Consider the following 57,671-nt stretch of genomic DNA (forward strand, 5'->3'; position numbering starts at 1 on the left):
GTTGGAGAAATCCTGCCTCAGCAAGTCGGCTCTGTGAACAAAGAATCCCCTCGCCTTGATAGCTGGGGAGTGTCAACTAATACTCGGATTCCTATTCCTAAGATTCCGAGATCCAGGAACTTTCCGGCTGGGACGGCGCTGGTTCAAACTGCTCGCACTGCGAGTATTCAAAGCCTCAGCAGAACTTGTCAAACCCAAATCTTGCAAAATTTCAAAAGCCGCCCTTTGTCCGGTTTCGCAACCGCCTTCCATATAACCTTGATTTTCCAGCGAAGTGTGTTCTCCGGCAAAATATAAGTTCCCAACTCGTTCGCCTTCAACACCGTGCATTTGCGTCCATTGTCCGACTAAATAGCAGGAATAAGAACCTTTAAAAAAGCGTTCTCCCGACCAAAAAGCTCGTACAGCTTTGCCCGATCGCAAATTGCTCACTCCGGGAAAAACTCTTTCAAATTGTCCCAAAAATCTTTGTGCTTGGTCTTCGGGAGTTCCGGCACCGATCGCCAAACCCTGCTTTCCTCCTGTAAAATTAGTAACTAAAGCGTTACCAGTAGGAGCGAAAGGCGTAGCTTCCCAGCTATTTTGGAATCCTAAATCGGTAAACACAGAAGCAGTCGATTGATAAACTTCCCGCCAAATTCGGCTGCGGTAGCCGGTAACTAACTTAGAATTAGTACCGTAGCCCAATTGCTCGATCGCCCTGCGCTTTGGTTGGGGTAGAGGTACGTTAATGTTAACGTCTCGCAGAGTGCTGAAGGGCAAAGCTAATAAAACTCGTTCGTAAGTGCGATCGAAGGCGCTTTGTCCCGATCGCAAATTTACCCGATAGCGGCCATCCGGCAAAAGAGTAATCGCTTCCAAAACCGTCCCCGCCTCGATCGAACCAGACAATTGACCAGCTAAACTGTTGACAATTTGACTGTTGCCGCCGTCAATTTGATAACGCTCATCGCTGTTGCCGTACAATTGAAAACTGTCCGCTTCAGAACCGATTAAAAACAGCAGATTTAGCGCCGACTGTTCCTCCGGATCTCGGCCGTATTCCGTAGTGTAAGCAATGCGGAGCAACTGCCGGACAATCGTGCTAGTATCAGCTTGGTCTACATATTCAGCGATCGAAAGATTGTCCAATCTTTCCGCTGTTTCCGTAAAATCTTGATAACTAAAGTTATCTCCGACTGCTTCCAAATCAGCACTAATTTTACTGGCTAGTGGCGCAAATTCCGCGATTATTTGCTCAAGAGAAAATCGGCGTCCTTGAAAGAAAAAAGTATCCTTCACCAATCCCCGCTGTACGTTAGCTAAGTCGATCGCCCGCAAACCCAATTCCGTCGCTAGGGAAATCAAAGTAGTGTGGCCAGTGTCAATATATTCTCCCCCCACGTCCGCCGAAATCAACGTTCCAGCCACCTTAGACACCGTGCGAATCCTCCCCCCCACACGGTTAGTTGCCTCAATGATATCGGCGCGCACGCCCCCCTGACGCAGGCGATAGGCAGCCGTCAAACCTGCAATTCCCGCACCCACGACCAAAATGGGCGATCGTCCGCCTTGTTGAGCAAAAGCTCCCTCCCTGGTAAAAGTCGCAGCAGCTACAGCCCCCGCAGCCGCTAAACCCCCGTGCAGCAAGCCGCGCCGAGATATGGGAAAATTAGAACTGCGTGAATTCAGCATCCCCAGCAGTTCATCAGCCGGAATGCCCGTTTGCCGAGACTTTTGGGCAATACTCGCAGCGCGGCGCAGCATTGCCATCAGTGCAGATTTAGCCATAATTGAGCCACCCTCACAAAAAATTGATGTAAACTGGATTCTCGATCGAATTTGATTATAGCTGGGGAGTTGTCAAGCACTTTCCAGAGTGACAACTCCACACGCTGACTGTTCGATCAGTACAGCATGGGCTTCTGAATCAAGAAGCTTGTCATTAGCCTCAGTAATTCATCATGCCAGAATTACTACGTTACTTCAGAATATATAGGCACTTTGGGATGCAGGTGTGGCAGCCGAGTTCTAGTCCCAGACACTGCGGTTAATCATTAAACATTTCTACTGGCAGCGGGAAAGTGTGATTAGCATTAAACCTGGAGCAACATTGGCGAAGAACACCACTCGCAAGAGTTAAGTTATTTATTAACTTAAATACAAATCATGAATGTTCTCGTAATCAATAAAGATGGTCGTCCCTTGATGCCCACCACTCCCAGAAAAGCGCGAGTTCTACTCAAAACAGGCAAAGCAAAAATCATTGATCGCGACCCACTTACAATTCAATTAATCTACGGCAGTGCCGGATATATCCAGCCAGTAACTATCGGCATTGATACTGGTTATCTCACCATTGGCTTCAGCGCTGTGAGTCTAAAAGAAGAGTTAATTGGTGGAGAATTAAAATTACTTTTCTCCGTCAGCGAACGCTTAAGTGAGCGAAGAAAATATCGGCTTGATCGCCGCATTCGCCTACGGCACCGCGCTCCCAGATTCGATAATCGTCGCCGTCCGGCTGGTTGGTTAGCTCCGTCAATTCAACACAAACTTGATGCTCATATCAAATTAGTTGAACGAATTAAAGCTCGATTACCTATCACCAAAGTCATTCTTGAGACAGCTAGTTTCGACATCCAGAAAATTAATAACCCTGAGATCGAGAAAACAGGTTATCAAACTGGAGAGCAGATGGGCTATCACAATCTGACTACTTACATTCGCCATCGAGATGGCTATAAATGCCAAAACCCTGAATGCAAGAGTAAGTCCGGTACGCCAACTCAAATTCACCATTTAGGTTATTGGAAGTCAAGCCCTGACCGGAGCGATCGACCAGCAAACCTGATTACTCTATGTGTTAAATGCCATACACCAGTCAACCATCAACAAGGAAAGTTCCTGCACGGTTGGAAGGCTCATGTTAAGAGTTTCAAATCCGAAACTTTTATGACCACAATCTATCGACGGTTGCTGAATGTTTTAGGTGCAGAGGAAGCCTTCGGGTTTGAAACCAAGTTCAAACGAGAGGAACAGAAATTAGAGAAGTCTCACCATAATGATGCTTTCGTGATTGCTGGCGGGACGAATCAGTTCCGCTCCGAAACACTGGTTTTAGAGCAGATTCGGTGTAACAAACGGTCGATGGAGCAATTCTATGATGCAAAATATATCGATACTCGAACTGGTGAGAAGGTATCGGGCGGTCAGCTTTTTTCGGGTCGGCTAACTCGGAATACGAACCTGAATGGTGAGAACTTGCGAGTCTATCGTGGAGTGAAGATATCGAAAGGTCAGCGCCGAATCAAGCGGCAACGATATCGATTCAATCCGAACGATTATGTTTTGTTTGAAGGTATTGTCTACCGAGTCATCGGGATGCAAAATCTCGGCACTGGGGTCAAAATCGCCGATTACCCTGGTGCTAAAAACAAGGTAGTTAACGTCAAGAAAGTCACGCCTGTCAAACGTCGTTCAGGCATTTGTGCAAAATGAATTTTAGTCGCAGCCCAACAGAAGATCCTGATTTGCTCATTTCGTCATCCATCCCCGTCCTGGTAATATCTGAAGATTGTTGGTTTGGACGGGGATGGAATTATCGCATCACCGCGCCTTCCATCCCACTCCAAACGGAGTACCGTTATGGGGTGGGGATTCCCATCTGTTTTGCTAAAGTACAAAGAGATTTTTTTAATAATGCTAACCCTCAGAACACTGTTCGACAGCAAATTTTATCTCGAAAACAACCCAGATGTCGCCGTAGCAGTTGCCAGAGGCACGGTATCGAGCCCCTTCGATCACTACCGAAAAATTGGTCAATTTGAAAATCGCGATCCTAATGCCCTGTTTGACGCCAGCTATTATTTAGACACCAATTCAGATGTAGCAGTATCAGCGGAAAAAAACCAATTTTCTGGTGCCCAGCACTTTATTAAATTCGGTCAATTTGAACGGCGGAGCCCCAACCCTTTCTTCGATGTTGGCTTCTATCTCACCAGCAACCCCGACGTTCAGACAGCAGTCCAAACTAATCAATTTAGCGCCTTTGAACACTACTTCAAAGTCGGTCAATTTGAAAACCGCAAAGCCAGCGTTTTCTTCGATCCCAGCTTTTATCTAGAAAGATATCCGGTGATAGGAGCAGCAGTCAGCAGTGGCGCAGTTAAAAGTGCGATCGACCATTACATTCAATACGGCCAACAAGAAGGACTGTTGAGTACACTCCCCGCTCCCGCCGACAATTTGAACGCAGCAAAAAGCCTCGGCATTGTTGGAGAAATTCAAACGGCGAGCGATTTTGTAGGAGCTGCTGAACCAGCCGACATTTACAGTTTCATCCTCAATACTCCGAGCCTTTTCAGTGCAACTGTTGACGGTTTGAGTGCAGATGTTGATGTAGAATTAATTCAGGATCTCAACGGCAACGGCGCAGTTGGATTAGACGATCTTATTGCTTCGTCTAACAATTTAGGCACGGCTTCAGAAACAATCGTCAGCAATGGAGCTTTGCCTCCGGGGACTTATTTCATCCGCGTTTCTCAATTTCAAGGCGATACCGATTACAACTTGAGATTGCTATCTGCTCCTTCAGCAATACCGCCCCAAACTTAAAATCGAATTAACGCCTATAGCAAGCCTAAATCCGTCAAACGAACACACACTCTTCTATTCTTTTCTCTTCCTTAGCGAACTTCGCGCCTTCGCGGTTTGTTAAATAAATCTGGTTCATAAATGATTTAGACTTGCTATAAAACAAGCTTCCCAATCACCAATTAGCAATTCTCCCGGTATTAATTATTAGTTTCCGGCCCGCCCGGAGAAGGCAAAGATTGAACCGGTGTCGGAGGCAAATTAGAGCGACTTTTGTTGAGAGTAGCCGACACCAAAGCATAGCCCAAAACAGCAGGCAGGACGATCGCACTCAGAAACACGATCGCCCCCGCCCAAGTCATCGCATTCGAGAGCGGGCCGTAATGAGTGCGGTAAGGGTCAAACGTTGGTAAATTAGGCATCGGGGCGTCCCGCAGCGCGATCGGACGTTTGAACCGCACCCGCCTGTCATCCAGCTTTTCGAGCAAAATCCAGCCAACTTCCGCCTCTTCCCGACACAGCTTGTGAAAAATCGCCGGATTGCGAAACAAATCGCTGCTAGCCCGCACAATCTTGTATTCCCAAACTGTCAAATCATCAGGATTGCGATCGGATTTTGGATTGCCATTTGCGATCGCATTTTCAGGCGCAGTAAAATTATCTTCTTGAGATTCGTACCGAGTCAAAACTTCTTCCTCCTCATCGCATTTTTGCCCCGCAGCTAATTGCTCGTGGCTCACCAAGATACCCATGATTGCAGCCTCCAAGCCGAGACTGCCAACCATCAAACTCCAAATCAGAATTTCAGTCATAAAAGGAGTTAAAAATTAAAAATTAAAAAATCAAAAGACTCGCTTTTAACTTTCAATTTTTAATTTTCAAATAGCCTTCCACCACGCAATCTGCACCCACCGCGCGCCAAGAAACCCGCTCTAAAGTTAAAGCATCAGTCATTGCAGAAAACCCCAAATCTCCTACAGGAGTTGGAGCATCTTGGCCGCCGACAATTTTAGGAGCAATAAAAGCCATAATTTTTTGAACTGCACCTTCAGCAATTGCCTTAGCAGCCAAAGTGCCTCCACACTCCCAGAGTACAGAAAGAAAAGATCGATCGTACAAATAAGCCATCACATTAGTCGGTGTCAGCGGCGACAACTCCACAACTTCTACCCCTTTGGCGATCAAAAATTCCTGAAATTCCGGGTTAACCCCAGGCTCAGTCAGCACCAAAGTAGCCGCCACAGAGGTTTCCCACAACCAAGCCGACTTCGGCAAATCCAGAGTGCGGCTCATCACCACCCGCAGAGGATTATGCCGATCGGGTTGGTGGCTAGTCAATAAGGGATTATCTAGACGCACCGTATTTCCCCCAACAATCACCGCATCGCAGCCGACGCGCACCCGATGCACCTCGCTCCTCGCCTCCTGGCCTGTCACCCAAGCGCTATGACCGGTATTGGTAGCAATTTTACCGTCCAAAGTCATCGCATATTTCAAAATTCCGAAAGGCTGGCGGTGCAAAATCCGGTGTACGAAAGCCTCGTTAAGTTTCTGACAAGCTTCCCCTTCCACTCCCGTCACCACTTCAATCCCGGCTTCCCGCAACCGGGCCAGCCCAGTTCCCGCTACCAATGGATTGGGATCGACCATGCCAACCACTACTTTTGCCACCTTGGCCTTGACTAAAGCTTCGGAACAGGGAGGAGTTCGCCCGTAGTGGTTGCAGGGTTCCAGGTTGACGTAGACTGTCGCTCCGGCGGCGAGTTCCCCCGCTTCCCGGAGCGCAAAAACTTCGGCGTGAGGTTGGCCAGCACCGGGATGGAACCCTTCGCCGACAATCTTGCCGTCTCGGACAATTACAGAACCGACGAGGGGGTTGGGTGCGGTTTTGCCGAGGGCGTGGCGGGCCAATTCTATGCAGCGGCGCATCATGGCTCGATCGAACTCTTGAATTTCGTTGTCCAGTTGTTTTGTAGCTTGCTGCTGTCGATTAGCTAAGCTGGCGATCGGTTTAGCGTCCGCCGGAAAAGTTTCCATAAGATCTTGGTATGATATCTATCCCTGAGTGTACTGACTTTGATGCTAATTTTGGGTGCGAAACGACGATCGATTGCCGCTGGGACAAACTGTACGTTACCACTGAGATATTGCATCATTGTCAATTAGCCTTTTATGAACAGGCAAGATGCCTATTCCACAAGAAAATTTATCTTTTGTGGAACAGGCATCTTGCCTGTTGCTGACAATGGTGCAAGATGTGAGTTACCAGGAGTGAAGGGCAATTTAGGGCGATCGACCCCACACACCCAAACAAATAGCTTTAACATGAAGAAACAATAGCAGGCGCTTGAGAAAACATGAGTCAGGACATGGAGCGGGAATTTGCCAGCCGCGACGAATTAATAGCCTACGTGCGCGAACAGTTTCCCGAAGCCGCCGCCCGCGATAGCAACGTACCCCCAACCACAGGCGGGCGCAAAGCAGCGGAGACACTCCTGCAAAAAATTGACCCAGGCAAATACGCCTCAAGCCGCAACTTCCTCAACGGCGCGGTAACGCAATTGTCGCCTTATTTACGCTACGGCGTTTTGAGCCTTGCCGAAGTCCGGGATGCCGTGCTCGCCAAGGTGCATCCAGAAGAAGCCGTAAAACTTGTCAACCAATTGGGTTGGCGGGATTATTGGCAGCGACTGTACGCCGAATTGGGCAAGGGGATTTGGCAAGACCAGGAACCCTACAAAACTGGTTACACTGCTAAATATTACAGCGAAACCATGCCGCAGGATGTCGTCGAAGGCACGACTGGTTTAGTTTGCATCGACAGTTTCAGCCGCGAGTTGCGAGAAACTGGTTATTTGCACAACCATCAGCGAATGTGGATTGCCGCTTATCTCGTACATTGGCGGCGCGTGCACTGGCAAGCTGGAGCTCGCTGGTTTTTGGAACATTTGCTAGATGGAGATCCGGCGAGTAATAATCTTTCTTGGCAGTGGGTAGCGAGCACTTTTAGTCATAAGCCTTATTTTTTTAATCGGGAAAATCTGGAACGTTACACTAAGTCGGTTTATTGTGGTGATTGTCCTCTGTACGGGCAATGCGATTTTGAGGGAACTTACGAAGATTTGGAAGCCCAGTTGTTTCCCAATGCCGAAAAGGTCGATCGCACGGGCGGTTCTCAAAGTTGGCAACGCCCTCAAAAGGGAAAGAAAAATTAAGTCAGTAGTCAGTTGACAGTTGACAGTTGTCAGTTGTCAGTTGACAGTTGTCATTCGGAAGAGGGAACAAGCAATTAAAATAATTAATTTTTTTTACAATTCCCAATTACAATTCCCAATTCCCAATTACAATTCCCAATTCCCAATTCCCAAGTTATGAAGAATCCAATTATTTGGCTGCACGGCGACTGTTTGAGTCCTCAAAGTCCGGCTTTTCAAGCGCACCCAGAAGCACCGGCAATCTGGGTTTGGGATGATGCACTCATCGATGAATGGCAGTTGAGTCTCAAACGAATGGTGTTTATTTACGAATGTTTGCTGGAGTTGCCGATAGTTATTCGGCGTGGCAATGTGGCTGCTGAAGTTATCGCTTTTGCTAAAGAATCCGGCGCGAATCAAGTAGTTACAGCGGAAAGTCCTAGTCCTCGGTTTGAGGAGATTTGCCGGGAAATTCGGCAATTATACCCTGTAGAAGTTTTGCCACCAGAACCCTTTGTCCGCTACGATGGTTATATTGATTTGAAGCGTTTTTCACGCTACTGGCGCGTCGCCGAAAAATACGTTTTTTAATGGGGAATTGGTAATCGGGAATTGGTAATGGGGAGTTGGTAGAAAAACAAGAAAGAGGCAAAGCGAATCATCTGATTTTTTCCCTCTTCCTTCTAACAACTAACAACTAACAACTGACAACTGACAACTGACAACTAACAACTGACAACTGACTTCAAGTCGCCTTCAAACGCTGTAATAGCCATTGAAATCTAGATTGAGCCAAATCTGGATTTTCGACATTGTGGGCGATCGCGCGTTCGTCGTCGGGATCTTGATATATTAAATAATCAGTCTCTTCGCCGAAGCGTTTGACTGTACCCCGAAGTCTCGACGACAGAAATTTGGTAATCGCCCGATAAAACCGCAGGGAAAACAACACGTCTTGTTCCAGTTTTTCAGTTAGCAGCCGCCTCGGAATTGACAGGATGAGACATTCATCAATTGTCGTGACGCTAGCAGAAGGAAGTCTCCCGTCTACAAAAGACATTTCGCCCAACACTTCCCCGCAGATGATTTGTCCAATTTCTTTGTCGCCCAAAGATGATACAGAAACGCTCAAAGTTCCATTCAGAACTATGTACAGCGCGTCTAAGGGTTTACCTTCGACGATCACGGTGGTGCCGGGGGGGACTATGGTGCGGGTGCCGTTGGCGAGCATCCAATCGATGTCGCGATCGCTCAATTCGCCTAATATCACTAGAACTTTGCTCATAAAGTAAGGTTGAGATGCAATAGTTTTTTACTAATTTTTACCAATAAAACACGGAATTTTAGACAATTATAATAATAATATTCACTAATTTTTACACGATCGAGCTACAACTATTTTGGGAACCAGTGCTATTCTACATCACTTGTCACAGACTATGCAGCAGCCGATCGCCCTGGCGCAACTGTCCCAATTTGAACGACTGCCCAAATATTTTTGAAAGCTTGCTGTATCTTGGTTTCGAGCCGGTGCGCCCTCGAAAACCCAATTTTTCCGGTACTACTGCGAATGCAGCGCCCCCAAGTACAGAATTATAGAATGCCAGCGATGCGCGCGATCGGCCTCTCAATTCAGCAGCAGCGAGGGTGAAATCCTTCCTAGGATTGATTTATAGCCGATCGAACTGTAAATTATAATTAGCATCAAAACCCGCTGTCCGTTCTTGAATCTAATCAAATTGCGAGTTGACTCCTCAAGGGTTAAGTGCCAATCTAGGAACAACACAAGTCATATTTGTGTCATTTTTGAGCAAAGCTCTCGATGGGAGCCCTCAAACACTTACACTTTTAACACAGCATTCATTGAGGAGTTTCTATGAATAGTCTATTTTCCAAGTCTACTTTTGCGTTAATAAATCTTGCAGCTTTAGCAGTTTGTTGCGGTACCCTGTCAGCGAAAGCTGAAACTGGCAACTTGCCTGATGTCGGTACAACGGCAACTTTGGCCGCTCAAAATATTGACCAAGTTTCTCAGCCTGTGGCAACTTCAGCGGTTAAACCCGATGCAGAAACCACCGCTACTAATACAAAAATTGATTCTATCAGTTGGAGCGAACTAACAGCAGCGGCAGAGCCAGCAGCCTCCCTACCGGCAGCCAACTCGCAAGCATCTGTGGGCACACCGGCAGAATCCACAGCAACAACATCGGAAATTGCGGAGACTGAAACTGCGCCAAATACATCGATTGCTGCTGAGACCGAAAAATCGGCAGAAACAGCTAAAATTGCTGATAGCGTCAAAGTGCAGCCAACGGTGGAGATTGCCGAAAAGATCGATCGACCTAATTCCGAACTGACAGCAGCCAAGGAAGAAAAAGAAGTCAAAACAACACAAGAAGTGTTAAGCAATCCTGTCAGCACTTCCGCCAAAACCCTGACAAACCAACCGAAACTTGCCGAAAAACCGGCAGCAGTCTCCGAACCAACTGAAAAAGTAGCTCAAGTCCCCACCATCAGACCGGGCCGAGCTACCCGTTCAGGGCCGAGCTACGTCGGTATTGGCGGTAACATCGGTTTTGGCGGAGATTCAGCCCTAGGCGACACTTCATTTGCGATTATTAGCAAAATTGGTTTGACAAACAATTTCTCGGTGAGGCCGAGTGTTTTGTTCCGCGACAACTTAACAGTTCTAGTTCCACTCACCTACGATTTTGTATCTAAAGAGGCCGTCGAAGTCAGCGATGATTTTGTGATTACCGCTGCTCCTTATTTAGGTGCTGGCGTAGCCATTTCTACCGGCGATAACGGTAATTTTGGCTTCATGATTACAGGGGGTGTAGATGTGCCGCTGTCGAGTAATTTTACAGCTACAGCCGGACTGAATATTGGTTTTCTCGAGGGAACTGATGTGGGATTGTTAGTCGGTGTCGGCTATACCTTCCCGAATCTGATCAGATAGTATTGCTATTTGAGCAAACGCAGGATCAGTAAATAGGCGCTGGGTTGACTGTAGGAATACAGTCAGCCCTTTTTTGATGGAAAATCAACAGCAATTCGCCGGACGCGGCTATTCGGAGGGGCAATTTGGAGGACACTTAGTTGTATAATAGATAAACTAGCCTTACTAAAAAGTAGAATCCTATGTCGCAGGGAATCTTCAACAAAATCCTCAATCAGCTTGACACCCTGGAAGTGCTAGAACTACAGCAACTAGAGCGTGCTATTGGGAACTCTCTGGCTCATAAAGAACAAGCTGCTCAACGCACAAGATTTCACCAAGCGCTGTTAACTTCTGGTTTAGTCAAAAAAATTAAGCATTCTTCTTGGACTCAGCAAACAGAACGGCGACTAATTCAGGTACAGGGGCAGCCTGTTTCTGAGACAATTATTGAGGAACGTCGCTAGATGACAATTTATTTTGTAGATAGCAGCGCGCTGGTCAAACGCTACATTAGTGAAATAGGTTCGGGATGGGTTTTGAATTTGTTCGATCCTGCACTTAACAACGATATCTTGATTGCTGGTATTACCAGTGTGGAAATTGTTGCTGCAATTACCAGAAGGTCGCGCGGCCGAAGTATCAATGCGACAGATGCTACAGCAGCGTGCAATCAGTTCAGGAGTGACCTGCAATCTGAGTATCAAGTTGTAGAATTCACCGAAAGTATTATTAACTCTGCAATGGCATTAGCTGAAACCTACGGATTGCGAGGCTATGATGCTGTGCAGCTAGCAACAGGCTGTAGCATAAATAACCTCTGCACAGCTAACAATTTGCCTGCGATGACTTTTGTATCTGCTGATGGGGAGCTAAATGCAGCAGCAACAAGTGAGGGTTTGGTAGTTGAAAATCCTAACAACTATCCGTAATATCGATCGTCGGAGGACGCGGAAATTCGGAGGATGAGGTGCAAAATTAATTGCGATCGCCCAGAGGGATTTTCCTCAAAGATATAATGATAATTGGCTCGCACTTTCTCCCCAAACACCCGAAAAAACCGTGACCAAAACAGAAATCTTAGCCGCACTCAAAAATCTGACAGCAGAAGAACGCCTAGAAATCATCGAAACAGCTTCCCGGATGATGCGCGAAGACATCGAAGCAAAAGTCCAGCGCAAAGCCGAGAAAAAGCGCCAACTCAGAGCCGCAGCAGAAGCCGCAGTCCTAGATTATATGCCGGGAGGTGCTTTACATGATTTGTGGTCGCCAGACAGCGAACCATATTTTGAATCTGAGGAAGAATACCTAAGCGCAGGGATCAAAACTAATGCGTAGAGGCGAAATCTGGCTGGTTACACTTGAGCCTACTGTTGGGGCTGAAATTGGCAAAACCCGTCCCGCAGTTATTGTCAGCGATGAGACGGTGGGAATTTTGCTGCTTGAAGTTATTGTTCCCATCACTGACTGGAAAGAGCGATATACACCTAGAAATTGGATGGTTCGACTAGAACCCAGTGGCGAAAATGGCTTGATTAAAGTCTCAGCCGCCGATTGTTTTCAAGTCCGTTCCGTTTCCCAACAAAGATTTGTCCGACAACTCGGAACCCTTTCCGAGACAATTATGGAAGAAATTGCAGAATCACTGATAATTGTTTTGGATCTGGATTGAATAACTAGGCAACAGCACACAAATAGTGTTATTTATAAGTAGATTGTATGGCGCGATGGCCTTAAATGATTCCTATACAACTTACACTCAAAAATTTTCTCAGCTATCGCGAAGCTGCTTTAGACTTTCGCGGCCTGCACACCGCTTGCATTTGCGGGCCTAACGGTGCTGGTAAATCTTCTCTGCTAGAAGCGATCGCCTGGTCACTTTGGGGCTGTTGTCGCAGCGATACAGAAGACGATATCATTCATATCGGCGAAATTGATGTCCGCGTTGATTTCACTTTCTCCACGGGCGGCCAAATCTACCGGGTGATTCGCAACCGCCGGCGCGGACAATCGGGGAGTTTGGAATTTCAAGTCAGCTTGAATTCTGCTACAACTCAGGATGGACTTAGTTTTCGCACGCTCACGGACAAGGGGCTGAGAAATACTCAGCAGAAAATTCTCGAACATATCAAATTAGATTACGATACTTTTATTAACTCGGCGTATTTGCGGCAGGGGCGTGCTGATGAGTTTATGCTCAAAAAGCCGATCGACCGCAAGCAAGTTTTAGCTAACCTCCTCAAGCTCGATCGATACGACACTTTATCCGAACAAGCCAAGGAAAAAGCCAGAGAATTTAAAGCCAAAGTCGAAGTCCTCAAACACAGTTTACAAGCCGTACAAGAGCAACTGCAACAAAAAGAGGCGATCGCATCCGAACAAACTCAATTACAGCAAGCAACCGATTTGCTCTCTTCACAGCAGCAAGCCGACACAGCACATTTGCACCAACTGCAACTCCAACACCACAACCGCCAAACTTGGCAAAAACTCCTCGCAGGCCATCAGCAACAGCACTATAATATTTCTCAAGAATGCCGCCGCTTGCAGCAAGAACTCAGCGCCGCCAAGCAGCAGCAGAATGAGCTACAAGCCCTGTTGACACAAGAAAATGAAATTACAGCCGGAATTGCCTATTTTCATAGCTTGCAATCCACCGAAGAATCTCAGGCTGGTAAATTCAAGGCTCATCAACAAGCCCACAATCAGCGCCAAAACTTGCAAGAACAGCAACGGCAAGAACTGAGCCTTTTGCAAAACAAAATTCAGCAATTGCAAGCTCAATTAGATGTCTTAGAACAAGATGAAAAAGATGTTCTAGATGTTCTCAAACAGCAGCCGGAGGTTGACAAAGGACTCGCACAGTTGCAAGCAGCCCGATCGCGCCTCAATGAACTAGAGCAACTGCAATTGCAAGTTTCGCCGTTGCTACAACAGCAGCAGCAGTCGCAAACTAAGCTCGATCGCGCCCACGCTGGTTTAACCGCCCGCTTAGCCGAAATCAACCGACAGGTGCAAGTTCAGCAACAGCAGCGACAGCCGCAATTACAGCAGGAAATCTCGGCCATCGCCCATCAAATTGTGCAGTTGGAAAACAAGCGAATTTATCAGGAGCGAGTCCGCGAAAAAGGCCAAGAAAGGCACAGCTTTCTGGAAAATCTGCAAGCCAAAAGCCGCGATTATCAAACCAGACTCACCGAAATTGACCAAAAACTGCAACTGTTGCGGAAAAATGAAGGAGAAACTAGCGCGGGTGAAGGTAAATCAGCCAATTTTGCGGAAACTCAGGAAGTGAATTCGCCTTTAATTGTCCGGGATGCAACTTTTGGCAATTGTCCTTTGTGCGATCGACCTTTAGACGAACACTACTGGAATTTGGTAGTCACCAAACATCACTCCCAACAGCAGGAAATCTGGAACCAACTGTGGGTTGTCCGCGAACAGTTAGCCGTCTCCGAACGCGAAATTCAAGTTCTCAGAAACGAATACCGCGAATTAGAACAGGAATTAGCACCTTACCAAGAATTGCGGGAACGCCGCAGCCATTTGCAAGCACAATTGGATAGCCTGGGCCAAGACGAAACTCGACTGCAAAGTATGCGTCTTGACGCTGCGGAAATCGAGCGGTTGCTGCGTACCGGCGAGTATGCAGCCGATGACTACGCTGAACTCCACCACATCGAACAGCAACTGCAATTGCTCAATTATAGCGATCGCAGTCACTCCCTCGCCCGCAGCGATGAAAAGCGGTTGCGGTGGGCGGAAATTAAGCAAGCTCAAATCAAAGATGCTCAACAGAAACTCAATAAAATTAACAGCCGCCGCCCGGATTTGCAAACTCAATTAGCCACTGTACAACAACAGTTAGAACTGCAAAAAAATAGCTCGGAAATTCAGCAGCAAATTCTGTCTTTAGATAGATACATTGCGGAAGTTGGTTATAATTTGGAACAGCACGAACACGTCCGCAGCGAAATGCGTAAAACGCAATTTTGGATCGCCCGCGCTGAAAAATTGCGATCGGCAATTCAGCAATTCCCGCAAGTCCAGCAGCGGGTTAATGAAATCGCCAATTCTATCGCAGTGCGCGATCGCGATTTGCAAGCTGTCACCGCTCAAACATCGGCGATGAACCAGCAGTTACAAGAACATCCCGATCCCACAGCCCCAATAAGTGCGATCGAACAGCAAATGGGCCGCCGCCGCCAACAGCTAGACCAACATTTGGGAAGTCTCGGACGACTCCAGCAGCAGCAGCAAAATCTGGAAGCTTTGGAAGTTCAGCTAGCCGCTCAAAAAGAGCAAATGCAGGTTGCTAAACGCCAATACAAAGTTTATCAAGAGTTGGGTCAAGCCTTTGGCAAAAATGGCATTCAAGCTTTAATGATTGAAAATGTTTTGCCTCAACTCGAAGCTGAAACTAATCAGATATTGTCGAGATTGAGCGCGAATCAGTTGCACGTTCAATTTATTACTCAGCGGGCGGCGGCTGCTAAAAAATCAACTAAATTGATTGATACTTTAGACATTTTAATTGCTGATGCTCGCGGGACTCGCGCCTACGAAACTTACTCCGGCGGCGAAGCTTTTCGGATTAATTTTGCGATTCGGCTGGCGCTGGCGAGATTGTTGTCTCAGCGGGCGGGGACGGCTTTGCAAATGTTGATTATTGATGAGGGATTTGGGACTCAGGATGCTGAAGGGTGCGATCGCCTGATTGCTGCAATTAATGCGATCGCCTCTGACTTCGCCTGCATCCTCACCGTCACCCATATGCCGCACCTCAAAGAAGCTTTTCAAGCTAGGATTGAAGTAAGCAAAACTGCTCAGGGTTCTTGCATCAGTTTGTCAATTTAAAATTGTTATACCATTTTGAATTTTTAATTATCGATTCAAGATGCAGCGGTTGAAACCGCGTCTACACAAACAAAACCCGGATGGTGCGCGGGTTGAAGATAAGACTGTTTATTCCCCGGAGATCCCCCTAAATCCCCCTTAAGAAGGGGACTTTGAGAACACTCTTGTCCCCCCCTCTTCTTCAGGGGGGCTAGGGGGGATCTCCGGGCTTAACTGAACCGTATTCTTGTATAGGCGCGAATTCCATTCGCCCGCTCTTCAACCCGCGCACATCCGGGTTTTGTCTGTATAGGCGCGAATTCTATTCGCCCGCTCTTTGATTCGCTCTTCCTTCCATTCGCCCGCTTTTCCATTCGCCCGCTTTTCCATTCGCCCGTGGGCTTTTTGGGGTTGCTGGGTTTGTTAGGTTAAACTAAAAATAAGCTTATAAAATCAGAGTGCCTCAAGCTATTAATAATTTATTATTGTTCTATTCGCTCCCTTGGAGTTTGGATATTGCTACCGATGACAACAGACTCTTTTCATCTGTCTCTGCTAGAACGAGCGATCGCAGCGTCGAGCAACAGCATCCTGATTGCAGATGCTAGCAGCCCTGACACACCTATTATTTACTGCAATCCTGCTTTTGAGAAACTGACGGGTTACAGTAGCGAAGAAGTTATGGGACGCAACTGCCGATTTTTGCAGGGTGCCGATACCGATCGCGCTGAATTAGACAAACTCCACAGCAGTTTGCGATCGGGAACAGAAATCAAGGTAGTTCTCAAAAATTACCGCAAAGACAAAACTCCTTTTTGGAACGAATTAACCGTTTCCCCCGTTCTAAATGGCGAGGGAAAATTAACTCATTTTATCGGAGTTCAAAACGATATTACCAAAAGAATCACAGCCGAAACAGCCCTGCAAGAAAGCGAAAAAAGATTGCGGGCGATCGCCACTGCGACTCCCGTTCCCATCCTAATTACACGCCAGTCAGATAGCGTGATTTTGTACGCAAATCCTGCCCTAGGCAAAACTTTTAATTTGAATTCAGAACAGCTTATAGGTAGTAAAAAGAGCGACTTTTATGCCAATGTGAGCGATCGCAGTCAATTGCTAGAATTCCTCAAACAAAACGGCTTTAGCGACAGCGATCAAATCTGCTTAAAAAAAGCAAACGGCAGTTTTTTTTGGGTAAAGATGTCGATGCGATCGATTGATTTTAACGGCGAAGCAGCAATTTTATCGGCATTTTACGATATTACCGCTCGCGTAGAAGCAGAAACAGCACTACGCCAAAGCGAAACCAGGTTTCAAAAGTTGGTTGCCAACGTTCCCGGCATGATTTATCAATTTCAGTTAGCAGCAGACGGCACTTTTGCATTCCCCTACGTCAGTTCTGGCTGCCGCGAACTCTACGAATTAGAACCAGAGGTGCTCCAAAATTTAGCTATTACTGCGATCGAAATGGTGCATCCAGACGATGAACAAAACTTCCAGGAAACTGTTGCTATCTCAGCTACAACTTTAGAGCCTTGGCGGTGGGAAGGCAGATTAGTTTTACCGGGCGATCGGATCAAGTGGGTTAGCGGGGCTGCCCGACCAGAACTGGGCGAAAAAGGTGATATTATTTGGGATGGCTTGTTGATTGACATTAGCGATCGCAAACTTGCAGAATCAGCACTGCGGCAAAGCGAAGCCAGATTTCAAAAAATGGCCGCCAACGTGCCGGGAATGATTTATCAATACTTGCTGCATCCCGACGGTTCTCATCAATTCATTTATGTCAGTCCCGGCTGTTGGGAACTGTACGAATTAGAACCCGAAAAACTCAAAAAAAACGCAGCTTTTATGTGGTCAGCAGTGCATCCAGACGACATAAAATTTTTGTCAGAATCCCTAGCTATTTCCGCAGAAACTTTACAACCTTGGAAACATGAAGCGCGGATCGTAACCAAGTCAGGAAAACTGAAATGGATTCGCGCCATTGCCCGCCCCGAACTGCAACCGGGCGGCGAGATACTTTGGGAAGGCGTGACAATCGACATCAGCGATATCAAGCTCGCAGAAATCGCCTTGGGCGACTCAAAAATCGCCCTGGAACAAGTCAATCAAGAACTCGAAAAGCGCGTCCTAGAACGCACGGAAGCCTTGCAAACTTCCCAGAAAATGCTGTGGTTGGTAATCAACAACATCCCTCAGTTTATCACCTGGAAAGATCGAGATTCAGTTTACCTGGGCGGCAATAAAAATTTTGCCAAAATCGCAGGTTTCAATCATCCCACTGAAATCGCTGGTCTCACCGACTACGATATGCCCTGGAAACCAGAAGAAACAGAATTTTTCCGAGATTGCGATCGCCGGATCATGGCAACCAACACCCCAGAATATCACATTATTGAGCGCCAACTGCAAGCCGACGGTACTCAGCGCTGGCTGGATACAAATAAAATACCTTTGCACGACAATTATGGCAATGTGGTAGGCATTTTGTGTACTTTGGAAGACATCACCGATCGGCTTTCCCTAGAAGCTAAAGTCCGAGGTAGCGAGGAACTATTTCGCAAAATTTTTGAAGATGCACCCATCGGTATTTACTTAGCCAATTTAGACGATCACCAGTTGGTACGAGTCAATAAAAATTACTGCGAAATGCTTGGATATACCGCAGCAGAATTGCTCGGCAAAACATTTATAGAAATTGGACATCCCGAAGATCGACCCAAAAAAATCCAAGTTGCTGCTGCTCTTTATCGGGGAGAAATTACCAGCTATCAAATCGAAATCCGCCAGATTGCGGCGACAGGTAAAATTGTTTGGGTGAATGTGACATCTACTCTGATTCGAGATGGCGAAGGAAAACCTATTTACAAATTAGGGATGATTGAAAATATTACCAACCGCAAAATTTCCGCAGCAGCACTCCAAGCTTCAGAATCTCAATTGAGAAAACAAGCAGCTCAATTGCTAGAAGCCTACGAAAAACTCCAACACGCTCAAATCCAATTAGTTCAATCTGAAAAAATGTCGAGCCTCGGTCAAATGGTTGCCGGTATCGCCCACGAAATTAACAATCCCGCAACTTTTATTCACGGCAATATTTCACACACAAAAACCTATTTTTACGATTTAATAGAACTGTTGAATCTCTACCAGTATTATTACTCGTCCCCAGCTCCTCAGATTGCTGAAAAAGTTAAGGAAGTAGACTTAGATTTCCTCAAGGAAGATTTTCCAAAAATGCTAAATTCGATGATAGTAGGAGTAGAAAGAATCAGTAAAATTGTGTTGTCGTTGCGGAACTTTTCGCGACTGGACGAATCAGAAATGAAGCTAGCAGACCTTCACGAAGGAATTGAAAGCACGCTGTTAATTGTGCAGCACAGATTGCAGCATGAACGTAAAGAAAGCCGGATTGAAATTATTAAAGATTACGGAGAAATATCGAAAGTCTACTGTTGTGCGGGGCAGTTAAACCAGGTATTTCTCAACATTATCAGCAATGCGATCGACGCTCTAGAAAACCACAAGCAACTCAGGACGATCGTGATTCGTACTGAAATGAAAAAAGCTGGGTTGAACAATAGTACAAGCAATGTCGGTGAGGGCGATCGCATTGTAATTTGCATCGCAGACAGCGGCCCGGGAATGACCGAAGAGGTTGGTAAGCGGCTGTTTGACCCATTTTTTACCACAAAACCGGTTGGGTCTGGAACAGGCTTGGGACTGTCTATCAGCCATCAAATTGTGGTAGAAAAACATAAGGGAAGTCTGCGGTGCATCTCAGCGCCCGGACAAGGAGCAGAATTCTGGATTGAAATTCCGGCGTAAATGATGGAAATTTAGATCGGACGTACGGTTTTAAACCGCGCCTACACCAACGAAGTCTACCTCCGTGGACTGAAGAAGATAATGTTATTTTAACCGTTCGGTCTTCAACCCGCTGGGAGTGCGTGAAAGTTTGTAGAGGCCCGGTTTCAACCGCCCGGTCTTATTTTAATGCCCAATTGCCGTCGGTGCTTGAGTTATCAGGGTTTTGAATTTAACGGCACTGAGACGCCGAAATTAATCTCACTTGTGCGGTGTGCTCATCTGCTGCCATTATTCGCTAGGCAATTATGCTGAAAAAACTACCTTTATCCTGGTCTCGCTACGTTCCAGCCGGGTTGACACTTCTTTTGGGTGTCGGATTCTCGGCCCTGGCATTTGCCTTGGTTTGGGACTGGGAAGACAGGCGCCACGATTACGAAATGCACCGCCGCATCGATGATATTTCGATCGGCATCGAACGCCAACTCAACTCGGACTTAGACGCAGTTCTCGCCCTCAGCGACTACATGAAAGCCTTTAGCGCCGTCGAGCGTTCATCTTTTGCCAGCTTTGTCGGCCGCCCCCTATCTGTCCACCCCAGCCTGCAACTCTTGGCTTGGGCCCCTCGCGTCCCCAATTCCCAGCGGGCCAACTACGAAGCCCAAGCCAGAAGCGAAACCGACTCCAGTTTCGAGATTACAGAGCGCGGCCCTGGCGGAGAACTGCGCAAGGCCCGCCAGCGTTCCGAATACTTCCCGGCTTTCTACGTCGAACCAACAGCCGGAAACGAGACAACATTGGGCTTTGACCTTAACTCCTACCCAGAAATTCGCGCCACGATCGATCGCGCCCGCGATACTGGAGAAATGATTGTCACTAGCTACGCCGGCTTTGGGGTCAACTCCCCGGAACCGGGTCTTTTGGTAATAGTTCCGATTTACAAAAATAGCACTAAACCGACTACCGTGGAATCCCGCCGCCAACTGCTGCAAGGATTTGTTTTGGGGGTATTTCAAGGCAAAGATATTTTCCAAACCTCTTTAAAAGGACGCAATACCGACTACCTCACCATTTATCTCGCCAGCGAGGCTCCAGACAAGCAAGAAGCAGCGCCGCTGTTACCGCCAAGGGCCGACACGGTTCTCCAAAACTTCGCTGCTAACGGTCAAATTCCGCAATTTGCGGTGCTGTTCCAACCGGCGAGCCAACAAGTGCTGACCGCATCGGTGGCTGCGAAACAAGATCTCAGGTCAAATTGCCCGATTCAAGACGAGCAAGATCCGGAGCGCCGAGCTTGCCAAAGGATGCTGAAAATTAGCGGCCGCCCGTGGTCTGTGTACGTGTCCGCAACGCCGGAAATTCGGAAGACTCGCAAGCACTGGCGTTCTTGGGGAACTCTGACGATGGGGATGTTGTGGACTCTGCTGCCGGTGACATATATGCTGACAGCTTTGAGCCGCACCACCCAAATCGAAAAGCTAGCCCGAGAAAGAATTCTCCAAGCCGAACAGTTGCAGACTGCTTACCAACAGTTGGAACTCGAACAAGGGAAATCCGAGCAACTGTTGCTGAATGTTTTGCCGGCGGCGATCGTCCTGCGTTTGAAGGACAATGAACACAATATTGCCGAAAGTTTTGGGGAAGTAACTGTGATGTTTGCGGACATTGTGGGGTTTACGGAGCTTTCTTCGAGAATTTCAGCGACTGCGGTGGTGAAAGTGCTCAACGATATTTTTTCGGCTTTTGACCATTTGGCCGATCGCCACGGTTTGGAGAAAATTAAGACTATTGGTGATGCTTATATGGTTGTGGGCGGTTTACCTACGCCACGAGAGGATCATGCGGAGGCGATCGCGAATATGGCGATCGATATGCTACACGAAGTTCGGATACTCAGTTTAGAGCATTCGGAGCCTTTCAGCATTCGGATCGGAATTAGCAGCGGCCCTGTAGTTGCCGGCGTCATTGGCTTAAAAAAGTTTATTTACGACCTTTGGGGCGACACAGTAAATATTGCCTCGCGCATGGAATCCCACGGAATTACCGGCTGCATTCAAGTCACCACCGAAACCTACGAAATATTAAAGGATAAATATACTTTTCAGAAGCGTGGCGCGATTCAAGTTAAGGGAAAGGGATATATGGTTACTTATTTACTCACAGGCAAAAAAGATGATTAACACCGCCCAAAAGCGGATACAAGGCTGCGATTCCCCGATCGACTAAGACTTTCGATCGCCAAGCTAAAATATGATAAGTTCAATGTATTCTGTCACGCCTGCACCAAATGAGGAAAAACCATGACGACGCTGCTAATTCAAACCGAAAGCATCCCACTGATCGTCAATCTCCCTGCGATCCAATCGATGAATGTTGAACAGTTCTATGAATTCTGTCTAGTTAATCGCGATTTGAGAATTGAGCGTACAGCCAGTGGGGAAGTTATCATTATGCCACCAGCCTTTTCAGATACAGGGAACCGCAACCTTAAAATTGCCCTACAATTGGGGAACTGGGCAGAAGAAGATGGCACAGGTGAAACGTTTGACTCCAGTGCAGGCTTTACCTTGCCCAATGGAGCCACCCGCTCCCCGGATGCCTCATGGATTAAACTAGAGCGTTGGAATGCCTTAACTGAAGCACAAAAAGCCTCATTCGCCCCGATTTGTCCAGACTTTGTGATCGAATTGCGGTCTTCTAGTGACACTCTCAAGGGATTGCAAAAAAAGATGCAAGAATATATTGACAACGGTGTATCGCTCGGCTTCTTGATCGATCGCAAAAACAGAAAAGTCTACATCTACCGTCCCGATCGCGAACCTGAAATCTTGGATAATCCTGAAACAGTGAGCGCAGATCCAGAGTTACCGGGATTTGTCTTGCGGATGGCAAAAATCTGGTAATGCGAGATCGTTACACCATACTCAAAGACATCAATTCATCTGTCATTTCAAAATTCGCCGTCACACTTTGCACATCATCCAAATCTTCCAGTGCATCCATTAACTTAAGGAGCGATTTGGCTTTTTCAGGAGTTTCTATTTCCACTGTATTGCTCGGAATCCAGCGATTTTTTGACTGCAAAACTGTAAAATCTTGTTGCTTAAAATGACACTCCCCGCTCTTTCATAGACTGGGATTCTTGGTTCATAGATCCCTTATTTTTTAGCTCGAATCACTAAATCAATTAACTGTTCTCGTCCCCAGAGTTTTACCCCATTCGCTTGAGCCAGTTTATGAGCATTTGCTGTAAACTCGCTGTTCGTAATTGCGATCGCATCCTGGGCCCCGTAATACTTAACAGCACTCACCACTTCTTGCACAGCGGAATTTCCCACCTTGCCTTGATAGCGTTTTGCCTGAACAACGGTTTTCTTGCGGGCTTTAGAGAGAATCAAGTCCGCACCAAAATCCCCCGTTTTGGGTGTCATTTCGACCGCATAGCCGAGATTGCGGAAACAGCAGGCTAAAAATTCCTCAAACTCTTCTCCCGTCATGCGATCGACCTGATCGATTAAATACCCAATCTCTGGGACTTCTAACCGCGTAGAACCTGCTAAAATCTGCTTGAATTTTTTCAGCAGAATTGCACTCAACTTAGCAGAAGGAGAATGAGCAGGTCGAGAGGGAGTTGGTGATTCAGTATCGATTAAATCAGCAATCTTTGGCACGTCTAATATCGTAGCAATTTTTAAAATTTTCTTGAAGTTTTGTAGCATATTGGAATTCAATTTATTAGTAGAAGCAGAATCAGAAGATCAATAGGGAATTTGTGATGCAGCTTGGAGTTCAGTTTATGCTTCAGTGGGTGGCGATACCGCATCCTCGCTCAAAGTTGGCTGGGCTTGTTTTTTCGCTTGCTTTCTTTTGCTCAAAACAGCCCGTTGAATTGTCAGCAAAATTTTTCCCTCTTGTTCATTAATTTCACCGTCAGCCTCGATAATCTCAGTGCATCGCTTTAAAAGTGGTTCGGCAAAGTCAAGTTCGAGTTGTTCGAGTAAAATATCCAACTTAGGAAGCAATTTAGACTTATTTGTCACAGCTTCAATCTCAGCTAAAGTCCTGGGATTTAAATTCGTTGCTTGTAATTCGGGTAATAACTGATCCCATCGGGTAAATTTTTGGCTGGCATAGACGACATACACCAAAATCCAATCCATTACGGTTTGTTGTGCGATCGCTTTTTCTAAATATTGCTCACTTTCCCCTTGCAATACCTCTCGTAAATCTCCCAGCTTAGTTTCGATTTTCGAGGAATCGAGATGCGCCTCATAAAACCGACAAGCACCGTATCCCAGCGCGTAAATCATTGCTGCACTGGCGCTAGCATTAATCACAGCACCAGCCAAGGGAATATTGCTGACAAGAGTAACTCCAGCTTCGATCGCTAAATTGCTACCCAAGGATAAACCGAAAATGGCGAGAACTTCTGCTTTGCGATCGCTCGATCGCAAATCCATGCCATAGGCGGCAGCAATTTGATAAACCAACTCGGCAGATAACGCCGTCATTGCCGCCAAATCCATGCCAGCCAACGCCAAAGCCGTGCCGGGGACTAAACTGCTAGCCAAGCCAGTTCCTGCCGCTAGCAAGGCTTTTTGCACCATCAAGTGATGTGCAATCTCTTGGGGTTTCTCGTGAGGATATTGGCGCTGTAACTCTCGAACTTTCGCCTCTGCCTTCACGACATCAACAGCATCTATAGCATTAACTAACCAGTCGATTTTGAACTTTTCAGTCAGTTTTTTCAGGATAGGACTTTGGGAAATCAAACCGATGGATGAACCCAAAAAATTGGGAACTTGCATTGCTGCACTTCCAGCACTCGCCGCTGCATTCCCCACAGCACTTGCGGTATTAACGATCGCACTTCCAGCACTTCCTGCTGCATTCCCCACAGCACTCGCCGTATTAACGATCGCACTTCCGGCACTGCCTGCTGCATTCCCTACCGCACTAGCCGTATTAACAAAAATCGCACTTCCAGCACTTCCTGCTGCATTCCCCACAGCACTCGCCGTATTAACGATCGCACTTCCGGCACTGCCTGCTGCATTCCCTACCGCACTAGCCGTATTAACAAAAATCGCACTTCCAGCGCTTCCTGCTGCATTTCCCACCGCACTCGCGGTATTAACGATCGCACTTCCAGCACTTCCTGCTGCATTCCCCACAGCACTCGCGCTTGTAGAGACGGCTCCCAAAACGGAACCGAACCAATGAGATTGATTCCCTCGTTTAGCCAGCACATCCGATTTTGGTCGATCGCTAATTTCTGCTACTTCGGTTGCTGATGGAAGTTCTGCTGAGTCGCTGCTGTCTGGGTTGATTTTGTTTTTATCTGGCATGGGTTTATACCATTTATAAAAAAGGTGGGTACAAAAAAAATATTAGATTTGTTTCCTTAGTTCTTGAAAATAACAGGTGCGTCGCTATTAAATTGTCGCTCTTTTTTGATGATTGTTGATGGCAACGCACCCTACGAATTTTGTTTTAGTTCTCTGATTTTATGCGGACTAAAGTCCTCACTACGAACCAAGGGAGTTTAAGTCATAATCGCCGACATCATTTCATCGGTCATTTCAAAATTAGCTGTCACACTTTGCACATCGTCCAAATCTTCCAGCGCATCCATTAACTTAAGGAGCGATTTGGCTTTTTCAGGAGTTTCTATTTCCACTGTATTGCTCGGAATCCAGCGATTTTCTGACTGCAAAACTGTAAAATTTTGTTGTTTCAAAACATCAGCAAGCTTTTCCAAATTAGCCACACTTGTCAAAACCTCTGCGCCTTCAGTATCCTCATCAATTGATATCAAATCATAGGATTCTGCTTCGGCTTCTAGGGAAGCTTCAAACAATTGTTCTTCATCAATCGGGCCGCTGATCGTACAAACTCCTTTGTGGTCAAACATCCAGCCCACACAACCAGTTTCGCCCAAATTGCCGCCATTTTTACTAAAAGCTTCTCGCAAGTCAGCCGCCGTGCGGTTGCGGTTGTCTGTCAGCGCTTCAATCAGAATCGCAACTCCGCCAATACCGTAACCTTCGTAGCGAATAGCTTCTAATTCCGAACTACCCCCGGCTAAACCGGCACCTTTGGCGATCGCCCTTTCGATGTTTTCACTAGGAATATCCGCCGCCTTGGCTTTTTCAATAGCTGTCCGCAGTTGAAAATTGCCAGCGGGATCGGGAACTCCGCTGCGGGCGGCGACAATTATTTCGCGAGATATTCTAGCAAAAACCTTGCCTTTAGCGGAATCAACTCTCGCTTTTTGGCGTTTAATAGTCGCCCATTTGCTGTGTCCAGACATACTGATTTAAGATTTTGAATTTAAAATGTGCGATCGAGATCAAATAAACCTAAGGTGCGGAGTGTACACCTTACACACATAGCATAAAATGCGATTTTTTGCACGAATCTCATCTTTAATTAAAGCGAACAACCGCTTCAGTGTCCGTGAGGTGGGAAGTATCGCCATTAAGTGCGATCGACCATTCGCCCTCACCGCGCACAACTTTCACCAAACAGCACAGAGAAGCCTTAATTTTTGTTTTAGGATCGCCCAATAGCCCGATCGCACTTCCCACAACCGACCCAGCGTGAGCTACTAATAATATATCATCAGGAAACTGTGCAGCGAGGCGTTTAGCAGTTTCCCCCGCCCTTTTGAGACAAGCTTCTCCGGTTTCGGGATAACTAGCAATACCGCCTTTGTAAGCAGCATCAATCCTCGGAAAACGCCTGCACAAATCCTCAATAGATTCAGTTTCCGGCATTTCCGTCATCCATTCAGGATTCAGCCATTCGCACAGTCCCCACTCTAATTTTATCGACAAATCAAGAGCTTCTGCCGCGTGATTAGCAGTTTGGACAGTACGCAGAAAAGGGGAAGCGAAAATGTGAGAAATTCCTTCACCTTTGAGGCGATTGGCGAGTTGTTTTGCTTGAACGTGACCGTCTTCGGAAAGGTGAGGGTCATAGCGGTGTTCTGCGGTGAGAAACCAGTCGGGGTTAACGAAGTCGATGCGGTTTCCGTGGCGTGCGATCCAGACTGTTTGTGGCATGAGTTGGTTTGAGTTTTGCTTCTAGATGTAATATTATATCAAAGTTTGTTAATTGGATTTCTTGCGAAGCTATTGACGAGAGTTTTTTTGACCGCAGATGCACGCATATAGACGCAGATGGATAGTGGATTGAGTAAGGGGTGATGGGGTGCGATCGTATTTGTTAATTCTCCCTTAGAGTTTTACTAATCTTGATTCTAAAGCTAAATTAACTATTCTTTCTAAAAAAGTGGATTCGTCACTTTTTCCAATTATCTTGAAATAGTATGTTATGGACATCGCTAATGGCGAACCGTGACGGTAGTTTCGTCCATACTTGCTCACATAAGATGCCAAATTCTTCATAACATAATTGTCTCTGTATACTGGATCATTCACAAATCTATCCCTTGCACCTAATGCCCTATAGGAGATATCAGGCATTAACTTAGCTGAAGGAGTAACCAGACCCAATTTGTACTCATCCTCATTAATCATTATGCCAATTCCCTTCCGAATATAACCTGTATCTGTGACTATTTCCCAATTAGTCCAAATTTTCATTCTAGCTAGGATTTTATTATTGTTGTATCCTCTGGGAAGTGGGAGCCATAAAAACATTGCAGGGCTATTTCGTCGGGGATCAAATCTAAATTCAGCAATCAATTTATTTTTCCCTAGACCATACTTAATACTACTAGAGTCAGTAATTTCCTTGATCCGTCTATCACAGCCTAAAATCTGTCTACGAACGCTCAAAACTCCTTCGCGTTCAGTTTCATTATATTGCTTGATAAATTTTAAAAGCAACCTTGGCGGTTCAGATAGAGTTTCGTTGCTGTATTGTTCTCGATATGTAATCCCTACTCGTGCAATATGTTCGGCATCTACATCTTTCAATTGTAAATATAATTTTTCCCCGTCAAGAACGATCGCAAATTGCAAAAACTGTAAAAGTAGATGATTGTACTTCCTATCTGTAAAACTATCCCTGTGAAAACTCGGCGCAATCGCGACTAAACGAACGGGTAGAGCGTAATCTACGCGATCCGCAAAAGGTTTGTGTTCCAACAAAGCATGATAATAACGAGTTAACTGCTGGACGATGTATCGATCTTCACCGTTTTTCAACTCCACCACAACTAACTGTTTATTCTCGTCCACCGCTATAATATCGCATCTTTGTTCGTTAACAGTGAATTGTCGCTTGATGACTGTCAAGCCGAGCAAACTCTCCAAATGAGCTTCGACAAAATCCTCTACAGCCTCTTCGCTGACAAATTCCCACCCTGTCCCTGTTTTTCTTAAGTCTGCGTTGCTCAGCATTTTGACCTTGGTATATAAAATAGTAATTATTGTCTTCCAGTCCGCGCACCATCCGGACATCGTTTGTATAGCCGCGAATTCCATTCGCCCGGTAAATTCCATTCGCCCGGCCACTTACATTGGGCCGGTAAATTACATTCACCCCGTAACTCGCATCATCTTATTTCCGCCTTTTTGAAACTCATAGGGAGCCTCTCTAATTTCCACACGAAAACTTTTGTTTTTTAATTCAGCAATAATCTGGTTTAAATGCTCGGATTCCTCCCCGCTAAAACTCTGCAACAGCGGAAACACCCGAACCTCCTTCGCAACCCGACACATTTCTGTAATTGCTTCGAGATGAAATTCTTCTGAAAGCAAATGAGAATAAGCAAATAAGAAATGGCTGCACAAAGCTAAATCAAACTGACCGTTATTGAATGGCAAAACTGGCAATTCAGCCTTCATGTAGCGGCCTTGCTCCAAACCAGTAGGAAAATCTGCTAAAAATTCCTGCATCGCTTTCATCCGCACTTCGCCTAGCTGGTACGGCGATTCAAAATTGTTCCACAGGTAGCCATCTACATTTGCCTTAACAGCGTCAATCACAGTTTGATATGTTTCTTGGATGCGATCGCCAATTTCCACCGCAGTAAACTGATAAACTGGATCGCAAGAAATTACCTTTTTACCTTGGCGAGTCATTTCGGCATTGAAACTCGCCGGGCCGCCCGCACAATCAAGAATTGCTAGCTTGAGGTCACTTGATGTCAAGCTAAACATTCCTATATATTCATCCAAGCAGCGTCCCCAGGGAATTACTTTATCTAATTTTAGTGACACTTGTCTTTGTCCCGCAGATATAATTATTTAATATTTTACCTCAAATAAGGCTAGTTTTTTCTATCTCTTTTATTGGGCTGGTTGATTTGTATCCCGAATTATGTATAAATAATTCTGAGAACAGTTGGCTGGCTTTACACTTTTTTGATAAATAAGGTACTCGACTGTCGCACAAATTTGATGAATCCACCTGTGGATTTTGCAGCACAGCGAGGCTACACTGGACAGAACGGAAAATAAACTAAAATTAATTAGTTAAATTGCGATCGTTCATTGGCAGGCTGCAACCAGGAAAGAAACATGAAACATACCGTTCAAACCGCTACAAGTCTTAGTTTGTCAGCACTCCTGGTGCTCAGCAGTTCGCTGCCCAGTATAGCTCAGTTGCCTGCCATCAGAACTCCTGCACCCACTCGGAACCCAAATCTGCCGAGAATACCGCCGCCGCCTCCGGGTTCAAGTTTGCCGATCGGCAATTCTGGTTCGCTGACACAAGAAGCAGCTTATACTTTAGGCCCGGGCGATCGCATTGCTTTAGATATCTTCGGCGTCCCAGAATTCAGCAAAGAATATCAAGTCTTAGTTGACGGAACCCTCAATCTACCAATCATTCGCAGCGTCTCAATTCAAGGATTGAGCCTGCAACAGGCCGCTACCGTCATTACCAAGCGATACGAACCCTTCATCAATGTTCCCGTTGTCACCGTGACTTTGATCGTTACTCGCCCCCTAAATATAGGTGTTGCCGGTGAAGTTACTCGCCCCGGTTCCTACAAAATTAATGCCAGCAGAGAAGGAACCGGAGGAGGCGTAAAATTTCCGACTTTGATGGAAATGCTGCAACTTGCCAAAGGGGTGACATCCGCAGGAGATATGCGAAACGTCCAAATTCGTCGTCCCCGCAGAGGTGGGCCAGAGCAAGTTATTACTGTTAATTTGCAGGATTTTTTAGACACGGGAAATTTGAGCCAAGATGTCACGATCCGAGATGGAGATACAATTTTTGTACCGACAGCAAGTTCTCTGAATACTCAAGAAGTCCGTCAAAGAGCTAGTGCTAACTTTTCCGCTGATATTACTAAACCAATTGGCGTGGTAATTGTCGGAGAAGTGAACAGGCCAGGGCCTTATACTGTATCTGCTTCGGATTTGCGATCGACTAACCAACAAACAGATCTGAGTTTTGTCTCTATCGATCAACAGCAAGGAGCAGGGGCAGTTGTCGGGCTACCAACAATCACTAGAGCACTCAAAATTGCTGGCGGTATCACCACGGAAGCAGACATTCGTCGCGTCCAAATCCGCCGCCGTATCAGAGGTGGCACTGAACAAACTATCATGGTAAATCTGTGGGATTTACTACAAAAAGGTGACGCAACTCAAGATGTTTTACTGCAAGAAGGAGATAGCATCATTATTCCGACGGCATCTACTGTAGACTTAGCTGAAGTTTCCCAACTTGGAAGTACGAGTTTCTCTCCAAACGCGATCGGCATTAATATTGTAGGGGAAGTGATCAGACCGGGAGCTTTGCTGGTGAAACCCAGTACATCCCTGCACCAAGCTTTGCTCACTGCGGGCAGTTTTAATCAATTGCGGGCGAAAAAAGACAAGGTGGAACTGCTGCGTTTGAACCCCAACGGTACTGTTACTCGCCGCACTATTAATGTGGATTTTGCTCAAGGGTTGAATCCTGACAATAACCCAACTCTCCGAAACAACGATGTAATTCTCGTAGCGCGATCGGGCTATACTAGGGTAGCAGACAATATCACTACTTTCTTGCAGCCGATAACAGGAGTTGCCACTGGAATCGGCAGTGTTAGTAACATTTTCACTGGGTTTCAAACAACTATAAACGCTTTTCAAAACTTATTTTTGGGAGGAGATTTCGAGCGAAAAAATCAGCTCGATCAGCTTCGTCAACAACGTGAAGATAGACAACAGCAACGTGAAGATAGACAGTTTGAAAGAGAGCGGCAAGCAGAAGACAGACAGCAGCAAGCAGAAGATAGAAGAGTGCAAGCAGAAGACAGACAACTACAACTTCAAGACAGACAGCGACAAATTGATGTTGAAAATCAGCGACTTCAGATTCAAAATCAACAACTTCAGCTTCAGCAGCAGTCGCCACAGCAAATTCAGTCTACTCCTTAGACATCATATAGCCTTTCTCAGAAAGATCAGGTACGCTTCCGGCATGGGCATAGGGCATAGGGCATAGGGCATAGGGCATAGGGCATACCTCACTTTTTTGAGAACCGCTATGAGGACACGGCATTGCCGTGTCCTGACTGTGGGTAATATTCATTCCGATGCCACCGGATTTGATATTATTTATCAGAAAGATGTGCGCGTTACAGAGGAAGAATTTAAAATATTTAACAAAACTTTCCTGTATATATCTAAACCTTTGGCATTGAGGTGAACGCCGTCTTTTGTTAAATCTCCATTCAGGGCTTTTTCCTGAAACAATGCTTGTATACCGCTAGATTCAACGGTCAGATTTTCGGCGGTGGCTACTTGATCGATGAGAACATTGATTTCGTCAACTCTGGCAATTGTTCCTGCTGATTTAGGATTGTAGCTGGCGGCAAGAGTTGAGTAAAAAGCAGGAATCAGAATAATTTTTTTTGTTCCTAGCGATCGCATAATTGCGATCGCCTCTTTCAAATTGCTGACAAATTGCTCGTCGCTAATCCCGTACATAGCATCATTTGTGCCGATCGCCAAAATCGATTTTTCGCAGGTAAACCCCTGGGGTACTACAAGTTTAAGCTGTTCTAGCAGCGAAACAGAACTCATTCCGCCGATCGCAAAATTAAAGTTTTCCGATCCCAAAGAATCACCCAGGGCCGAAGAAATAGAATCGCCCCAGACGCAACCTTGATATTGCCGATCTTTAATTTGCTGCACCTGATTGTACACAGAAACTTGCCACCACAGGGCAGAACTAACAGTGTCCCCCGAAGGTTGCGGGTTAGCCAACACCCGAAACGGGATGTACGCCGACAACAACAAAGCCAAGACGGCAGAGATTAATCTAAATTTAACTTTCATAAAACTTGCTACTCTGGCTGCTACTTGAGTTTATGCTATTCCTTTAACCAGCAGTCAGGATTTATGCAAATTTCCAGAAATTGCGATCTGTCACAATCCAAGTACCCCTACATATATCAAACTGAGGTGGTAAAATAATTTAGGAGTAATATATGTCTAAACCAGTGGATTGGACAGTTGGTATCCCCGCTAGCACCCTTATAGCCGTCGGAACCCAGGTAAGTGGCAGATTTCCTCTAGATGGAGCAAGTGTCCAAAACTTACTCTACCGCATGGATGGCAAGAACATTACCAGCTATATCGTCTACGATGACAGTGGACGGGCAATTAAGCGAGTAGACTTGACAGGAAGGGCTCATGCAAATGTGCCGACACCTCACGCCGTTGAATACAAACACAACCAAAACTCAGCAGGAGACATTTACGTGCAAGCTGAGAAAACAGTTAGGCCAGCTAGATTAGATGAAATACCCTAGAAATTATGTTCATCAAACAAATATCCTTGAATGCAGATAAACTAATCGATTTCCAGCAATGGAAAAAAGCCAACGGCGATGATTTTTCACTCTGGGATTATCTTTTTGGATCTGCTAATATTGAAATTGCCATAGCTTTCACAAAACTATTCTGGCCAGATTTTGTCGAACATGAAGGCGGTATCTTTTTGTCCGAAGCCTTTAACAGTCAAATATACGAACAGTGGAAAATCGAACTGGGGAATGATGTCGCTGCAATTGAGCAGGTGATGAACCACCAGCACGTTGATGACATTCTCCCCGGTGCGGAAAATACGAGTATCGACAATTTATTGTATTTGGGACAAGCATTAGCTCAGATGTGGGAAAGTCGCCTAAAATCGCTTTATCCTCAGCGCCGTTTTCAAGTTAAATGCGATCGGGACGAACACACGGTTGTAGTGACATTTTTTCAAGATAATTAATCAACCCTTCGCCCCCAACAATTCAGGTTGCAAAACCTGATTTAATTTGCCACTGCGAAACCCCTCCAAATCCAAAGTCGCGTACACAAAACCAAACTCCTGAAACACCGCTACTAATCCAGGCAAATCAGCATTTAATACAAACTGCTGAATCTCCTGGGCTGGTAACTCAATGCGCGCGGTGTCTCCATCCGATCGCACGCGCAGATTTTTCAGTCCCAACTGCCGCAAATACCGTTCAGCGCGCCCCACTCTTTGCAACTTAGCAACAGTGATTTCTTCACCATAAGGAAAACGCGAACTCAAACAAGGTTGAGCCGGTTTATCCCACCAAGGCAAATCCAATTCTTTTGCCAACTGTCGAACTTCAAATTTAGTCATACCAACTTCTGCTAAAGGCGATCGCGCGCCCCGTTCCTTAGCAGCCTGAATCCCCGGACGGTAATCCTTTAAATCATCACCATTAACCCCATCTACCACATAAGGATAACCCTTTGCCAGTGCTAGCGGTTTCAAAGTATCGTGCAGTTCGCTTTTGCAGAAATAGCAGCGATTAACCGGGTTAGAAGTATAATTAGGATTTGCCATTTCCTGAGTTTCTACTTCCTGGTGGGCGATGCCAATTTCTGCTGCTTGAATCCGCGCATCTTCTAAATCTTCTGGCAGTAGAGACGGAGAAACAGCCGTTACAGCCAAAGCGCGATCGCCCAACACGTCAAAAGCAATTTTTGCCACCAAAGTGCTATCAATTCCGCCAGAGTAGGCAATCAGCGCCCGTTCCATCTGCGCGAAAATATCTTTTAATTGTTCTAGTTTTTCCAATATCATAATTTCATTTTTTTGTAACACTACAAACAGTCGAGATTGCCGATCGATAACCTTGTCTATATCTTAGCTCGCTAATTCCATAATAAAAAAGGTTCGATCGTTCGGACTTTAGTCCTTATCCGAGAAAGGACTAAAGTCCGAACGATCGAACAATACGCGCGTTTTAAAATTCTCGGCGGGAAAATATGGCGATCGCAATTGACAGCAGCAACACCACATACAGCAAACCGTAGCCAGCATCTGTAATCAAACCCGCCAAGTAAGGAACTTGTCCGTAAACAGCATCATTTCTCAAATTAAACCGGGCTAAATCCGGCAAAACCAGATAAAGTCCCATCATCAATTGTTCAATGCCAGGATTTTTAGTTAACTTGCCCAAAGCCACTAAATCTCGCGTCGAGTGTCCCATAAAATAAACGCCAAATGTCAGTAAACTTGCCAGCAGCGAACTGCTAAAAACCCCAAATAAAATCCCAACAGCGGCCATGAGACACAGCTCAAACCAGATGAATAGTGAAGCAATTAAAATGCTGCCCAAAGGGTAAGGAATCCGGCTCAAACTCAGAATAGCCAGATAGATAACAGTCATTGCTGCTACCAGTACCGCCAGCACCGCCGACAGCCCTAAGTGCTTGCCCACAATTAACTCAGCCCGACTTATCGGTTTGGCAACTAACAGGTAAACAGTCCGCTTTTCAATTTCTTTGTTGACCAGTCCGGTAGCCACAAAGACTGTGGCAATTAGACCGAGAATACCGATCGCAGCCAAACCGATATCTAAGATAATTTTCTTTTCGGTTGTCGCTGCCAATTCCGGTATCAAGCGCACCGAGGCTCCCATCAACAGAGCAAAAATAATAATTAAGTAAAGGATGCGATCGCGAATTACTTCCCAATATACATTAGTCGCGACTGTCAAGATTCTTCTCAAATTCATCTATTTATTAACCCACAGTCAACTTTAGCCATATTTTAGTTTAAGGAAGAGGGAAGAAGGAAGAAGGAAGAAGGAAGAAGGAAGAAGGAAGAGGGAAGATTTTCCCCGCTCTTCGGCTTTCGGAAGTATCTTTGCGGAGAGTAAAAAGCGTTTTTCAGGAGTGCGATCGTCCCCGCTCGCTTGCCGAATATACAATAGCGAGCGGGACGCTCGCACTCCCGTGTAAAAGCTCTCCCACTCTCCCGCTCTCCTAACCGCCAAAGACAGCCTCAAACTTGACTATCTCCCGTAGTTCCATCTTTTTTCAATCCGGGTTTAGAGCGTTTGATCGCGTCGCAGGTTACAGTCGCCCGATTGGCTGTATCGAACACCTCGCAAGACTTTGTAAACGAATATATTTCCGGTCTAAAAACTAGCCCCATCCAAGTTGCTTGCATCTCTAACTGATAGCGCGACTGTCCTTGAACGATCGAAGTTTTGACATCCCAGCTAGCATCTTCTGGGACTATCCCAATTGTTCCTAACGCTTGATTCTTCAGAAAAAATCGCTCGTTGTCAATATCTATTAACATTTGTTCAACCTGCGGCCACGGTTTGGTGCGGGCTTCATTTTGCAGGTATCGCTCCATTGCATTGAGGATGACAACTCCTCGGGAGCGATTAATAGTTGGCTGTTGAAATGTCACCACATAATCGCTTTTCCTCAAATCCTGCGATAAAACGCTCGGATACTGTTGTATCCAACTTTGAATTAAAAAGTGAAATGCAAACCAACAGGAAAACGTCACATGAATTAGAGTAATCATCAAAAACTGAGGGCGCATCAACTCCCTGATACTTTCCCGTTTTGAATCGCTCTTCCAAACCCTGATGATAGCAAGAACTACTACTGCTATAATTGGGCCGCATATCCAGGCTATTTCCTTTTTGTCCGACGGCAACCTGATCAGCAACCACAAGCCAATTAAGAAGCTTGTCACCCACGGACTCAGACTTACTTTGTTAATTACAAAAGGTTGCTGGCTGGTCAGCAAACCCATTGAAAGTATAAAAAATAACCAGCTCATATCAAACATCAGAGTTCTCGTCGCCAAGTCAGTAACTGCCGCCACCGTCAGCACACCTAAAAAGATGCTGAGCAGTAAAGGCGTCTTCCAGTGGACAACTTTAGGCGGAATCATTGCCTTTTGGACTTTTTTATTGGTTTCCCAAAGGTTGTTCGTCAGCTTAGTTAGTTGCTGAGTCACATCCAAAAATTGCTTCATCATAGATTTCTATTATTGACGCTTTGCAAAAACAACACGGTTAAAATAACGAAATTGCTAACAGTGTGGGCGATTAAAACTGCCCCAAACTGAGTAGTTACTTGAAAAGTCTTTTTGGGAGGACGGCGGCTGAGGGTGGGCGGCCCTATAAACTGAGGTTTGGAAGCTTTTTTATTGCCGGAAACCACGTTTCCTATGATTTCTAATCCTTGCCATTTAACGAGAAAAGTTACTGCTAATATCGAGACGGCTATCATAGTTATGGTATTGTAAACATTCTGCCCTCCGCCTAATAAAATATAACCGATTAGCTGTTCTCGCAAATCTTTGGAAAGAACGCTTTCAATGCCGAAGAAAACTAACCAACCTACGCAAGTGCAACCGAGATTGAGGATGGCAGTATATTCAACGCTGGTTTTGGGGCCGAGTTTCAGTAGTTTTTGTAGAAACCACGATTCGATCGCGATCGCCAAAAACATAATTAAAATTTGCACCAAAACAGTCCGAAATGGGAAAACACTCGCAATCATAAGGATTCAGGTATATCAGCCCGTGTTAAATTTTAATTGTACATCACAGGGGGAATAATCAAGAGCCGCAGGTCTGAGCCGCTAATTGCTTTCGATCGCCCGAATGAACATCAGGTGGTTGAGGTTATATCCTATAATCTTTTGAGATCGGCCAACAGAATGGAAATATTAAACATTCAAGCGATCGAATACCCACCCCGAGACAGACTCAAATAACTGCGGATTATGGTAAGGAATGGCATTGGTATTCGGACAGCCTCATCCCGCTCAGAACGCGCCGCGGGTCAGATTCACGTCTACGACGGCGCTGGTAAAGGCAAGTCTCAGGCAGCTTTGGGAGTAGTGTTGCGCTCGATCGGGCTGGGTATCAATTCTGACTCTCCCACGCGAGTTTTGTTGCTGCGCTTTCTCAAAGGCCCCGGCCGCTCCTACGACGAAGACGGGGCAATAGAAGCGCTGCAACGGGCATTTCCGCACTTGATCGACCAAGTACGCACCGGCAGAGCCGAATATTTTGGGGCCGAAGCAATCACCCGCTTCGATCGCGCCGAAGCTCAGCGAGGCTGGGATATCGCCAAAGGAGCGATCGCCAGTGAACTCTATTCCGTCGTGGTTCTAGACGAACTAAACCCCGTATTGGACTTAGGTTTGCTGCCAGTGGACGAAGTAGTCCAAACCCTCAAAAACAAACCAGAATATTTAGAAGTAATCGCCACAGGCCGAGCAGCCCCCGAAGCTTTGCTAGAAATTGCCGACTTACACTCAGAAATGAAGCCGCACTATCACCCCGCAGCGGCAGAGCATAATATTTCCGGTATCGAAATATACACCGGAGCAGGCAAAGGTAAGTCTACCAGTGCCTTGGGGAAAGCTTTGCAGGCGATCGGTAGAGGTATCAGCCAAGACACATCTCACCGCGTGTTAATTGTACAATGGCTCAAAGGTGGGACTGGTTATACAGAAGATGCGGCGATCGCAGCATTGCGACAAAGTTACCCGCAGTTAGTAGACCACCAGCGGTGCGGCCGAGATGCTATAGTTTGGCGGGGACAACAGCAAGAGTTAGATTGTATCGAGGCAGAACGCGGCTGGGAAATCGCTAAAATGGCGATCGCCAGCGGCTGGTATAAAACGATCATTCTCGATGAACTCAATCCCACAGTAGACTTAGAACTGCTGTCGGTAGAGCCGATCGTCGAAGCCCTGCTACGCAAGCCCCGCGATACAGAAATCATTATCACCGGGCGCTGCCACAAACCCCATGCTTACTTTGACTTGGCAAGCGTACACTCAGAGGTATACTGTCACAAACACTATGGCGATCGGGGCGTAGAACTAAAGCGGGGTGTAGACTTTTAGACCCCTGCATGGCGCGGAGTTCAATCCGAGCCAGAATTATTTAAAGACCAATACGGTTCAGTTCACAGTGTTTGTTTCCAGAGATCCCCCTCGCATCCCCCTTCTGAAGTGGGACTTTGAGAAGACTCTTGTCCCCCCCTTTTTAAGGGGGGCTAGGGGAGATAAGTCTTAACGGAACCGTATTGATTTAAAAACGACCCTGCCTGGGAAACCGGAAATTAGCACAAAGCCTTGCAACCAAGTAACCAATCTCCCAATTTTCATTGTCTTCCCAAACTCCCCGATCGACCCTTGTTAATCTTGAATTTCCTTCCCCGGAGGCGATCCCTGATCGCCAACCCAGAATGGAACATTCAGAATATGAGCCGCGTCTTCTTGAGCGTGAGCACCTGAGACATTGCACAAGGATTATTAAAGGGTGAAGACATTGAAAATAAAAGCTTACAAGCAAAAAGTCCGTGAGGGAGAAAGTCTAGACAGGGTTAACACCAGTAGGCTAGACTTGCGGCTGGCAAACAGGTTAAACTACAGCGGCATCCAAACATTCGGTGTTCTAGGCAGTGTCTGTAGTCGCACCAGCGATGATCAACAAGAAGTAGAGGAGTGAAGCTGTATGACAACGTTAACTGACAATTCTGATCAAGCTAATTTAAACACTCCGGGACTGGGCCCGGATACAATCTTTGCCGGAGCGGGGGCGGATTTTATTACAACTTCTGCCCTCGGCGGCAGCTTAATATTTGGCGAAGGCGATAACGATACTCTAATTTCCGTCGGCCCCAACGATACCCTATACGGCGGCAACGACGAAGATTCATTAGTAGGCCAGCGCGAGCGAGTTTTCATGCAGGGCGACGCAGGCAATGACACCATAATCGCTCAAGCCCGGAATTCGACGCTGTTGGGCGGTGCGGGAGATGACTTGCTCCAAGGCACAGTCGATGGCAACCTGATGTTTGGTAATCAGGGCTCAGATACGATGCTGGGAGGCGCCCTGGGAAGAGACACCCTCTACGGTGGCAAGGACAATGACTCCCTCGGCTTCTTCATCGCAGGTGGCGGCAACAACCTCGATATTCGCATCGGCAGTGCCGGTGGCAATCAAGGCAGCAACTTCTTGCGCGGAGACTTGGGCGACGACTATGTTGTAGGTATCAATCAGAAAGATACTCTGTTCGGCGGTAAAGGCAACGACACACTGTATGGTGTAGCCAGCAACAGCTATCTGTCCGGCGATCTTGACAACGATACCTTAGTCATTGAGAACAGTACCCAGTCGAGTCCGTTTTCTTCGAGCGTCATCACCATTGGCATTGAGAAAACCACCTTGCTCGGCGGTGAGGGCAACGATTCTCTCGTCGGCGGTATCGGCGACTTTGGCACCGGCAAAAACTTCCTGGACGGCGGTGCTGGGAACGACACGATCACGGTTTATGCTACGCAGGACACGGCGCAGGGAGGCGCAGGCGACGACTTCATCAAGTCGTCTACGGTGTCTACACTTTCCAGCGTAGGTGCGCTGAGTTCATTTCCAGGCTTCGCGGGTCGCAACTTGCTCGACGGCGGCGATGGCAACGACACGATCGTTGCAGCTTTTGCGAGTGATACAATGATCGGCGGCGCAGGCAATGACACCTTGAGCGGTATCTTTAATCAAGCCTTCGGTGGAGATGGCAACGATACGATCGATGCCACTACTTTTAATGTCGGTACTACTACTGCGCTAGTTACTCTCGACGGCGGTCTGGGTGATGATCTGTTACTTGGCAACATCAGCACTAATCTTACTACCACCGGCACCGTCACCAACTTCATGAACGGTGGTGAAGGGAATGATACGATCGTGTTTGGTAGCAGACGCGATAAATTGATTGGCTCATTTGGTGGTAACGACATCATCTCCTACGCTAGCACTGTCAACTTTGCCGGTGTCACATCGACAAACATCATTACTGATAACTTAGGCAGCAACTTCATCATTGGCGGCAACGGTACTGATGTCATCACTACCGGTGCTGGCGACGACATACTGTTCGGCGGCCCCACAATTCTTATTACCCCAGGAGTTGATGGGGACGATACCTTAGATGCCGGTGGCGGAAACGACACAATGCTGGGCGGCTTTGGGAACGACTATCTGATCGGAGGAGACGGCAACGACTCTCTCGGCGGCGGGCCCGGTTCTGACACGCTGATTGGTGGCAACGGCGATGACAGCTTCTACTACAGCAACTCCCAGGAAGGCGGCTTCGACACCCTCACCGGCGGCGTCACCCCCGTCGGATTCAGCACCAGTCCAGACCAAATCGGTGACTTTAAACAACAAGGCCAAGACAAGATAGTCTTGAATAGTATTGCCTTCGGCTTCGGTGCAGTGAATGGGCCAAGCCAACTTCCTGGCCAATCGTTCGTGGTGTTTGACAACGGGACTTACGCTGGTGGTGTTAATACGACGAACATTCCTCAGGCACAACTTCCGCAGACAGCACCGTTCTTCTTTTACCAAGCTGAAGACGGACGACTAGGATATGACGCTGACGGTGCTAGTGGGTCTAAATCACCCATTACACTCGCAATCCTAAACAACAAACCAAACTTCGGTAGATCAGATATTACCCTGATTTAATTTAGGTGGCAGCGGGTGGGAGTGGTTTTAGAAAAAACCATCGCCCGCGCCAACTCTAAAAACTAATTGTGCGATGTTTCGAGCTAGGGATTCATATCCCTAGCTTTTTTGTTGAAGGGACTCGGCGGTTGAAACCGCGACTATACAAACGAAGTCCACCTCCGTGGACTGAAGAATTAAGAGACTCGGCGGTTGAAACCACGACTATACAAACGAAGTCCACCTCCGTGGACTGAAGAATTAAGAGGTATTAAAGCCAGATTTGGTATGACGCATCCTACAAGTTTGGGCGAGCAAAAAAAAGCCAGCAAACGATATGTTTGCTGGATTCAGTAGGCAGGAAACTTTTAGCAAATACTCTGACTAAGCTTTGTCTACAATCTCTTTTGCTTTATCTTTGAGGTCTTCTTTCATGTGAATTGCTGAGGCTTCGTCCTGCTTGGCTTGACCTTCTACTTTATCTTTCAGATTGCCTGTAACTTCGCTCACAGCTTCTTGGATTTTGCCTTCAATATTCTTAGCTGTTGCTTCGACTCTATTTTCAATGCTCATTATTTTTTATTTTAACTCTACAACTACTAAGATAGGATTTTCTAGTTGAGTTTGAATCCGTCTTTAGATAGATTTGCTGTTAACTTTATTTCTGAGTTGCAGGTTCGATCGCAATTTCGACAAGTTTATTTTTGGACGACAAACCCGATTTAATGGCGATCGCAGATTTAGGCACTTTAAACTTTTTCGCCAACAACACGATTAATTCTTGATTAGCTTTTCCATCGACTGGTGGCGATTTGAGATGTACTTTGAGGCTGCCGTCTGGTTGCTCTTCGATGCTTTGCTGTTTGGAATTCGGCTTAACTTTGACTGTAAAAATCGTCATACTTAGAAGGAAGAAGGAAGAAGGAAGAAGGAAGAAGGAAGAAGGAAGAGGGAAGAATTACCTATTACCTATTACCTATTACCTATTACCTATTACCTATTTACCAATTGCGTAGAAACTGGGTTGAATAAAGTAAGTCTGATTATTCAAGAAACGGCGACTGTTTCTGAATGTTCGATTTTTGTTCCCAAAACCTTCAAAAATTCAGCTAACCAGTTAGGATGAGCCGGCCACGCGGGGGCTGTGACTAAGTTGCCATCGACTACGGCTTCGGTAACGGGAACTTCGGTATATTTGCCGCCAGCGCGGAGGATGTCGGGGCTGCAAGCTGGGTATGCGGTGCAGCGTTTGCCTTCGAGCACGCCGGCGGCGGTGAGGACTTGCAAGCCGTGACAAATAGATGCGATCGGCTTTTTGTTATTAGCAAAGTAGCGGGTAATTTGCAGCACTTTTTGGTTGAGGCGGATGTATTCTGGGGCTCTTCCTCCGGGGATAATTAAAGCGTCGTAATCAGCGGCGTTAATGTCGTCAAAAGTTGCGTTTAAAGTAAAGTTGTGACCGGGTTTTTCGCTATAGGTTTGGTCGCCTTCAAAGTCGTGAATTGCGGTGCGAATTGTTTGGCCTGCGGCTTTGTCGGGGCAGACTGCGTGGACGGTGTGACCTACCATTTGTAGTGCTTGGAATGGTACCATTACTTCGTAGTCTTCTACAAAGTCGCCGACTAGCATTAATATTTTTTTTGCTGTCATATTTGTAACTCCTGTTATTGAGTTTTGGTTAAATAGGATTTAAAAGACTCGGCGGTTGAAACCGCGTCTACACAAACAAAACCCGCCGACGCGGGTTGAAGACTCGGCGGTTTCAACCGTACATCTTATTTGGGATCTAGAAACCGTTGCGGCCCCAAATCACCATTGAAATTGAGAAGGAGAACAGAACTAGCACCGAAACCCAACCGAGTGACAAAATATCCATAGCTATTTACTGAACGAACTGTACAAAGTGACTCCAACCCTTATGATAATTTAATTTGAGCCATTTTTGGAATGAAGGTGCTGTGAAGGATTCGTCAAATTTTAGTTTCGCTGAACGGGTAGAATCTTTGAAAGCAGGGACTGTTGCTGCTTTGTCTTGTTTTTGTGGTTTTGGGGCGATCGCCCTGGTTAACAGCTTAATCCTTGCCCGTTGGTGGGATTCTCTGGCGAGTTTGCAGGTAACGGCCGTTGACCTAAATTTGGGATTGAAAGGATTGATGGCACTTGTGGGCGGTTTCTTGTTCGGCGTGACATACCGCTACGCTATCCGGCGCGATACTAACCCGCACCTTAAATCTGGCGTGGTGTTGGCTTTTGGGCTGGTGCGGGCTTTTGGACAGTTGGATGCGGGACTTGATTTTGAGGCGGGGAAAATACCGGGTTTGCAGGAGTTATTGCCCTTGGCGGTTGGTGGAGTCGAGAGTGTGGTATTGTTTGCGATCGCGCGTTTGGTGTTGGATTGGGCGATCGGGTTCGACGGCTTCGCTAACGGGCGATCGTTGATTCAACCATTCGGGCGATCGTAGATTAAACCTTTTGATTCTTAACTCAGATCAAACGGCGGTTGAAACCGCGTCTACACAAACAATGTCCGCCTCCGCGGACTGAAGAAAAGAAGCTAATTTAAACCGTTGATTCTTCAACCCGCGCACCATCCGGGTTTTGTCTGTGTCGGCGCGGTTTCAACCGCCCGGTATTCTTTTTATTTCAAACCTAATACCTCATATTCTAAATTGCCGTAAACCATTTGCTTATCTACCGCCGACAAAACCTTATTGTTAGCAGCATCAGAAACTAAACACTGACAAACTAACTGCGCCACATCCGCCCGGTGAATAGTTCCCGCCACCCGACAATCTTCCGTTAAAACACCGTTACCCGTCGCAGGTTCCGACTTCAATCCGCCCGGACGAATCACAGTATAAATCATCCCGCTTGCTATCAAATGATTTTCCGCTTTTTCCTTTTCAATTAACACCGGGCGCAAAGTTTCTAAAGCTTGCGGCGGCAAAGCGGCGGCCGTGTTACCGCTACCGATAGATGAGACTAAAATAAACTTTTTTACGCCCGCTTTAACGGCAGCATCAATCAAGTTTTTGTTGCCTAAATAATCGGCTCTTTCCCCATCCTTTGGCAAGCCGCCAACGGTGCTGATTGCGGCATGGATTGGCGCGCCTCCAGCCATTGCAGCTTCCACAGCCGCAGCGTCCAAAGCGTCGCCAGTTATGACTTTGATGCCCATTGCTTCTAATTCGGTGCGCGTTTCGGGCGATCGCAAAAGTGCTGTTACTTGCATATTTTGTGCTACGAGACATTTGGCGATTTCTAGGCCGACGCCTCGACTAGCACCTGCTAAAAAGATGTGGGATTTATCTGTCATATTAATTTTGTTTTAGTTTGTGCAGAAGTTGGTTTTTTTGACTTGGGAATAGTATACAACAATCTTCTGTGATTTTTTGAATTAGTTTTTTTTTACCGCAGAGGGCGCAGAGGACGCGGAGGAAGAGATGGGAAAGATTGGCAATTTCCTATTTACGTTAGATTTTTTTGCCGACGATTACTACCCAAGATTGAGCTTCGCGCGGCAAGCCGGGAGGGCGATAGTAGTGATTGACAATTTCAAATCCTGCTTGTTCTAAACAAGGTGCTAAAGTTTCGTATTCCCATCCTGCTGTATAGCGTTTTCCTGTCGGCCGTTCGTCGTAGCCTTCCCAATTTCCCCGGCACATTGACATGACAATTGCACCGCCAATAACTAAAGTTTTGTGCAAATCTTGCAGCACTTTCACCATTTTGTCGCTGGGAATGTGAATCATGGAAGCATTGGCGAAAATACCGTCAAATTCGGCTTTTGGTAAGTCGAGATTCAGAAAAGATTGCTGCAAAACTTCGCAGCCGGATAATTTCTTGGCTATTTCTACAAAAGCCGGAGTTGCATCTAATCCTACAACTGTATGTCCTTGGCTTTTAAACGCTACTAAGTCTCGTCCTGGCCCGCATCCTATATCGAGGATTTTACCGGGATTGCGGGGCATGGCAGCGATTAGTGCGTCGCGATTTTGGGATACGTCGTGGTGCCATGTTCCTTCTCGGAAAGATTCGGCGGTTGCTTGGTATTCTGCGATCGTAATTTCTTCGCGTTTGTCCACAATTTCTCCTATTGTATTATTTGATATTGGTTAATTCAAGAAGACCGGGCGAATAGAATTCGCGTCTACACAGACAAAACCCGCCTCCGCGGGTTGAAGAATTGGCTGTGAAAATATGTTATTTTCTTGAGTCCGCGGAGGCGGACATCGTTTGTGTAGACGCGGTTTCAACCGCCGTCCGATCATCTTCCGAATTAACTTCTAACATTGAACCGTCGGGAGATTCGATCGCAAATCCTGCATCTCGAATCATATCCCAATCTTGATTGGCCGCTTGTCCGGGAGTAGTCAGATAATCGCCCACAAAGATAGAATTAGCCGCGTAGAGTCCCAGAGGTTGCAGAGATCGCAAATGCACTTCCCGTCCCCCAGCAATCCGAATTTCTTGGCTGGGAAGCAAAAATCGGAACAAGCAGAGAATCCGCAAACATTGGCGCGGATTTAATGTGTTTAAACCTGCAAAGGGCGTACCGGGAATCGGAATAAAAAAGTTGACCGGTACGCTAGTAACGCCCAATTTTCGCAGGGAAAGCGCTAAATCGATCGCATCATCATCCGATTCGCCCATCCCCAAAATTCCGCCGGAACAAGTGGTGATTCCGGCTGCTTTGACGTGTTCGACGGTTTCGACGCGATCGCCAAAAGTGTGAGTTGTGCAGATGTCCTCGTGGTACGATTCGGAAGTGTTGAGATTGTGATTTACGCGATCGACTCCAGCTTTCGCCAAACGGTGAGTTTGCTCCTCGCTCAACAACCCCAAACAAGCACAAATTTTCAGGTTATAATTTGCCTTGACGGTTTCTACAGCATCCAAAACGCGATCGAAAGTAGATGCGTTGGGTTGGCGGCCAGAAATTACTAAACAAAACGTACCAGCTTTTAAATCTGCCGCGCGCCCGGCCGCTTCCAGAATTTTTTCCTTAGCTAAAAGCGGATATTTTTCAATTTCCGCAGTCGAGATTTTGGACTGAGAACAATAATGGCAATCTTCAGGACAAAGGCCACTTTGAGCGTTTAGCAAATAGTGCAATCTGACGCGGTTTCCCCAGTAATGGCGGCGCACCCGATAAGCTGCGTTTAGTTGTTCCAGTAAAACCTCATCCGGCGCGCGCAATACGGCTAAAGATTGCTCGCGAGAGAGACATTTGCCCGCCAGCGCGTCATCAGCCAAATCATTCCAATTGGGTAAATTCATCACTAAAATTAAAGAGTTTACAAAGTATCCAAAACTTGACGAATTACCCGATAAATCGATTCTAATTCATCAGGAGAAATGCAGTAGGGAGGCATCACATAGAGCGTGTTTCCCAAGGGACGGAGCAAAAACCCCGCTTCGAGAAATCTGGCTCTCAATACAGGGCCGATCTCATTAAAATAACCGGAACTGCTTTCGGTTTTCACATCCATTGCTGCGATGGTGCCGCAAGTCCGAATCCGTTCGAGTTTAGGATGATCTCTCAGCCATTGATTCAGGTATTTGTGGTGCAGTTTTTCCATCCCTTCATACATATTTGGGTTTTGCTCCAAAAGCTCCAGGGATGCTACACTCACCGCACAAGCTAAAGGATTTCCGGTGTAAGAATGACCGTGATAAAAAGCTTTGTCCGATTCATCTCGCCAGAAAGCTTGATAAATATCCTCCGATGCCATTGTGACAGAAAGTGGCAAGCAGCCGCCAGACAATCCCTTAGATAAACACAGAATATCCGGCGCAGTTCCAGATTTAAGCGAAGCAAACAGTTCGCCCGTGCGCCCAAAACCCGTCATCACTTCATCGTAAATCAACAATACATTATATTGGCGGGCCATTTGTGCGATCGCCCGCAAAAACTCAGGGCGGCACATTCGCATTCCAGCAGAACCTTGCACCAAAGGCTCAATAAAAATGCCCGCATAGCCATTTCCATGCTTCAACAAAGACTCCAGTTTCTCCAAACTCTCCGCCTCCTTGCTTTCCACCTCCTCATCGCCGTCAAAAGTCGCAGGAAAAGGCACAACATCCCCAGGAAACATTAAAGGTGCAAAAGGTTCCCACCACAGCGAACTTCTGCCAGCAGACATCGCGCCCACAGTATCGCCGTGATAACCTCCCTCAAAACTAATAAAGCTAGTGCGGTTAGTTTCTCCGACATTTAGCCAATATTGAAATGCCATTTTTAGAGCAACTTCAACAGCAGTCGAACCATTATCAGAAAAAAAAATTCTCGTCAAAGAATTAGGCGTATGACTTATTAATTTATCTGCAAGTTTCTGGGCGGGTTCGTGCGTAAATCCCGCAAAGATAACGTGTTCTAACTTTTTTGCTTGTTCGTAAAGAGCCTCAGCCAGAACCGGATGGCTGTGTCCGTGAATCGTCACCCACCAACTAGAAATACAGTCGAGAATTTGCCGCCCGTCTTCTAATTCCAGCAGCACTCCTTTGCCGCGAATTACCTTTAGCGGCGCAGGAGCAGTTTTCATTTGCGTGAAGGGCTGCCAAATTGGTGAATTAGAAGAGTTATGTTCTGAATTTATTGTCATTTTTGCGCCTGTAACTAATATCAAATTGCATTGTAATATAACTGGTTAACTGGTTCCCAAGCTCTGCCTGGGAACCTATGTAAGCGAGGCTCTGCCTCGCGAAAAAGGAGGCAGAGCCTCCGGATCTGCGTTACCAGGCAGAGCCTGGGAACGAGTAGAAGTAGCCGTGCACACCTTACAAAATATCAAATTATACTTGTTACCAGTTACAATTTTTGACCAACTAAGAAATAAGTGATCATTGCTCCTTTACCTTTGACATTAATCTTACCGCGTTTTTCAAACAAATACTTATCGCACAGCAACTTATAAGTTGAGCTGCTAACTTGAATTTTACCAGGAAGTCCCTGGGATTCCATGCGACTTGCTGTATTCACCGCATCTCCCCACAAATCGTAAATAAACTTTTTAGTGCCGATTACACCTGCTACAACAGGCCCAGTATTAATGCCAATGCGAATGTTGAGAGGTTCGCCGAATTCATCGCTAAATTTTAGAATTTCTTGCTGCATTTCGATCGCCATTTCGGCAATAGATTCTGCATGATTTTTACAGGGAAGCGGTAAACCGCCTGCTACCATATAATTGTCACCGATGGTCTTAATTTTTTCTAAGCCGTATTTCTCGCTTAAACAGTCGAAAGCTGAAAATATTTTGTTCAGCAATTCGACTAATTCTGCAGGAGACGTGCGGGAGGATATTTCGGTAAAGCCCACAATGTCAGCAAACAGCACCGTAACCTCGGCAAATCCGTCGGCAATATTGATCTGTCCTTGTTTTAGGCGATCGGCAATCATTTCCGGTAAGATATTTAATAATAAACGTTCCGACTTTTCTTGTTCGGCGCGCAATATTTCCTCAGCTTCTTTCCGCTGTGCGATTTCCTGGTAGACTCGGTGAAACATTTGATTAAAAGCAACCATGACTTCTCCCAACTCGTCATCGCGCTTGACAGATAAAGAGTAGAAATCAGGTTTTTCTCGATCTTTGCTCAAAGCGTCTCCTGCTGCGATCAAGTCATCGCGTAATCTCAAGATTGGTGCAATTACTGTCACCCCTAAAAAAAGCATCGTCACAGAAGTTACAAAAGCTGATATAATGATGACTAAAACAGCAATTCGCCCGATAAATGCGTAAAGTTCTGGTTGAACGGTGGACGCATCGTGACGAACAATTAAGATGTAATCTCCTCCCAAATGTCGCTCAGTCCAAGCAACATCGTAGCGATTGCGATCGAAATTTTGCTTGTGAACTATACGAGCAATTTTCAGTTCATTTAAACTGATTTTAGGCTCTTCGCCAAGTGTATATATTAACTCACCGTTAGCTTGGTAAATAGATACTCCCAACACTACTTGAGAATCCTTAGTAATGTTTTTTACTTCTTCTTGTAAGAAAGTGCGATCGGAAACATCTTGGGCGAGCAAAAATTCGAGGGAATCAACTGTCGGCCGAGATAGCTGTTCCAGTTGAGTTAAAAGTTCATTTTCGCGCCTAAAATAAGAGGGGACTAAAATAATTCCCTCTATGACAAGAATGCTAGCAAATACCCACAAAGCTATTTGTCTGGACAAGCGAGATTTAAAAAAATCCAAGAAGGATAGAAGGCGCGCTGACATAGAATTTACTATTGCACAAATGGCTAATTTAGGACATCGGAAAAATAAACCCAGTCAACGAAGATAAAACGGCGGTTGAAACCGCGTCTACACAAACGAAGTCCGCCTCCGCGGATTGAAGAAAGAAGATAGCGTAATTTTAACCGCCCCATCTTCAACCCGCGCACCATCCGGGTTTTGTCTGTGTAGAAGCGGTTTCAACCGCCCAGTCTTCTTAATCATATAATAAACAAATTAAACCAAAACTGCGCTGACTAACCTGCCTGCAAGCAAATAAGTATTCATATCACCCTTGCCTTTGACGTGGATAATTCCTCTGTCTTCAAACAGATACTTATTTCGCAAGATATTGTAAGTTGATTGTGTGACTTGAATCGCGCCGGGAATTCCGTGGGATTCCATGCGGGCTGCTGTATTGACGGCATCGCCCCAGAGGTCGTAAATGAATTTTTTGGTGCCAATAACTCCCGCAATGGCAGGCCCGGTATTGATGCCGATGCGAATGTTAATTCCTGCATGATGTTTGACATTAAATTTTGCTAATTCTTCCTGCATATCTAAGGCCATTTCTGCAATGCTTTCGGCGTGGTTGGTACTGGGATTTGGCAAGCCTCCGACTACCATGTAAGCGTCTCCAATTGTTTTAATTTTTTCTAATCCGTACTTTTCAGTTAGAGCATCGAAGGATGAAAAAATTTCGTTGAGAAAAACGAGCAATTCTTCTGGAGATATTTGTGCTGATAGCACGGTAAAGCCCACGATATCCGCAAACAGAATCGTGACCTCTGCGAAGCCGTCAGCAATACTGCTTTGACCGTCTTTTAACCTAGCAGCAATGGATTCGGGTAAAATATTGAGCAGCAGGCGATCGCTCTTTTCCTGTTCTTTCAACAATTCTACATTAGTTTCTTGCAATTGTGCCGTGCGTTCCCTGACGCGCTGTTCTAATTGTTTAGCATTTTGGCGCAACCTGCTGATAGATAAAGTTAATCCTGCAATGCCTAAAGTTGAAAGTCCTGCTAATAGTAAAAAAAGATTTTTGAGTCCGCTGTGAGTTTTTTGAGTGATGGTTTCCAAAGGTTGAGTAATTTCTAATATCCCCCGAACATCTCCAACTTTCCAGTCAGTTTTAGGACTGTTTGGGCTAGTGTTGTGACAGTTTATGCAGCTAGGAGTGAGAATATCTGCCTCGGCATATCGAAATGCTGGCTTGCCGCGAAATTCTTCTGTTCTGAAAAATTGTTTATTGGAATTTTGGGTTAAATAGGTAATAGCTTGACGTTCAAAATCGTCTCTAGCTCCGCCTTCTTTTCGCCGCCAGGGAAACGGGTAGTCGCTGTAGAGTCGAACTGATACTTCGGGATTTTTGTTGGTTATATGGTTGCCCAGTTCTATTAAAAAAGTTGCCGGAACTGGAACTGTTACTTTGGTCGGTTTGTTGTCGTGGGTAAAGTTAATCGCTTTAGCGGTGTTGAGAGGACTAATAACATCGGAACTGTAAAGGGTACGGGCTTCTTTAATTGCTTGGGCGTAGAGGGTGGCATTTTGGAGGGCTTGCGATTCGATGAGGTTGGAGGAAAGACGAGACATATTTGCCATCGCTACTCCTACACCTACACAAAATAAAATTGTCACTGCAAGGAGAATTCGCTTGTAAATTAATTGGCTGATGGCAGCCCGACTGCTAGAAATCAACTGGCGCATGGTATCCTCAAGTGTGAGGTTGAATCTTGATTTGATTTTATGCACTACTAACATAACACTGCTTTTTCAGACTGTTTTGCTGGCGCCTGGGGTAAAGCAAGACTGGAGAGTGCAAGGGATGGTTAATTATTGTTTACCGCGAGTGTTTCCCTTGTCCGTAAAAGTACGCATAACTTTATAGTGGTTTTCAGTTGAGTGAAGTACAGATGTCGGGTAAGGACACGGCTTGGCCTAAGTCTCTACTTCACGCATTTTTTGTTTGATTTGGGTTAGGATAGCGGTTGTAGTCTCTGGTTGGCGATCGTGAATTCTGACTCTACTGTCTCACCTACTAACAAGGAAATTTTTCCGGGAGAAGTTTTCGTCAATACTGCGGATTTTGATACTGGCATTCGGCGGCTTTTACCGAAATATGACGAAATGCTGGATGTATTAGCAGCCTGCATTGCTAGCACCAACCAGCGGATTTTAGAACTCGGCTGCGGTACGGGGGAACTGAGTTTAAAAGTTCTGCAACGCTACCCGTCTGCGGAAATTGTTGCTGTGGATTATTCGCCGCGAATGCTGGATTTTGCCCGCGCCAAAATAGAGTCGGCAGGATACGCATCTAGGTGGACTGGTATAGAATTGGATTTTGGAGAATGGGCGAACAATCCAAATTTTTCAGGTTTGGGCGATAAGTTTAATGCTGGCATTTCATCTCTGGCAATTCACCATCTTGAGGATGAGATGAAGCTGAAATTGTTTCAACGGATTGGCGAAAGTTTAACTGCTGGCGGCTGTTTTTGGAATGCCGATCCTGTTTTATCGGAATCAGCAGCAATGAAGGATATTTATCAAGCGGCGCGGGAAGATTGGGCGCTAAGTCAGGGGGAAACTTTAGCACAAATTCGGGCCAAGGTGGGGACGAGTGTGTCTTACGGGTATTCTAATCCCGATCGCCTAGCGACACTTGCGGCACAGTTGGAAATGCTGGCAAATGCGGGATTTGAGACTGTGGCGGTTCCTTGGAAGTATTACGGTATGGCGGTGTTTGGGGGATTTGTTAGTTAAATTATTTAAGGATTAAAATTGAGCGATTGAAATCGCCTCTAGACAAACAAAGTCCGCCTTCGCGGACTAAGAAATGAGCAAACAGCAGTTGTAAATTTAAGGGACAGGGGCGGTAATTTCTGTAGGTGCGATCGCCCCCGGTGCAGGTACTGCTTGTTTTTCCAGTAGTACGCGCTGTTTGTTCCGAAATTCTGCGGCGGCATCGTTCAAATTTTGGCGCTGTTCAGTATTGAATTCTTCCATGCTGCGGCCGCCTCCAAATCGGGATCGGTGAATTAAGTCAAATATTCCGCTGCCACTGCTGCGGCCGGAAAAAGGGTCGGTGTTGTCTTGAGTTTGAAAGTCTTGCAGCGGTTGGGCGCTATTATTATTTAAACTGCTGGCTTGAGCGAAGGTTGCTTGTGGCGATAAAATAGCACAGGTGGCGATCGCGCTTGCAGCAATTTGAATCATCAATTTACTTGATTTAGAAGTTTTGGTGTTCATAATTTATTAGTTCAACTTTCAAAAAAACAATTGCTAAGAAGACCGGGCGGTTGAAACCGCGTCTACACAGACAAAACCCGCCTCCGCGGGTTGAAGAAGACCGGGCATTTGAAATTACGTTATTTTCTTTACACCCCGGAGGCGGACATCGTTTGACTTTCTGGCGGTTTCAACCGCCGTCTGCATCTAAGCAAACCGTCGTCGTAGCAGCGGTTGAATGCTCAGCAGCGCTACCAAATCAAAGGCTAGCAAGACTAACAGCGCTCCTCCAAAACTAACTGTACCCCAAGGAGCTTGCATCACAACGCTAGCTAGCGACCAATCGCTGTGCAGGTACAAATAGCGGATGGGTTCGATCGCATAACTGAGGGGATTGAGTGTTACGACAACTTGCAGCCAGTGTGGCATAAACGACAGTGGCGCGAGGGCGGTGCTCGCGAATAACAGCGGTAAGTTGGTGACAAAAATTACTGCGATTAATTCTACGTGGCCGGGGAGGGCGAAGGCTAAACCGAGACTCAAGCCGGTGACTCCCAAAACTAATAGTAGGACAATCAGGGCGATCGCCCCCAGTCCGGCAATTCCGGGCAATCCCGATCCCAAAAATGCTCCCGCCGTAACGATTGCGCCTGTTTGGATAAAACTCAGCGTGACGATGAAAATAGCCGAAGCTAGGACGATCGAAAATCTCGAAGCCAGGGGCGCGACTAACAGGCGGTTGAGAAATCCGAATTCGCGATCGAACATAATCGGTAAACCGGCATTCAGCGCGCCTGCAAATGCAGTAAAAACGATCACGCCTGCGCCGAGAAATTGTCCGTAATTCTGGCTTTCGCCGAACAAGCCGGCTGGTGCGTTTTTAAACAGAGCTCCGAATAAAACCAACCACATCAGGGGCTGAATAATTCCTGCAACTAGCGTCGAGGGGCGGCGCTGCAATTGAATAAACAGGCGCTTGGTTAGGGCTAGTGTTTCTTGTATAAAGTCGGCCAACAGGGAATTGTTGGGGGGTGTAACGGCCACCTGGGGCGATCGTTGCTGGTTGAGTTTGTTGGGGGATGTGACAGTACCGCTCATAATTGCTTGTTGATTTTGACTTTGGTGATTATTTTTACAGGAAATATGATGAATGGGATTTTAGCAGTCTGCTTTGATTATAGGCTATTGGGAGTTGAGAGAGCGGGGGTAGTGTGTTCATCGAGTAGCTGGGATGACAGGATAAATTTGTGGTAAAATTAGTCAACGCTACATATTAATAATTTAGTTTTTCGACTATTAACAAAATTGGAGGATAAGTTGATGTCATCAAGTGCGATCGCCACTTTGGTCAAAATCATGGAATCTTTGCCACCAACTGTGCAAGATAAAGTTGTTGAACACTTGCAAGAATACATTCGGAAATTTAATATTACTGTTGCTGTGAGTCCCGACGGTAAGCTGGAAATTCCGGCAGAGATTGAAAGTCAACTGAAATCGGGCGATAAATATACAGTTACAGTTACAGCAGATAGCATTGTTTTTGATAAGCAGAAAACAGGTTTTGACTGGGAGGAGTTGCGGCGACGTAGAGACTCATTACCACCCGATCCAAATCCGATGACAATGGAGGAAATTTGTGAAGTTGCCAGAGAATTTCGCCGCGAAAAAAAATCTGAAAGAGAGTCACAGCTATGAAAGTTGTACTGGATACCAATATCTTTTTGTCAGGGTGGTTGTGGGGAGGTACGCCAGACTCAGTATTAAAACTAGGACAAAATAACTTGATTGATGTCTGTGCTTCCAAAGCATTATTAAATGAACTTCAATCTACATTAAGTCGCAATAAGTTTCGTTCCAAACTTCAGATTTTGGGAGTGACAGTCAGTGATTAAATGGCAGGAGTTAGATATCTGGTACAAGTTTATCCAATTTCGGAGATCAATGTACCTAATTTACGCGATTCTAATGACAATATTATTTTAGCCACGGCAATTGCTGCTGATGCTGATGCGATCGTTACGGGGGATTTGGATTTGTTAGTATTGCAGGAATATGAAGGGATTGTTATTGTTACAGCGAGGGATTTTCTCGATCGCTATTTTCCAGAAAATTAGGGGATAGCTGCGCTCGCGCGTACTTTATGGTGGCTGGAGGGTGGAAAGTGCGATCCTCTTCGAGGGCTTCGCTAACGAGCGATCTATACAATCTGTTAAAATAGTTGCAGGATAGTCTTAAAAATATAGATAAATGAGAATCAACCATGACCATAACTCCTACCAAACTTAAGCAGAACCTCACTTTTGAGCAATTTGTCAAGCAACTTCCCGACGAAGAAGGCCGCTATGAACTTGTTAATGGAGAGATTGTGAAAATATTACCGATAAGATTGCATGAGGATCTTGCCGATTTCCTTGTCAAACAGTTTGATAGAGAAATCGATCGCGTCCCTCTCACTTATAGGGTGTCTGGCAGATTCATGGTGAGGACTTTAACATCAAATGGTAGAGAACAAGGCCGCCATCCTGATGTTAGTGTAATAGATAAAACTCTCTGGGAATCGAAGCCTTTCGCCCACTCAGCCATAACTGAACCGCTGCAATTAGTTGTAGAAGTTGTATCGACAAATTGGGAAGATGATTATATCGATAAGCTGGATGAATATCAGCGGCTGGGAATTTCTGAATACTGGATTGTCGATTATTTAGCTTTGGGAAGTCGCGATTATTTGGGTAATCCCAAAGTACCTACAGTTTTTGTTTACCTGCTTGATGAAAATGGCGTTTATCAAATGACTGCTTTCCGAGGAAATGAGCGCATTATTTCCCGAACTTTCCCAGAATTAGCGCTGACAGCAGAACAAGTTTTAGATGTATAAAAAAAGAAACCCGGTTTCTCAGGAAAATCTGGTTGGGCGACAAGAAATCTGTGAATAAACCGGGTTTCTCTCCCCGCGCGCTTTCAGTCCGGCAGGGGTTAAAACCCCCGCCTCATAGCAGAAGTCCTCTAAAGAGGACTGTTAAACTCATCAGTCCTCTTCAGAGGACTTTTGCTATTAGCCAGGGATTTAAGTCCCTGGCGGTTTTTCGGCTCACCAATTGGTATAATTTAAGACCGCATCGCCTGTTTTTGTTCCGCCTTCACATCGCGGTTGCTAGCAGCCGCCAACTCCGCATCCAACAAAGTTTTACCCGTAGCAGCCAAATAAACATCGTCCAAACTTGGGCGAGATTGAGCAATCCCAAAAGTAGGAAGTCCCGCATCTTTCAATGCTTGCTGAATGCTCACAAGCGCGTCACTTTGGGCACCAACTACCAAATTGAGAGAATTTCCTTGGGCGCTGTTGATAATTACTTCTTGTACAAAAGGCAGAGATTGCATTAAAGCTTGGGCTTTTTGGGCTTCTTCCAGTGGCGAAAACTCCCGAATTCGCAAAGTTACCCGATCGCCCCCAACCCGATTTTTCAACTCCTGCGGCGTTCCCTCTGCAATTACTGTACCCTTGTCAATAATCGCCACGCGATCGGCTAAAGCATCCACTTCTTCGAGATAATGGCTGGTAATCAAAACCGTCGTACCTTCCTCCCGCAAGCGCCGCAGGAAATTCCACACCACCAACCGACTTTCAATATCGAGCCCCACAGTCGGTTCGTCTAACACCAAAACATCCGGCTGGTGAAGCAACCCAGCAGCCAAGTCGAGACGCTTGCGAATACCGCCGGAATAAGTACCCGTCTTTTTATTTTCCCACTCCTCCAAGCCGAGGAGTTGCACCATTTTGTCAATCCGCCCTTTAATCGTGTGGCGCGGTAAATGGTAAAGCGCCGCTTGCAATTGCAGGAGTTCGCGCCCAGTCAACACCTTATCGAGAGCGACTTCTTGGGCGACATAGCCGAGTTTCTGTCTCGCCATTCTGGGCTGGCTGACTGCTGAAATGCCTGAAACTTCAATCCGTCCGCTATCGGGCGCGCTCAATGTACAAAGTATCCGCAGGGTGGTAGTTTTGCCAGCACCGTTGGGGCCTAGCAAACCAAATATTTCCCCCGGTTCTACCTTGAAGGAAACATCTTTAACGGCTTCTACAGTGCCGTAGCGTTTCTGAAGATTTTCAATTAAAACGGCGGGAGCCATATATTTTAAGCATGAACTGGTTGTTAATATTTTGACACTTCTGGGCTGAATTTGCCGGAATGGACGATCGACCATTCCGACTTCCTGTGCTTGTGGCGATCGCACATTCCTCCTGAACCGGAAACTGCTGATAGTTTTAATTTTTGATATCCGTTGAAAAAATCTCAACACAGATAGCGGTTCCCAACCCGGTCGCCCTCAGTCTTTCTCAATCTCTAATTTCATATTTCAACTTCCCAAAAATATGAGTTTTGAGTTGATTCTAACTTGGAAGTTAGCAACTCAAAACTCATAATTTTTTAACAAGTACAGATGCACCCGAAACCTGTTATTTTATAATTATCTCTACCTCTAGGCTGATGTCGATCGCGATTTTCATCATTAACACCGCTTTCAAAGATATCAAATTGTCTATCCCAGTATTAAATACTAAAAACTTTCGGAGGTGGCAAGTTCTACTTTTGACTTCCCTAAAGGGAGTTGGCTGCCGCGTCTTTAATCGACAATTTTTACCCAACCGCGACGCACGTTGTACAGCAGTCGGTTGATGATGGCATACTCATCTTCATTCAGGGTTCTTTCTAGGAGTGCGGATCTGAGCTGTCTTCGGTCGTGGCGAGTCACGATACTGGAAAACATGACTTGACCAAATAATTCTTCGAGTGTCATTTGGGAAACTGACATGATAAACCTCCTAGTTGATTGAGACAGATAAAATTTACACAGGCTTGTTATAGATCTATTATGCTCTGTGCGATCGCCGATTTATGCGATCGAAAACATTGACACGGTGTGATTTTTACGCTACAAATTTGTGACCTAGACTTTGATGCCAAGTGATTCGGATCTTGGAAATTTGTGATGCTTGTCACAGAAGGAAGGAAGAAGGAAGAAGGAAGAAGGAAGAGGGAAGAGGGAAGAGGGAAGAGGGAAGAAGGAAGAGGGAAGAAGGAAGAGGTGAGAGGGAAGGAGGGAAGGAGGGAAGAAGGGCAGAAGACCGATCGAGCGATCGGCAAATCTCAACTTTCGCGATCGGCCTCAAAAGCTCTCAATCCCGCCCTAACCCCTTCTCAACGTCTGCCAAATTTCCAGCTAATTGAGGCATCGATCAATAGTCGTCACCACCGACTCGGCCAACTCTTTCAGCGCGTAACCGCCCTCCAAACCAAAGGCGATGCGGCGAGTGATTTGTAGACAATATCCGGTGAAAGTACCGAAATCTGACGGCGCCAGATTCATACTCGCCAGCGGATCGGACGCAATAGCGTCGTAACCGGCGCTGACAATCAACAAATCAGGTTTGAAATTTGACAAAAACGGTACGACAAGAGATTCAAAGGCACTGCGGTATTCAGCTATCCCGCCGCCCGGATACAGCGGAATGTTCAGCACGTTGTTGTAGGCGCCGCGCTCGTCTGAGTCTCCCGTTCCCGGATAGCACGGAGATTGGTGCAGGGAACAGTAGGCAATTTGGCGGCAGTTTTCCACCAACGATTGAGTGCCGTTACCGTGGTGCACGTCCCAGTCAAGGACGGCGACGCGGTTGATTCCCGGCTGTTCCAGGGCGTAGTGAGCGGCGATCGCAGCATTGGAAAACAAGCAAAATCCCATCGCGCGCGCACTCTCAGCGTGGTGTCCCGGCGGCCTGGCCAGTACGAAAGCCGGTTCGTTACTTGCTAAAACTCGATCGACTCCATCGAGCCAAGCACTCGCCGCCAGCAGCGCTACATCGTAACTTTCAGCAGAAATTGGCGTGTCACCGTCGAGGTAGCCGCCTCCCCGCTTTGCCAAATGTTCGACTTCTTTGATGTATCTTGGCGCGTGAACTTTTTTGATCGCGGACAACAGTTTTGGTTCGCGATCTGCAACAGGGGTGGGCAGTTGCCACTCAAGGCGATCGGCCCAGGGAGCAGCTTTCAGAGCATTGACGATCGCCGTCAAACGTTCTGGTCGCTCTGGGTGAAGCATTCCAGTCTTGTGCAGCAAGAAATCTTCGGAGTAGATGATGGGTAGCATCAGGAGATTTTAG

General features: G+C 46.2%; 53 protein-coding genes and 3 pseudogenes. 25 read left to right on the plus strand and 31 right to left on the minus strand.

Going from position 1 to position 57,671, the window contains the following annotated elements:
- Positions 1-72: 72 nt before the first annotated feature.
- The gene (locus tag QUB66_RS06610; RefSeq protein ID WP_332966940.1) at positions 73-1,770 is read right to left on the minus strand and encodes a flavin monoamine oxidase family protein; all 1,698 of its coding nucleotides are present in this window, start codon (positions 1,768-1,770) and stop codon (positions 73-75) included.
- A gap of 378 nt (positions 1,771-2,148) precedes the next feature.
- On the opposite strand from QUB66_RS06610, the gene iscB reads away from it, so the two are divergent.
- Positions 2,149-3,477: an RNA-guided endonuclease IscB gene (gene iscB, locus QUB66_RS06615; RefSeq protein WP_332966942.1), complete on the plus strand. Its 1,329-nt coding sequence runs from the start codon at positions 2,149-2,151 to the stop codon at positions 3,475-3,477.
- A 201-nt stretch (positions 3,478-3,678) separates the two neighbouring features.
- Positions 3,679-4,593, plus strand: a complete 915-nt coding sequence (locus QUB66_RS06620) for a PPC domain-containing protein (protein ID WP_332966944.1) — start codon at positions 3,679-3,681, stop codon at positions 4,591-4,593.
- A gap of 179 nt (positions 4,594-4,772) precedes the next feature.
- On the opposite strand, the gene QUB66_RS06625 is transcribed toward QUB66_RS06620, so the two are convergent.
- Together QUB66_RS06625 and ribD are read right to left on the minus strand one after the other, a co-directional pair.
- On the minus strand, positions 4,773-5,384 hold the full coding sequence (locus QUB66_RS06625; protein WP_332966946.1) for a hypothetical protein: 612 nt from the start codon (positions 5,382-5,384) through the stop codon (positions 4,773-4,775).
- Between the two features lie 52 nt (positions 5,385-5,436).
- Complete coding sequence (gene ribD / locus QUB66_RS06630) at positions 5,437-6,609, minus strand: bifunctional diaminohydroxyphosphoribosylaminopyrimidine deaminase/5-amino-6-(5-phosphoribosylamino)uracil reductase RibD (RefSeq protein ID WP_265234511.1); 1,173 nt, start codon at positions 6,607-6,609, stop codon at positions 5,437-5,439.
- A gap of 320 nt (positions 6,610-6,929) precedes the next feature.
- Between ribD and QUB66_RS06635 the strand changes: the two genes are divergently transcribed.
- Together QUB66_RS06635 and QUB66_RS06640 are read left to right on the plus strand one after the other, a co-directional pair.
- Positions 6,930-7,787 (plus strand): FAD-binding domain-containing protein, encoded by an 858-nt coding sequence (locus QUB66_RS06635; protein WP_332966948.1) that lies wholly within the window; start codon positions 6,930-6,932, stop codon positions 7,785-7,787.
- A 156-nt stretch (positions 7,788-7,943) separates the two neighbouring features.
- Complete coding sequence (locus QUB66_RS06640) at positions 7,944-8,357, plus strand: hypothetical protein (RefSeq protein WP_332966949.1); 414 nt, start codon at positions 7,944-7,946, stop codon at positions 8,355-8,357.
- 154 nt (positions 8,358-8,511) lie between these two features.
- Here the strand turns inward: QUB66_RS06640 and QUB66_RS06645 are convergent, their stop codons facing one another.
- Positions 8,512-9,051: a cyclic nucleotide-binding domain-containing protein gene (locus tag QUB66_RS06645; RefSeq protein WP_265234514.1), complete on the minus strand. Its 540-nt coding sequence runs from the start codon at positions 9,049-9,051 to the stop codon at positions 8,512-8,514.
- A 591-nt stretch (positions 9,052-9,642) separates the two neighbouring features.
- On the opposite strand from QUB66_RS06645, the gene QUB66_RS06650 reads away from it, so the two are divergent.
- The 9 genes from QUB66_RS06650 to QUB66_RS06690 all read left to right on the plus strand — a co-directional run bounded on the left by QUB66_RS06650 (position 9,643) and on the right by QUB66_RS06690 (position 22,253).
- Positions 9,643-10,725 (plus strand): outer membrane protein, encoded by a 1,083-nt coding sequence (locus tag QUB66_RS06650; RefSeq protein WP_332966950.1) that lies wholly within the window; start codon positions 9,643-9,645, stop codon positions 10,723-10,725.
- A 182-nt stretch (positions 10,726-10,907) separates the two neighbouring features.
- Positions 10,908-11,171, plus strand: coding sequence for a hypothetical protein (locus QUB66_RS06655; RefSeq protein WP_265234516.1), 264 nt, complete (start codon positions 10,908-10,910; stop codon positions 11,169-11,171).
- Positions 11,172-11,636 carry a type II toxin-antitoxin system VapC family toxin gene (locus QUB66_RS06660; RefSeq protein WP_265234517.1) on the plus strand — a complete coding sequence of 155 codons (465 nt, stop codon included), beginning with the start codon at positions 11,172-11,174 and terminating at the stop codon, positions 11,634-11,636.
- A 130-nt stretch (positions 11,637-11,766) separates the two neighbouring features.
- Positions 11,767-12,042, plus strand: coding sequence for a hypothetical protein (locus tag QUB66_RS06665; RefSeq protein ID WP_265234518.1), 276 nt, complete (start codon positions 11,767-11,769; stop codon positions 12,040-12,042).
- Entirely contained in the window at positions 12,035-12,376 is a 342-nt protein-coding gene (locus tag QUB66_RS06670; RefSeq protein WP_265234519.1) for a type II toxin-antitoxin system PemK/MazF family toxin, read from the plus strand. The genes QUB66_RS06665 and QUB66_RS06670 overlap by 8 nt, the downstream gene beginning before the upstream one ends.
- 65 nt (positions 12,377-12,441) lie before the next feature.
- The gene (locus QUB66_RS06675; RefSeq protein ID WP_332966953.1) at positions 12,442-15,561 is read left to right on the plus strand and encodes an AAA family ATPase; all 3,120 of its coding nucleotides are present in this window, start codon (positions 12,442-12,444) and stop codon (positions 15,559-15,561) included.
- A 504-nt stretch (positions 15,562-16,065) separates the two neighbouring features.
- Positions 16,066-19,371, plus strand: a complete 3,306-nt coding sequence (locus QUB66_RS06680; RefSeq protein WP_332966955.1) for a PAS domain-containing sensor histidine kinase — start codon at positions 16,066-16,068, stop codon at positions 19,369-19,371.
- A 287-nt stretch (positions 19,372-19,658) separates the two neighbouring features.
- Positions 19,659-21,530, plus strand: a complete 1,872-nt coding sequence (locus tag QUB66_RS06685) for an adenylate/guanylate cyclase domain-containing protein (protein ID WP_332966956.1) — start codon at positions 19,659-19,661, stop codon at positions 21,528-21,530.
- A 120-nt stretch (positions 21,531-21,650) separates the two neighbouring features.
- The gene (locus tag QUB66_RS06690; RefSeq protein ID WP_265234524.1) at positions 21,651-22,253 is read left to right on the plus strand and encodes a Uma2 family endonuclease; all 603 of its coding nucleotides are present in this window, start codon (positions 21,651-21,653) and stop codon (positions 22,251-22,253) included.
- 10 nt (positions 22,254-22,263) lie between these two features.
- Here the strand turns inward: QUB66_RS06690 and QUB66_RS06695 are convergent.
- The 7 genes and pseudogenes from QUB66_RS06695 to QUB66_RS06725 form a co-directional block, all read right to left on the minus strand.
- A pseudogene (locus QUB66_RS06695) lies at positions 22,264-22,443 on the minus strand (YebC/PmpR family DNA-binding transcriptional regulator); the annotation flags it as partial.
- A 65-nt stretch (positions 22,444-22,508) separates the two neighbouring features.
- Positions 22,509-23,069, minus strand: a complete 561-nt coding sequence (locus QUB66_RS06700) for a restriction endonuclease (protein ID WP_332966958.1) — start codon at positions 23,067-23,069, stop codon at positions 22,509-22,511.
- Between the two features lie 75 nt (positions 23,070-23,144).
- A complete protein-coding gene (locus tag QUB66_RS06705) occupies positions 23,145-24,698 on the minus strand; it encodes a hypothetical protein (protein ID WP_332966959.1) in 1,554 nt (517 codons plus the stop codon).
- Positions 24,699-24,895: 197 nt separating this feature from the next.
- On the minus strand, positions 24,896-25,663 hold the full coding sequence (locus tag QUB66_RS06710; RefSeq protein ID WP_332966960.1) for a YebC/PmpR family DNA-binding transcriptional regulator: 768 nt from the start codon (positions 25,661-25,663) through the stop codon (positions 24,896-24,898).
- A 115-nt stretch (positions 25,664-25,778) separates the two neighbouring features.
- Positions 25,779-26,417, minus strand: coding sequence for a histidine phosphatase family protein (locus QUB66_RS06715; RefSeq protein ID WP_332966962.1), 639 nt, complete (start codon positions 26,415-26,417; stop codon positions 25,779-25,781).
- A gap of 174 nt (positions 26,418-26,591) precedes the next feature.
- Positions 26,592-27,722 (minus strand): endonuclease NucS domain-containing protein, encoded by a 1,131-nt coding sequence (locus QUB66_RS06720; protein ID WP_332966964.1) that lies wholly within the window; start codon positions 27,720-27,722, stop codon positions 26,592-26,594.
- Positions 27,723-27,860: 138 nt separating this feature from the next.
- The gene (locus tag QUB66_RS06725; protein WP_332966966.1) at positions 27,861-28,544 is read right to left on the minus strand and encodes a class I SAM-dependent methyltransferase; all 684 of its coding nucleotides are present in this window, start codon (positions 28,542-28,544) and stop codon (positions 27,861-27,863) included.
- A 300-nt stretch (positions 28,545-28,844) separates the two neighbouring features.
- Between QUB66_RS06725 and QUB66_RS06730 the strand changes: the two genes are divergently transcribed.
- Positions 28,845-30,701 (plus strand): polysaccharide biosynthesis/export family protein, encoded by a 1,857-nt coding sequence (locus QUB66_RS06730; RefSeq protein ID WP_332966968.1) that lies wholly within the window; start codon positions 28,845-28,847, stop codon positions 30,699-30,701.
- Positions 30,702-30,884: 183 nt separating this feature from the next.
- Here QUB66_RS06730 and QUB66_RS06735 read toward each other — a convergent pair whose 3' ends face one another.
- A complete protein-coding gene (locus QUB66_RS06735; protein ID WP_332966970.1) occupies positions 30,885-31,604 on the minus strand; it encodes an SGNH/GDSL hydrolase family protein in 720 nt (239 codons plus the stop codon).
- A 152-nt stretch (positions 31,605-31,756) separates the two neighbouring features.
- On the opposite strand from QUB66_RS06735, the gene QUB66_RS06740 reads away from it, so the two are divergent.
- Positions 31,757-32,080, plus strand: a complete 324-nt coding sequence (locus QUB66_RS06740) for a polymorphic toxin type 24 domain-containing protein (protein ID WP_332966971.1) — start codon at positions 31,757-31,759, stop codon at positions 32,078-32,080.
- Between the two features lie 5 nt (positions 32,081-32,085).
- On the plus strand, positions 32,086-32,544 hold the full coding sequence (locus QUB66_RS06745; protein ID WP_265234535.1) for a hypothetical protein: 459 nt from the start codon (positions 32,086-32,088) through the stop codon (positions 32,542-32,544).
- Here the strand turns inward: QUB66_RS06745 and larE are convergent, their stop codons facing one another.
- From larE to fraC, 4 genes are all read right to left on the minus strand, one after another.
- Entirely contained in the window at positions 32,545-33,372 is an 828-nt protein-coding gene (gene larE, locus QUB66_RS06750; RefSeq protein WP_265234536.1) for an ATP-dependent sacrificial sulfur transferase LarE, read from the minus strand.
- Between the two features lie 163 nt (positions 33,373-33,535).
- Positions 33,536-34,309 carry an ABC transporter permease gene (locus tag QUB66_RS06755; RefSeq protein WP_332966974.1) on the minus strand — a complete coding sequence of 258 codons (774 nt, stop codon included), beginning with the start codon at positions 34,307-34,309 and terminating at the stop codon, positions 33,536-33,538.
- Between the two features lie 269 nt (positions 34,310-34,578).
- Complete coding sequence (locus QUB66_RS06760) at positions 34,579-35,577, minus strand: DUF5357 domain-containing protein (protein ID WP_265234538.1); 999 nt, start codon at positions 35,575-35,577, stop codon at positions 34,579-34,581.
- Positions 35,574-36,104: a filament integrity protein FraC gene (gene fraC / locus QUB66_RS06765; protein WP_265234539.1), complete on the minus strand. Its 531-nt coding sequence runs from the start codon at positions 36,102-36,104 to the stop codon at positions 35,574-35,576. The genes QUB66_RS06760 and fraC overlap by 4 nt, the downstream gene beginning before the upstream one ends.
- Before the next feature lie 225 nt (positions 36,105-36,329).
- On the opposite strand from fraC, the gene QUB66_RS06770 reads away from it, so the two are divergent.
- Both QUB66_RS06770 and QUB66_RS06775 read left to right on the plus strand, forming a co-directional pair.
- A complete protein-coding gene (locus QUB66_RS06770) occupies positions 36,330-37,463 on the plus strand; it encodes a cob(I)yrinic acid a,c-diamide adenosyltransferase (RefSeq protein WP_265234540.1) in 1,134 nt (377 codons plus the stop codon).
- A 613-nt stretch (positions 37,464-38,076) separates the two neighbouring features.
- Positions 38,077-40,089 carry a calcium-binding protein gene (locus tag QUB66_RS06775; protein WP_332966977.1) on the plus strand — a complete coding sequence of 671 codons (2,013 nt, stop codon included), beginning with the start codon at positions 38,077-38,079 and terminating at the stop codon, positions 40,087-40,089.
- A gap of 363 nt (positions 40,090-40,452) precedes the next feature.
- Here QUB66_RS06775 and QUB66_RS06780 read toward each other — a convergent pair whose 3' ends face one another.
- Positions 40,453-40,641: a CsbD family protein gene (locus tag QUB66_RS06780; RefSeq protein ID WP_265234542.1), complete on the minus strand. Its 189-nt coding sequence runs from the start codon at positions 40,639-40,641 to the stop codon at positions 40,453-40,455.
- An 85-nt stretch (positions 40,642-40,726) separates the two neighbouring features.
- On the minus strand, positions 40,727-40,969 hold the full coding sequence (locus tag QUB66_RS06785) for a DUF167 domain-containing protein (protein ID WP_265234543.1): 243 nt from the start codon (positions 40,967-40,969) through the stop codon (positions 40,727-40,729).
- On the opposite strand from QUB66_RS06785, the gene QUB66_RS06790 reads away from it, so the two are divergent.
- A complete protein-coding gene (locus QUB66_RS06790) occupies positions 40,950-41,084 on the plus strand; it encodes a hypothetical protein (protein WP_265234544.1) in 135 nt (44 codons plus the stop codon). The genes QUB66_RS06785 and QUB66_RS06790 overlap by 20 nt on opposite strands.
- 31 nt (positions 41,085-41,115) lie before the next feature.
- Here QUB66_RS06790 and QUB66_RS06795 read toward each other — a convergent pair whose 3' ends face one another.
- Positions 41,116-41,718 carry a DJ-1/PfpI family protein gene (locus tag QUB66_RS06795; RefSeq protein WP_265234545.1) on the minus strand — a complete coding sequence of 201 codons (603 nt, stop codon included), beginning with the start codon at positions 41,716-41,718 and terminating at the stop codon, positions 41,116-41,118.
- Between the two features lie 136 nt (positions 41,719-41,854).
- The gene (gene petN / locus QUB66_RS06800) at positions 41,855-41,944 is read right to left on the minus strand and encodes a cytochrome b6-f complex subunit PetN (protein WP_071883976.1); all 90 of its coding nucleotides are present in this window, start codon (positions 41,942-41,944) and stop codon (positions 41,855-41,857) included.
- 55 nt (positions 41,945-41,999) lie between these two features.
- Between petN and QUB66_RS06805 the strand changes: the two genes are divergently transcribed.
- Positions 42,000-42,530 (plus strand): hypothetical protein, encoded by a 531-nt coding sequence (locus QUB66_RS06805; RefSeq protein ID WP_332966979.1) that lies wholly within the window; start codon positions 42,000-42,002, stop codon positions 42,528-42,530.
- A 176-nt stretch (positions 42,531-42,706) separates the two neighbouring features.
- Here QUB66_RS06805 and QUB66_RS06810 read toward each other — a convergent pair whose 3' ends face one another.
- The 6 genes and pseudogenes from QUB66_RS06810 to QUB66_RS06835 form a co-directional block, all read right to left on the minus strand.
- Entirely contained in the window at positions 42,707-43,384 is a 678-nt protein-coding gene (locus tag QUB66_RS06810) for an SDR family oxidoreductase (RefSeq protein WP_265234547.1), read from the minus strand.
- A 157-nt stretch (positions 43,385-43,541) separates the two neighbouring features.
- A complete protein-coding gene (locus QUB66_RS06815) occupies positions 43,542-44,153 on the minus strand; it encodes a class I SAM-dependent methyltransferase (protein ID WP_265234548.1) in 612 nt (203 codons plus the stop codon).
- A 118-nt stretch (positions 44,154-44,271) separates the two neighbouring features.
- Complete coding sequence (gene bioB, locus QUB66_RS06820; protein ID WP_265234549.1) at positions 44,272-45,348, minus strand: biotin synthase BioB; 1,077 nt, start codon at positions 45,346-45,348, stop codon at positions 44,272-44,274.
- 17 nt (positions 45,349-45,365) lie between these two features.
- Positions 45,366-46,673 carry an adenosylmethionine--8-amino-7-oxononanoate transaminase gene (gene bioA, locus QUB66_RS06825; protein ID WP_332966982.1) on the minus strand — a complete coding sequence of 436 codons (1,308 nt, stop codon included), beginning with the start codon at positions 46,671-46,673 and terminating at the stop codon, positions 45,366-45,368.
- Positions 46,674-46,879: 206 nt separating this feature from the next.
- The gene (locus QUB66_RS06830) at positions 46,880-48,292 is read right to left on the minus strand and encodes an adenylate/guanylate cyclase domain-containing protein (protein ID WP_332966984.1); all 1,413 of its coding nucleotides are present in this window, start codon (positions 48,290-48,292) and stop codon (positions 46,880-46,882) included.
- Positions 48,293-48,526: 234 nt separating this feature from the next.
- Positions 48,527-49,846, minus strand: a pseudogene (locus QUB66_RS06835) (adenylate/guanylate cyclase domain-containing protein); the annotation flags it as partial.
- A 453-nt stretch (positions 49,847-50,299) separates the two neighbouring features.
- Between QUB66_RS06835 and QUB66_RS06840 the strand changes: the two are divergent.
- Positions 50,300-51,049 (plus strand): methyltransferase domain-containing protein, encoded by a 750-nt coding sequence (locus QUB66_RS06840; RefSeq protein ID WP_332966986.1) that lies wholly within the window; start codon positions 50,300-50,302, stop codon positions 51,047-51,049.
- A 96-nt stretch (positions 51,050-51,145) separates the two neighbouring features.
- On the opposite strand, the gene QUB66_RS06845 is transcribed toward QUB66_RS06840, so the two are convergent.
- Entirely contained in the window at positions 51,146-51,535 is a 390-nt protein-coding gene (locus tag QUB66_RS06845; RefSeq protein ID WP_332966988.1) for a hypothetical protein, read from the minus strand.
- Between the two features lie 186 nt (positions 51,536-51,721).
- Positions 51,722-52,612: an ABC transporter permease gene (locus tag QUB66_RS06850; RefSeq protein WP_332966990.1), complete on the minus strand. Its 891-nt coding sequence runs from the start codon at positions 52,610-52,612 to the stop codon at positions 51,722-51,724.
- Between the two features lie 222 nt (positions 52,613-52,834).
- Here QUB66_RS06850 and QUB66_RS06855 point away from each other — a divergent pair, with 222 nt between their 5' ends.
- The 3 genes and pseudogenes from QUB66_RS06855 to QUB66_RS06865 all read left to right on the plus strand — a co-directional run bounded on the left by QUB66_RS06855 (position 52,835) and on the right by QUB66_RS06865 (position 54,389).
- Positions 52,835-53,209 (plus strand): hypothetical protein, encoded by a 375-nt coding sequence (locus QUB66_RS06855; RefSeq protein WP_332966992.1) that lies wholly within the window; start codon positions 52,835-52,837, stop codon positions 53,207-53,209.
- Positions 53,206-53,628, plus strand: a pseudogene (locus tag QUB66_RS06860) (putative toxin-antitoxin system toxin component, PIN family). Before QUB66_RS06855 ends, QUB66_RS06860 begins: the two are co-directional and overlap by 4 nt.
- Before the next feature lie 146 nt (positions 53,629-53,774).
- Entirely contained in the window at positions 53,775-54,389 is a 615-nt protein-coding gene (locus QUB66_RS06865; protein ID WP_332966993.1) for a Uma2 family endonuclease, read from the plus strand.
- A 230-nt stretch (positions 54,390-54,619) separates the two neighbouring features.
- Here QUB66_RS06865 and QUB66_RS06870 read toward each other — a convergent pair whose 3' ends face one another.
- Positions 54,620-55,642 carry an ABC transporter ATP-binding protein gene (locus QUB66_RS06870; protein WP_332967047.1) on the minus strand — a complete coding sequence of 341 codons (1,023 nt, stop codon included), beginning with the start codon at positions 55,640-55,642 and terminating at the stop codon, positions 54,620-54,622.
- Positions 55,643-56,137: 495 nt separating this feature from the next.
- A complete protein-coding gene (locus QUB66_RS06875; protein ID WP_265236950.1) occupies positions 56,138-56,326 on the minus strand; it encodes a hypothetical protein in 189 nt (62 codons plus the stop codon).
- Between the two features lie 164 nt (positions 56,327-56,490).
- Here QUB66_RS06875 and QUB66_RS06880 point away from each other — a divergent pair, with 164 nt between their 5' ends.
- Positions 56,491-56,742: a hypothetical protein gene (locus tag QUB66_RS06880; protein ID WP_332966994.1), complete on the plus strand. Its 252-nt coding sequence runs from the start codon at positions 56,491-56,493 to the stop codon at positions 56,740-56,742.
- Here the strand turns inward: QUB66_RS06880 and QUB66_RS06885 are convergent.
- Positions 56,735-57,658 carry a histone deacetylase family protein gene (locus QUB66_RS06885; protein WP_332966996.1) on the minus strand — a complete coding sequence of 308 codons (924 nt, stop codon included), beginning with the start codon at positions 57,656-57,658 and terminating at the stop codon, positions 56,735-56,737. The genes QUB66_RS06880 and QUB66_RS06885 overlap by 8 nt on opposite strands.
- Between the last annotated feature and the right edge of the window lie 13 nt (positions 57,659-57,671).

The sequence above is a fragment of the Microcoleus sp. A2-C3 genome (assembly GCF_036706065.1).
Lineage (GTDB): Bacteria > Cyanobacteriota > Cyanobacteriia > Cyanobacteriales > Microcoleaceae > Microcoleus.

Bases quoted from the DNA above. Each gene is read 5' to 3' on its own strand.
- QUB66_RS06610 (WP_332966940.1), bottom strand. From the start codon at position 1,770: ATGGCTAAATCTGCACTGATGGCAATGCTGCGCCGCGCTGCGAGTATT.
- iscB (WP_332966942.1), top strand. From the start codon at position 2,149: ATGAATGTTCTCGTAATCAATAAAGATGGTCGTCCCTTGATGCCCACC.
- QUB66_RS06620 (WP_332966944.1), top strand. From the start codon at position 3,679: ATGCTAACCCTCAGAACACTGTTCGACAGCAAATTTTATCTCGAAAAC.
- QUB66_RS06625 (WP_332966946.1), bottom strand. From the start codon at position 5,384: ATGACTGAAATTCTGATTTGGAGTTTGATGGTTGGCAGTCTCGGCTTG.
- ribD (WP_265234511.1), bottom strand. From the start codon at position 6,609: ATGGAAACTTTTCCGGCGGACGCTAAACCGATCGCCAGCTTAGCTAAT.
- QUB66_RS06635 (WP_332966948.1), top strand. From the start codon at position 6,930: ATGAGTCAGGACATGGAGCGGGAATTTGCCAGCCGCGACGAATTAATA.
- QUB66_RS06640 (WP_332966949.1), top strand. From the start codon at position 7,944: ATGAAGAATCCAATTATTTGGCTGCACGGCGACTGTTTGAGTCCTCAA.
- QUB66_RS06645 (WP_265234514.1), bottom strand. From the start codon at position 9,051: ATGAGCAAAGTTCTAGTGATATTAGGCGAATTGAGCGATCGCGACATC.
- QUB66_RS06650 (WP_332966950.1), top strand. From the start codon at position 9,643: ATGAATAGTCTATTTTCCAAGTCTACTTTTGCGTTAATAAATCTTGCA.
- QUB66_RS06655 (WP_265234516.1), top strand. From the start codon at position 10,908: ATGTCGCAGGGAATCTTCAACAAAATCCTCAATCAGCTTGACACCCTG.
- QUB66_RS06660 (WP_265234517.1), top strand. From the start codon at position 11,172: ATGACAATTTATTTTGTAGATAGCAGCGCGCTGGTCAAACGCTACATT.
- QUB66_RS06670 (WP_265234519.1), top strand. From the start codon at position 12,035: ATGCGTAGAGGCGAAATCTGGCTGGTTACACTTGAGCCTACTGTTGGG.
- QUB66_RS06675 (WP_332966953.1), top strand. From the start codon at position 12,442: ATGATTCCTATACAACTTACACTCAAAAATTTTCTCAGCTATCGCGAA.
- QUB66_RS06680 (WP_332966955.1), top strand. From the start codon at position 16,066: ATGACAACAGACTCTTTTCATCTGTCTCTGCTAGAACGAGCGATCGCA.
- QUB66_RS06685 (WP_332966956.1), top strand. From the start codon at position 19,659: ATGCTGAAAAAACTACCTTTATCCTGGTCTCGCTACGTTCCAGCCGGG.
- QUB66_RS06690 (WP_265234524.1), top strand. From the start codon at position 21,651: ATGACGACGCTGCTAATTCAAACCGAAAGCATCCCACTGATCGTCAAT.
- QUB66_RS06700 (WP_332966958.1), bottom strand. From the start codon at position 23,069: ATGCTACAAAACTTCAAGAAAATTTTAAAAATTGCTACGATATTAGAC.
- QUB66_RS06705 (WP_332966959.1), bottom strand. From the start codon at position 24,698: ATGCCAGATAAAAACAAAATCAACCCAGACAGCAGCGACTCAGCAGAA.
- QUB66_RS06710 (WP_332966960.1), bottom strand. From the start codon at position 25,663: ATGTCTGGACACAGCAAATGGGCGACTATTAAACGCCAAAAAGCGAGA.
- QUB66_RS06715 (WP_332966962.1), bottom strand. From the start codon at position 26,417: ATGCCACAAACAGTCTGGATCGCACGCCACGGAAACCGCATCGACTTC.
- QUB66_RS06720 (WP_332966964.1), bottom strand. From the start codon at position 27,722: ATGCTGAGCAACGCAGACTTAAGAAAAACAGGGACAGGGTGGGAATTT.
- QUB66_RS06730 (WP_332966968.1), top strand. From the start codon at position 28,845: ATGAAACATACCGTTCAAACCGCTACAAGTCTTAGTTTGTCAGCACTC.
- QUB66_RS06735 (WP_332966970.1), bottom strand. From the start codon at position 31,604: ATGAAAGTTAAATTTAGATTAATCTCTGCCGTCTTGGCTTTGTTGTTG.
- QUB66_RS06740 (WP_332966971.1), top strand. From the start codon at position 31,757: ATGTCTAAACCAGTGGATTGGACAGTTGGTATCCCCGCTAGCACCCTT.
- QUB66_RS06745 (WP_265234535.1), top strand. From the start codon at position 32,086: ATGTTCATCAAACAAATATCCTTGAATGCAGATAAACTAATCGATTTC.
- larE (WP_265234536.1), bottom strand. From the start codon at position 33,372: ATGATATTGGAAAAACTAGAACAATTAAAAGATATTTTCGCGCAGATG.
- QUB66_RS06755 (WP_332966974.1), bottom strand. From the start codon at position 34,309: ATGAATTTGAGAAGAATCTTGACAGTCGCGACTAATGTATATTGGGAA.
- QUB66_RS06760 (WP_265234538.1), bottom strand. From the start codon at position 35,577: ATGATGAAGCAATTTTTGGATGTGACTCAGCAACTAACTAAGCTGACG.
- fraC (WP_265234539.1), bottom strand. From the start codon at position 36,104: ATGATTGCGAGTGTTTTCCCATTTCGGACTGTTTTGGTGCAAATTTTA.
- QUB66_RS06770 (WP_265234540.1), top strand. From the start codon at position 36,330: ATGGTAAGGAATGGCATTGGTATTCGGACAGCCTCATCCCGCTCAGAA.
- QUB66_RS06775 (WP_332966977.1), top strand. From the start codon at position 38,077: ATGACAACGTTAACTGACAATTCTGATCAAGCTAATTTAAACACTCCG.
- QUB66_RS06780 (WP_265234542.1), bottom strand. From the start codon at position 40,641: ATGAGCATTGAAAATAGAGTCGAAGCAACAGCTAAGAATATTGAAGGC.
- QUB66_RS06785 (WP_265234543.1), bottom strand. From the start codon at position 40,969: ATGACGATTTTTACAGTCAAAGTTAAGCCGAATTCCAAACAGCAAAGC.
- QUB66_RS06795 (WP_265234545.1), bottom strand. From the start codon at position 41,718: ATGACAGCAAAAAAAATATTAATGCTAGTCGGCGACTTTGTAGAAGAC.
- petN (WP_071883976.1), bottom strand. From the start codon at position 41,944: ATGGATATTTTGTCACTCGGTTGGGTTTCGGTGCTAGTTCTGTTCTCC.
- QUB66_RS06810 (WP_265234547.1), bottom strand. From the start codon at position 43,384: ATGACAGATAAATCCCACATCTTTTTAGCAGGTGCTAGTCGAGGCGTC.
- bioB (WP_265234549.1), bottom strand. From the start codon at position 45,348: ATGAATTTACCCAATTGGAATGATTTGGCTGATGACGCGCTGGCGGGC.
- bioA (WP_332966982.1), bottom strand. From the start codon at position 46,673: ATGACAATAAATTCAGAACATAACTCTTCTAATTCACCAATTTGGCAG.
- QUB66_RS06830 (WP_332966984.1), bottom strand. From the start codon at position 48,292: ATGTCAGCGCGCCTTCTATCCTTCTTGGATTTTTTTAAATCTCGCTTG.
- QUB66_RS06845 (WP_332966988.1), bottom strand. From the start codon at position 51,535: ATGAACACCAAAACTTCTAAATCAAGTAAATTGATGATTCAAATTGCT.
- QUB66_RS06850 (WP_332966990.1), bottom strand. From the start codon at position 52,612: ATGAGCGGTACTGTCACATCCCCCAACAAACTCAACCAGCAACGATCG.
- QUB66_RS06855 (WP_332966992.1), top strand. From the start codon at position 52,835: ATGTCATCAAGTGCGATCGCCACTTTGGTCAAAATCATGGAATCTTTG.
- QUB66_RS06865 (WP_332966993.1), top strand. From the start codon at position 53,775: ATGACCATAACTCCTACCAAACTTAAGCAGAACCTCACTTTTGAGCAA.
- QUB66_RS06870 (WP_332967047.1), bottom strand. From the start codon at position 55,642: ATGGCTCCCGCCGTTTTAATTGAAAATCTTCAGAAACGCTACGGCACT.
- QUB66_RS06875 (WP_265236950.1), bottom strand. From the start codon at position 56,326: ATGTCAGTTTCCCAAATGACACTCGAAGAATTATTTGGTCAAGTCATG.
- QUB66_RS06885 (WP_332966996.1), bottom strand. From the start codon at position 57,658: ATGCTACCCATCATCTACTCCGAAGATTTCTTGCTGCACAAGACTGGA.